We start from the raw sequence: 54,841 nt of genomic DNA, 5'->3' as shown, positions 1-54,841 counted from the left end.
TTCGCGTAGTAGATCCGGCCGAGCTGGCCTTCGTCGATCTGGTGCTTGAGCGCCGCGACGTCACCGCGCTCGCGGTGGTTGAACACGACCTTCAGCACCCGCCCGGCCTGCTTCGAGGCCTCGACCATCGCGGTGCCCTCGGCGACCGTCCGGGCCAGCGGCTTCTCGGACAGTACGTGCAGGCCCTTGCCGAGTGCGGCCAGCGCGATCGGGGCGTGCAGCTGCGTCGGCGTACCGATGCTGACCGCGTCCAGCCCCGGGGTCTCGAGCAGGTCCTCCCACTTCTCGTACAGATGCGGTACGCCGTGCTTCTCGCCCAGGCTGGTCAGCGTGTCCTTCTCCAGACCGGCCAGCGCGATCACCTCGACGTCCGGCAGCTCGGAGAACGCCTCCAGCGCGGTGCGCCCGGCGAAACCCAGTCCAACGACCCCGACCCGCAGTTTTTGATCGTTCACACTCACGATCCTCTCCCGATGACAACGAAGGACACAACCGCTTCCCACACTACGGAACAGGTTTCAACACCGGTCAACCCGCTTGTTCTAACAGACAGGTAACGGGGTCAGTCGCCTTCGGGGTCGAAGTCGGGGTCGATCTGCTCGGGGGAGAGCGCCAGTACGTCGGCCAGCTCCAGTACGAGGGCGGAGCGGACCAGCCAGGACAGGCTGCTGCCGGACCGTTCGGCGCGGAGCTCGATCGGGCGGCGGAACACCACGATCCGGTACGGCTCGTGGGACGTACCGCCGGTGGCGTGGGTGAGCGGGATCTCGGTCGCGTCGAGGTCCAGGTTCGGGACGTCCTCGATCGCGAACTCGACCCGGGCGACCACCTGCGGCAGCCGCTTCTCCAGCCGGGTCACCTCGATCGCGACCACCTCGTCGAACGAGGCCGCGAGCGACCGCTGCAGCGGCAGACCCCGCGGCGCGAACTTGCTCGGCCGGCTGATCGGGCCGAGCATGCCGCGGCCGTGGCGGTCGATGTGCCTGCGATGACGGCGAGCCTCGGTCACACGCTCAGCCTAGTGGGGGTAACGTCTGTCCGTGAGCATCGCCAGGATCTGTTCGCGCGCCGGATGTCAGAAGCCTGCCGTATCGACGCTCACCTACGTGTACGCCGACTCGACCTGCGTCCTCGGTCCGCTGGCCACGTACGCCGAACCGCACTGCTACGACCTCTGCGCCGACCACGCCGACCGCCTCACCGCGCCGAACGGGTGGGAGGTCATCCGGCTCGCTCCCGACCCGGCCGCGGCCGGCCCGTCGTCGGACGACCTCGAGGCGCTGGCCAACGCGGTCCGCGAGGCAGCCCGCCCGCTCCCCCCGCGCGGCGAACCCCGCGCCGGCACCCCGGGTGCCCCGGTCGAGGTAGCCCGCCGAGGCCACCTGCGCATGCTGCAGGACCCCGGCGCGAACACCAGCGAGGGTTAACGCAGGGCCGCGCTGACGTCAGGTTGGGCGCCCAGCTGGGCGCGGAAGACCAGCGACGTCGAGAGCGGCCAGGCGGCCACCTGGGGTACGTCGTCCTTCGAGGGCTTGGCCGCCGGCATCAGCGTGACGCCCGCAACGACCGTTCCGCGTGTCTGCTGGACCATCAGGTACGTCGCCCGGGGCTGCGCCGGGAACGAGATCGGCGTGGTCGCACCGTTGACGATGTCCAGCGCGCGGGTGACCAGCGCCCGGCCGACCGCGTCGCGCAGCTCGAACTTCACGCTCGCGGTCTTCCCCGGTGCCGTCACCTGCAGCACCACCGGCTGCCGATGGGCAGGCAGTACGAGGTATGCCGGGCCGGCCAGCGCGTCGGCGGACCCGATCGACGAGAACTCGGTCTGGCTCGCGTCGGTGGCCCGCATCGCCGCGGTCACCGGCTGGTCGGACGTCAGCGTGATCGCGCTCGGGTCGCCGTTCAGCACCTTGTCGAGCGCGACCGACTTCACCGCCCCGGCGTCGACCGTCACGGTCTCCAGGCCGGCCGGCTTGAACGGCCCGTTCGGTCCGTTGATCGTCAGGCCGACGGTCGCCTGCAGGTCGGTCGGGTTCGCGATCGAGAGAATCCGGCCGCCCTTGCCCGGCGCGACGGCCGGGACGAACGACATCGTGGCCGGTGCCGACGACTGGTTCAGCCAGTCGACGCCGAGCGGCTTGCCCGCGCTCGACGCGTTCGACCGGACCGCGGCGGCGACCCGGCCGCCGGTCGACTCGACGTGCAGCGCGATGTCGCGCAGGTTCGGCGCGATCTGCCGCAGGAACAGCTCCGACGTGCCGCGCGCCGGGACCACGATGCCGCGCGCGGCAGGCAGGTCGGCGGCGCCGGCCCGCGAGTACACGCTGACGTTCACCTCGGCGTTGAGGCTGTCCAGGTTCGTCAGCACCAGCACGTCGCGCCGATCGCTCGCCCCGGACGCTCCGACGAACCAGAAGTCCGATCCCGGCAGCTGGCACGGAACGCTCGCCATGCCGCGGTTGACCTCGCCGTCCGGTGCGGTCGCCGTACTCGTACCGACGGTCCCGGCGGCCAGCGGTCCGGTGCCCTGGATCGACAACGGCACCGGGTTGGTCGCGACGGGACTCGAACCGATCGTGCCGCGCTTCAGCAACGATCCGACCGGGTTGGCGGTGGCCGGCAACGGCGCGATCGACAGCGGTTGGGCCGCGCCCGCGGCGGTCGGCGTACCGTCCGGCAGGGTCGGGGCGACCGCGTTCACGACACTGGTCATCTTGCCGCTCGCGGACAGCACCGGGCAGGCGAGCGCCGTACGGTTCACGATCGCCCGCGTCGGCTCCGTGGTGGCCGCCTCGACGCGGGTGTCGGCCTTCCCCGGGTGCGTGATCACGCCGAGGCCGGCCAGTACGGCCATGGCCGCGACGACGGCGCCGATCCGGAGACGCGGGTCGGACAGCAACCGGCTCACCGCGGGTCCCTCCTCGCGTGGGTTCCTTGCGGTACGGCGACGGTACGGCGGACCGTCGGCAGGCAGAAGATCAGCGCGATGATCCAGCCGATCAGGCCGAGGATGCGCCACAGCGAATGCGTCTGGTCGACGACCGGCGTCCTGCCCTCGATCTTCGACCGGTCCACCAGCCAGGACGCGTCACCATCGTTCGCACTCGCGCGGGTCAGACCGGGCAGCGAGTCGAGCGTCGACTGCAGCGTCGGGTCCACCGGGCCGGGCAGGTACACGTAGTCGATCGCGAGACCGGCCAGCTGCCGCCCTTCCTCACCGCTGCCACCGCCGCCGAGCGTCGCCAGGACGTCGGTGATCGGCTTGGTCTGGGCCGGTGTCGGCGCCGCCTCGAGCGAACCCATCCGCGGCCCGCCGTCCTTCACCAGCGAGAACCGCATCTGCCCGCCCGGCGCCTTGCGGACGACCAGGATCGACTGGTTGTCCGGCGGATCCTGCGAAGAGACCAGGTACGCCGGGAGGTCCTGGGCCGGGCCGCGCCACAACGGGCCGTCGGTCCCGCGGACCAGCCAGAAGCCCGCGGTCACGATCGTCGTGACCAGCGCGATCCCGAGCACACCCTGGACGAGGAGCTCGCGGGACTTCCCGACCGAGTCCCAGGCGACCGTGACCGAGATGATCCAGCCGGCCGTCATCAGGAACATCAACGGACCGGCGCCGCCACCGAGCCGGGTCGCGACCAGCGTCCCGGCCAGACCGGCCAGCGCGGCGAACCAGCCGAGCAGTTCGTACCGCTGGCGCGACTCGCGCAGCAGTCCGACCAGTGCCACCAGGATCAGCGGTACGGCGAACCACCACGGCGTCGGCGCGCCGATCGGCGTACCGGTCAGCAGGTGCGGAAGGCTGTCACCCGGGCCGACCGCGGCGGTCGGCGGACCGCCCGCCTCCTGGCCGAGCTTCGACGGGTGCTGGATCAGGTCGATCGTCCACGGCAGCACCAGCAGCAGACCGAGCACCACCGAGAACACCAACTGGCGCCCCTGCCGCCGCCAGCCGAGGCCGAGCACCGCGCCGAGAACGAGAATGACCGCGATCAGCAGGCCGAGCGCCGGCGTGAACGCGAACAGCACCGCCAGGCAGATCCCGGCGAACCACGCGGCCCGCCAACTGCCCTGGACGACCACGCGCCGCCGCCGGGCGACGGTGTGGACGGCGGCACCGAGCAACGGCAGCACGATCGCCGCCACACACGTGCCCAGCCGGCCCTGCGAGATCGCGCCGTTCGTGAAGACGGCCAGCCCGTACGCCGAAGCGCCCCAGGCACGCGCCACCCGGTCGACCACGAACGCACGCAGCAACGCCCACGCGGCAAGACCCGCGAGCGGCACCGCGCCGAGCAGCAGGATGTTCGTCGCGCCGCCCGGACCGAACATGACCGTCGAGAACGCCCACATCTGCCCCAGCCACGCAGGCGGGGTGACACCGGGCGGAGCGGACGCCGCGGCATGCCACAGGGCCGCGAGGTTCTCCTGCGCCGGCAGCAGCAGGTGCGACCGCAGTGCGCCGCCGCCGATCAGGTCTCGCGCGGCCACGAACGCACCGAGCGCGAGCACCACCCAGGCGACCAGGAACGGCCGCCGGATCAGCTGCCGGCGCCACCTGGGCTGGTCGACCGCGACGCGCGCCGTGGACTTGGCCCGGCGAGCCGTGGTGACGACCTGCTCCTCGGGCTCGTCTGCCCACGCCTCCCGGATCCGCTCCGAGATCGTGCTGGTCGTCTCCTCCAGGTTGTGCCGCAGTGCGTGCACGGACCGGGAGAACAGGCCCTTGATGTCGTCGTACGGAACCTGGTTGAGATTGCGGCGGTTCTTCCGCGCGGTGGTCCAGCCGCCGGCCAGGAGCGTGCCGAGCAGCGCGGTCCATTCGTCGACCGCGCCGGACGGCGTCTTGCCGACGACGAACCAGATCGACCGCAGCACGGTGCCGAACAGGAACCGCAGGATCAGCAGCGGCAGCAGCTTGCCGGGTGCGTTGGCGAGCACGGTGTAGTACGCATGCGCACGGTCGAGCTGGTACGCGTGCCGCCGGGTGCCGGCCAGCGCCCGCTCACCGGTGGCCGCGGCCTGCGCGTGGTAGACGACCGCGTCCGGCGCGACGCCGACCTGGAAGCCGGCCCGGCTGGCCCGCCAGCCGAAGTCGATGTCGTCGCGGAACATCGGCAGCCGCGGGTCGAACCCGTGCAGCGACTCCCAGACATCGCGGCGGACCAGCATGCCGGCCGAGCTGACCGCGAGCACGTTCCGCGGCTGGTCGTGCTGGCCCTGGTCGAGCTCACCGTTCTCGATACCGGTGTCGCGGCGGCCGCCGAGCGACGTGGTGACACCGACCTCGAGCAGCTCGCGGTCCCGCGGCCAGAGCCGCAGCTTCGGACCCCAGACCCCGGTCGCCGGCGAGATAGTGGCCTGGAGCAACAATTTCTCCAGCGCCTTCGGGGCCGGCGCGCAGTCGTCGTGCAGCAGCCACAACCACTCCACGACCGGCATGTCGCCATCGTCCCCGTACGGGCCGACGGCGCTCGGGATCGATGCGAAACCGTGGGTTTCCAGACCACGGGCGACCGCCGTCCCGAACCCGGTGCGGGCGGACACGCTGACGACGGGCTCGACGCCCGGCATCGCGGCCAGCAGTTCGGCGGTCTCGTCGGTGGATCCGGTGTCGACCGCGATCAGCCGGTCCGGACGTGGGTTCAGCGCCCACAGCGACTCGGACAGGCGCGGCAGCCAGGCCGCGCCCTCATGCCCGACCACCACCGCGGTGACGACATGCCGAACCCGCGGACGGCGCATGTGGCCACCAGTGTGATCGGTCGGGAAGTCGACGGAGTCGAAGAATTCCCAGCCGGCCGGAGCTTCTTGTTCCATGCGGAGCTGTGACACCTCGATGCTTGCGGACGGTCACCGTGACCGCAGGTCCCGGCGAGGACTCACCATACAGCCGCCATCGGAGTGTCCGGAAAGCCGTGGGCTCCAGCTGTGGAAAAGCCGCGGACCCCGGACGAGTGATCGTCCAGGGCCTCGCGGAAGTCTCTGCTGTTGCTGTTGTCCTCAGCCGCCGCTCAGACGGCCTTCTTCTTCAGTTTGCGGCGCTCCCGCTCCGACAGACCGCCCCAGATACCGAAGCGTTCGTCGTTCTGCAGCGCGTACTCGAGGCATTCGCCCCGGACGTCGCAGCCGAGGCACACCTTCTTGGCCTCGCGGGTGGAACCGCCCTTCTCCGGGAAGAAAGCCTCTGGATCGGTCTGGGCGCACAGCGCCCGTTCCTGCCAGTTCGGCTCCTCCTCGATCGCCTCACCGTCGACAATCGCCATCAGCTCTGTCACGGTACGACCTCCTCGACCCTGTTCGTTCCCCTGTACATGTGGGTTTGCGGTCCACATGCCTGACCTCGTCCGTCCTGCGCTCTGCAACGGTCCCCGATACCGAGTGTCCTAACGAACGACACGGTTGAAATTACATTCCTGCAATGCACGAAAGTCAAGCCGCGCTCTGCTATTGGGATCATCCGCAACACGGCCGCAAAAGAACGAGAGGCCTGTGGATACAGGCCTCTCGTGCCGGGTACCCGGCCTCAAACCTTGCGCTGAAGGGAAATTTCCCCACTGGTCGGCAAAGGCTTGCCGTCCTCGATCACTGTGTGATCAGGAAGGCTGGGACCACCAGCCCTGCTGACCCTGGCCCTGCTGGTTCGGGTCGTTCTTGTCGGCGTCGACGCGCGGGTCGACGCGGGTCTCGTCGGCAGACTCGGCCTGCGGTGCAGGCTGCGAAGGATCGGCGGCAGCCGGCTGCTCGGCTGCGGGCTTGTCCTCGGCCGGCCAGGACTGCTCCTGCGGCCAGGCCTGCTGCTGCGGCTGCTGGGCGTCTGCCTGCTCGTGGGTGCCCTCGGCAGCGCCCTGCTCCTGCTGGCCCCACTCCTGGCCTGCCTGGGGCTGCTGGCCGTACTCCTGGCCGCCCCACTGCTGCTGACCTGCGTCCGGGACACCCCACTGCTGCTGCGGCTCCTGCGGCCACTGCTGTGCCTGCTCCTGACCGCCCCACTGCTGCTGGTTGTCGCCACCCCAGGCCTGGGTCGGCTCGGCAGCGGCCTGACCCTCAGCAGGCCACGCCTGCTCCTGCTGACCGGCGTGCTGTGCGGAGTGCTGACCGGCAGCGTGCTGCTGAGCCTCGGCCTCGCCGGCCGACCAGGCCTGCTGCTGCTCGCCCTGGCCCCAGCTCTGCTCCTGCGGCCACTGCTGCTGGTCGCCCTGACCCGCCGCGTAACCGCCGGCGGCACCGGCCGCCGCATAGCCGCCGTACTGCTGACCCTGGTCGTACTGGCCGCCGTACTGCGCCTGCTGCTCCGGCTGGCCGTAGCCCTGCTGACCGTAGCCCTGCTGGCCGTAGCCCTGCTGGCCGCCGTACTGCCCCTGGGCGCCGTGCTGGCCCTGCTGCTGGAACTGACCCGGCTTCGGGACCTTCACCGGCGCGGGCAGCGCCTGGAACGTCTTCAGTGCGTACAGACCGACACCGCCGTACAGCGCGAGGCCACCGAGCGAGGCGATGAACCCGACGATCTTCTCGCCGGCCGTGCCGCCGCCGTTGAACTGCGCGAACGTGGCGATCAGGCCGATCAGCAGGAAGAGACCGGTGACGACGAGCGCAGCCAGCGTGACGATCCGGGCGTTCGGCGTCCGGTCACCCTCGTTCACCAGCCAGACCGCGCCCACCAGCGCCGGGAGCAGCGCGATCGTGGTGACGGACGGCGGGACGATGATGCTGTGCACGCCCGCGGACGCGGCCACGAAGCCGATCCCGCCGACGAACAACTGGAACAGCGCTGCCACTGCGAGCAGACCGGTGAATGCGAGCAGGATGTACGCGACCGGCTCTCTGAGCTTCTTGGTTGCGTCGGTGACCACGAGGGGCTCCTCGGATGTTGGGGGGCCGTACAACTGAGCTGTGCGGATCTGATGACGCAGTGCAGCATAGTCGTGCGGTGGGCCGACGCATTGACGACTCGGGCAGACTCTTCCCATGCGATTGCCTGAACGACGCCCCGAGCGTGTCACCGTCCTGGCCGGCGGGATCGGCGGCTCCGCCTTCCTGCGCGGCCTGATCAAGGCCCGTCCGGACGCCGAGATCACCGTCGTCGGGAACACCGCGGACGACATCACCCTGTTCGGCCTGCGGGTCTGCCCCGACCTCGACACCGTCATGTACACCCTCGGTGGCGGCATCTCGGAGGAGCGCAAGTGGGGCCGCGAGGACGAGACCTGGGTGATCAAGGAGGAGCTCGCGGCGTACGGCGTGGAGCCCACCTGGTTCGGGCTGGGCGACAAGGACGTGGCGACCCACCTCGTTCGGACCCAGATGCTGGACGCCGGCTACAGCCTCACCGCGGTGACCGAGGCGCTCTGCGCGCGCTGGAAGCTCCCGGTGCGGCTGCTGCCGATGAGCGACGACCGGATCGAGACCCACGTCGTGGTCGACGACCCGGAGCAGCCCGGCCGCCGCAAGGCCATTCATTTCCAGGAGTACTGGGTCCGCCACCAGGCCGCGATCCCGGCGCACCAGATCGTTGCCGTCGGCCAGGACAAGGCCAAGCCCGCACCCGGTGTCCTCGACGCGATCGCGGACTGCGACGTACTGATCATCCCGCCGTCCAACCCGGTGGTCTCGGTCGGCACGATCCTCGGCGTACCGGGGATCCGGGAGGCGGTCCGGGAGACCTCCGCGCCGGTGATCGGGTTGTCGCCGATCATCGGTACCGGGCCGGTCCGCGGGATGGCCGACAAGGTGCTCGCCGCGGTCGGCGTCGCGTCGACGGCGTCGGCGGTCGCGCGGTACTACGGGTCCCGGACGTCGGGCGGCGTCCTCGACGGCTGGTTGATCGACAGCTCGGACGCGATCCAGGCCGATTCGATCGCCGGCGCCGGAATTCACGTCCAGGCGGTGCCGTTGTGGATGACGGACGAGACCACGACCGCCGCGATGGCTGACGCGGCACTGACCCTCGCGGAGGCCGTACGGCGATGAGGAAGCACCTGGAGATCTTCCCGGTGACCGGACTGCCCGAGGTGGCGGCCGGTGCGGACCTGGCCGCGCTGATCGCGGACGGCACCGACCTGCGCGACGGCGACGTCGTGTCGGTGACGTCCAAGATCGTCAGCAAGGCGGAGGGCCGGCTCACGTACGGCACCCGCCGCGAGGCGGTCGACGCCGAGCTCGTCCGGGTGGTCGCCCAGCGCGGCGACACCCGGATCGTGCAGACCCGGCACGGTCTGGTGATGGCCGCGGCGGGCACGGACACGTCGAACACCGCGCCGGGCACGGTCCTGCTGCTGCCGGTCGACCCGGACGCGTCCGCGCGTTCGCTGCGGGCAGCCTTGAAGGAGCGGTACGACGTGAACGTCGGCATCGTCGTCACGGACACGCTCGGCCGTCCGTGGCGGAACGGGCAGACCGACCTCGCGATCGGCGCCGCCGGTGTCCGCGTGGTCGAGGACCTGCGCGGTACGACCGACAGCCACGGGAACGTACTCGCCGTCACCGAGCCCGCGCTCGCGGACGAGATCGCGAGTGCGAGTGAGCTGGTGAAGGGCAAGGCCGACGGCGTACCGGTCGCGGTGCTGCGTGGCCTCGAGGATGTGGTGCTGCCCGTGGGCGAGGACGGTCCGGGGGCGCGGGCGCTGGTCCGGGACGCGGAGTTCGACATGTTCAGCCTCGGGACGCGCGAGGCGGCGCTGGCGGCCGTACTGTCCCGGAAGGCTCCCGACGGACCGCGGCCCGTGGACCCGGAGGTTTTCGCGGAGCTGAAGCTCGACGGGGTCTCGCTCGAGGTGGGTGACGGGGCCGTCACCGTGTCGGGTGCGGAGCCGGTGGCCGTCGGCATGGTCGCCGAGCGGATCGCCGTACTGCTGCACGCCGAGGGTTACGGCGTGGCGGTGCGGCCGGGGCCGGGAAGTGCGGCGACGGTCACGTTCGGGTCCCGTTCGAGATAGTTTTCTGGGCAACTTCTTAGGGTCACCTCGTACACTGCCATCGCACGGCGGCGCGGTGGCCGCCCCTTCCGGGAAGACCAAACACTGTGGGTAAAGCGTCGTCGCAGAAACAGTCGCGCCGCGAAATGATCGAGAAGATGCAGCGCGAGCAGGCCGCCGGGGACCGCCGCCGCACCATCATGATCGTGGTCGGTGCGATCGTGGTCGGCCTGGCGATCATCGCCTACCCGGCGATCCGCCTGGTCCAGGACTCCCGGACCAAGAACGCGGCCCTCACCGACTTCGGCGTCGCCGCCTCCGCGGCGTCCTGCGACACGCCGACCAACGACGACGGCGGCGGTACCCAGGACCACCGCCCCGACGGCGAGAAGATCGCGTACGCCGTGTCGCCGCCGTCCTCCGGCCCGCACTACGCGGTCTGGGCGCCGTTCAGCAAGAAGTTCTACTCGATGGGCGACCGTCCGCCGGTGGAGAACCTCGTGCACAACCTCGAGCACGGGTACACGATCCTGTGGTACCGCGACACCCTGCCCAAGAAGGAGATCGACAAGATCGAGAAGATCGCCAAGTCGAAACTCCCGGAGAGCTCGCTGAACAAGTTCATCGCGGCTCCGTACAAGCAGTCCGAGGGCAAGGGCTGGCCGGACGGCAAGAACATCGCGTTCGCGCACTGGAGCGGTGCCGACCCGACCACCCAGAAGTCCTTCGGCCACCGCCAGTTCTGCAACTCCGTGAGCGGCGAAGCCCTGAAGAACTTCATGGAGAAGTACCCCGCCACCGACGCCCAGGAGCCGAACGGCGGCTGAGCCCCAGCACCTGAGAACGCGCCCCCGAGAGCAGCAGCTCTCGGGGGCGTTCTGCGTCAGCTCGTGGCACCCGCGATGACGATCGACAGGCATTCGGTGAAGAGGTCGTCCACGGTGCGGCCGGGGCGGAAGTACTCGGTGATGGCACGGACGACCGTCGGATGCTGCTCGGTGAAGGCGGGCATGTCGAAGTCTTCGAGGTCGTCGGGGGTCGGCCGGGCAGCCTGTTCTTCCAGTACGTGACCGACGGTGAAGCGTTCGACGGTCAGGACGATGACCCGGGCGCGGTGCAGCGGGATGCCGCGTGCTGCCAGCGTGCTCATCGCGAGCTCGGAGATGTCGGCCATCTTCACCGAGAGCTGAGAGGCCGACAGCACCCGGGCTCCGTCCGGGTGCGCCAGCAGAGCGCGGCGAAGGCGTTCGGCCAGTCCGGCCAGCCAGTCCTGCCAGGGCTCGTCGGCCGCCGGCGGTTTCAGCTCGCTGAACTCCTGCTCGAGGATCGCCTCGGCCAACGCGGTGACCAGCGCGGCCTTGTTGGGCAGGTGCCAGTAGAGCGTGGGCTGCCGTACGTCCAATCGTGCGGCGAGCTTTCGCAGGGTCACGCCGTCCAGGCCTTCGGCGTCGAGCAGAGCTAGCGCCTCGCTGACGATGCGCTGTCGGTCCAAGGTCACTGCATACCTCCCGCTCTGACTCTATCACTGATAGAGTTGTCCCTATCAGTGATAGAGAGCTTCGCTTCGGGAGGATGAAATGACACGCACACACTTGCTGCGGGAACTGCTGCACTACGTGACGCACCGGGTTCCGGGAGTCGCCGCTCACGCCGAGAAGACACCCGGTCACCAGGGCACTGCGCGCCACGGGCGGGCGCGGCCGAACCCGGGCGTACAGCACCGGCCGGTCAACGACGAGCCGCCGCGGGTTCTGGTCGGTCTGCAGCGGCGGATCGCCGCGCTGTTCGGTCAGGAGTCGCGGTGAAGGCCGCCGTACTGCACGAGGTCGGGGGCGTTCCGCGGTACGAGGACTTCCCGGATCCGGTGGCCGGCGACGGTGAGGTGATCATCGACGTGACGGCCGTCGCGGTCGAGAACGTCGACAAGGCGGTCGTCGCGGGGACCCATTACACGAGTGGGCAGTTTCTGGCCGAGCTGCCGATGATCCCCGCGTTCGACGGCATCGGGACGTTGCCCGACGGTACGGTCGTCGGGTTCGGCAATCCTCGGCGGCCGTACGGCGCGCTCGCTGAGAAGACCGTGGTGCGTGCGGGCGCGTACGCCCCGATTCCGGAGGGGATCGATCCGGCGGACGCGACCGTACTGGCGACTGCGGTGACCGCCATGTCGATGAGAACGGCCGGCGGTCTCGCGCCCGGCGAAACCGTCCTGATCCAAGGCGCTACCGGGGTCGCGGGGCGGCTCGCGGTCAAGGTGGCGCGGCTGCTCGGAGCCGGGCGGATCGTCGCGACCGGGCGCGACGACGAACAACTCCGCGAGGTACGCGACCTCGGCGCCGACGCCGTCATCAACACCGCGGTCGAGGACGACGCGCTCGCGCAGGCGTTCACCGACGCGGCACCGTACGACGTGGTGCTCGACTTCCTGTGGGGACGCCCGACGGAGATCCTGCTGCGTACGCTCGTACCGGCGACGTTCGCGTTCCCGAAACCGACCCGCCTCGTCCAGGTAGGCGAGGCGGCCGCTCGAGAGCTCACCCTCACCGCCGAGAGCCTCCGCACATCAGGCGTCGAGATCTACGGCGCCGCGAAAGGTCTCAACGCGGAAACGATGGGGTCCGTGTACGGCCAGGTGGTCGACTGGACCCGCTCCGGCGAACTCGTCTTCGACGTACTCACCGTCCCCCTGACCGACATCGAAGCCGCCTGGCAACGAACAGACCTCCACGGCAAACGCTTGGTCGTACTGCCTTAGATGTAGTTGGAGTGGTCCGACTGGACTTGGGCTACCAGGTCTTTGACTCGTTCGCCGTCGGAGAGTGGGCAGACCATGGTGACGTCCTGGGTGTGGACGATGATGTGGCTGCGGAGGCCGACGGCGGCGACCAGGTGGTCGGGGTCGTCGGTGACGATGATGTTGTCGTGGGAGTCGAGTAGGCAGCTCAGGGTGGTGCTGTCGGTGCGGTTGCCGTTGCCGTCGGCGGTGTACGTGTCGGCCAGCGCCGCCCACGAGCCGACGTCGAGCCAGTGGACGGGCATGGGTACGACGACCACGTCCGCGTCGACCTTGCCCTGGGAAGCCGGTTCCATCACGGCGTAGTCGATGCTGATCTTGCGGAGGTTCGGGTAGACCTCGGCGAGGGTCTGCTCGCGGTCGGCGGTGTCCCAGACGGCGGCGACGTCACGCAGCCGGGCGGCCGACTCCGGCAGGAGCGTGTCGAGGACGTTGAGTACGGTCGAAGCGCGCCACACGAACATCCCGGAGTTCCACCAGAAGCGCCCGGTGGCCAGGTACTCCTCGGCGGTCTCGCGGTCGGGCTTCTCACGGAAGCGGTCCACGACGTACGCCGACGTACCCTCGATCGCCGCACCACGTTCGATGTAGCCCAGGCCGGTGTGCGGGTGGGTCGGCTCGATGCCGAACGTGACCAGGGACCGCGGCCGCGCCTCGACGACCTCGAAGCCCTGCGTGATCGCGTCCCGGAACTCCTGCTCGGGGCTGATCAGGTGGTCGGAGCCGACGAACGCGACGACCGCGTCCGGGTCGTTCCGCGCGACCACCGCGGAGGCGAGACCGATCGCGTTCGCGGTGTCCCGCCGGGCGGGTTCGCCGATGATGTTGTGCGGACCGAGCTCGGGGAGTTCCTTGCGGACGACGTCCGTGATCGCGCCGACCGTACAGACGTAGATGTTGTCCGGATCGACCAGTCCGAGCAGCCGGTTGTACGCCACCCGCAGCAGCGACTGGCCCGCGGCCAGCGGAAGTACCTGCTTCGGCCTGTCGTCTCGCGACATCGGCCACAGCCGCGTCCCCGAACCACCCGCCAGGATCACCACGTTTCGCATGGACAGACCCTACCGGTCGTCGCGAGACGGCAGCCGCAAGTGCTGAAGGTCCGGTGGGACGGGCGTATCCGAGGGCTGCCAGAACAGTTCGGCCTCGCCGTCCAGTGCGGTCGCCGGTGCGTCGGTGAGCCGGAAGCGGTCGCGCAACCGCCCGTAGAAGTCGGTCGGCCGAAGGCGTACCAGCCGCAGCCGCTGCGGCGACCCGTACACCCCGATCCAGTCGCCCGGATCGAGTACGCCACGCAGCTGACCGTCGATGCTGACCGCCGCCTGCCCCGAATGCGGCAGCACCCGCAGCGCGATCGGCTCGTCCGGTGCGGCGACGACCGTCCGGTTGAACGTCATGTGCGGCGCGACCGGGGTGAACACGATCGCCTCGGTGGTCGGCGACAGGATCGGCCCGCCCGCCGCGAAGCTGTACGCCGTCGACCCTGTCGGAGTCGCGACGATCACGGCGTCGGCCGAGTACGACGCGAGCAACCGGCCGGACAGGTACACGCCCAACGCGACCTGGTGATCCCGCGCGAGCTTCTCGACCACGACGTCGTTCAACGCGGTCACGTCGAGCGCCATCCCCCACCCGTCACCCTCGGCCACCTCGTGCCGCACCGGCGGTGGCGGTAGCGCGGGCCCGTGCCCGTATCGCAGCAGCGACTCGATCCCGGCCGGGATCTCCAACGGCCGCGACGCCCGCATCGTCAGCGTCATCCGTTCCTCGTACGTCGCTCCGCCGTGATGGACGGCCTCGAGCGCGGCCTCGACGTCCTTGCAGGCGACCTCGGTCAGGAACCCGACCTTGCCGAGGTCGACGCCCAGTACGGCGGCGTTGTTCTTCGCCGCGATCCGGGCGCCGCGCAGGAACGTACCGTCGCCGCCGAGCGTGACGACCAGGTCCGGGTCACCCGCATGATGCAGCTCGTCGGTACCGGTCCGGCGTTCCTGGTGGTCCTTCCAGACGTCGATGTCCGTACAGCCGATGCCGTGCGCGGTCGCCCAGCGCCGTACCGTCCCGGCGGTCTCGACCGCCGTCGGACGACCCTGGTGAACCACCAACCCAAGCCGTGAAATCGCCACACGCACACCATAGCCAGGCGCTAGTCGGCGGCCCTGACGATCGGGTCGGTCTCGTCGTCGAACTCGCCGATCACCTCTTCGAGCAGGTCCTCGAGCGCGACCACGCCGATCGCCTGCTCGCCGCCGCAGACGACCGCGAGCTGGGAGCGTTCCTCCCGCATGGTCCGGATCGCCTTCGCCACCGGGGTGTTCTCGCCGAGTTCGAGCGCGGTCATCATCAGGTCGGCCGCGCGGCTCGTGGTGTCACCCGCGGTCGTCGCGCGGGCCGCGTCGCGGACGTGCACGATGCCGCAGATCGACGTATCGGAGACAACGGCCAAGCGGGAGTGGCCCTCGCGCCGGCTGGTCAGCTCGACCTCGCGGGCCGAGGCGGTCGACGCGACCGTGGACAGCTCGGCGATCGGCGTCATCACCTGCCCGACGGTGGTGTTCTGCAACGCCAGCATCGCGGTCAGCAGTTCGTGTTCGGGCTCCTCGAGTGTCCCGTGCTCACGCGAGGACTCGATCAGCAGCCGCAGCTCGTCCGGCCCGTGTGCGTTGGCGATCTCGTTCTGCGGGGTCACGCCGATCAGCCGGACGCAGAGGTTCGCGATCCAGTTCAGGACGCTCAGCAGCGGACGGAACACGTACGTGAACCCGCGGAACGGCAGCGCGAGGATCAGCGCGGACCGCTCCGGGTTGCTGATCGCCCACGACTTCGGCGCCATCTCGCCGAGCAGGACGTGCAGCAGGCCGATACCGCCGACCGCGAGGATCAGCGCGATCACATGCCCGACGCCCTCCGGGATGTGGGCCAGCTCGAACAGCGGATGCAGCAGGTGCGCCACCGCCGGCTCACTCAGCGAACCGAGCCCCAGCGTGCACAGCGTGATCCCGAGCTGGGCGCCGGCGAGCATCAGCGACAGCTCGCTGACCCCGGCGATCGCGGCCCGCGCGGACCGGCTGCCGGACGCGGCCGCCTCCTCGAGCCGGTGCCGCTTCGACGCCACCAGCGCGAACTCGGCCGCGACGAAGAACCCGTTCAGCGCCAGCAGTACGGCGGAGATGATCAACGCCCACGTCGTACTCATCGCATCCGCTCCATCACCACGATGCCCGGCACCCGGCGCTCGAGCGTCTGCACCGTCAGCCGTACGTGCTCGGCCGGAATCGGCTTGCCCTCGTGGTCGATCCGCTGCGGCAGCTCGACGACCAGCGTGTCACCGACGTCGGGGATCCGCCCGAGCCGGGCCATCACCAGCCCGGACACGGTCTCGTAGTCGTCGCTGGTCGGCAGCGGTACGCCGGTGGCCCCCTCGACCTCGTCGAGCCGCCATCTGGCCGGCACCACCCACGACCCGTCGCCGCCCTGTACCAGCCGGGTCTCCGGCAGGTCGTCCTCGTCCCGGATCTCGCCGACCAGTTCCTCGGCGATGTCCTCCAGCGACACGATGCCGGCGAAGCCGCCGTACTCGTCGACGACGATCGCGAGCTGGCGGCGCGCGACTCGCAGCCGTTCGAGGACGCCGGGCAGCGGCAGTGTCGTCGGTACGGCGACCGGCGGCGAGGCCAGCGATCCGACCGCGATCGTCGCGCGGTCGGCCGGGTCCAGTTCGACCACGTCGCCGATCGCGACCACGCCGACCACCTCGTCGACCGACTCGCCGACGACCGGGAACCTGCTGTGCCCGGTGTCCTGCAGCTCGACCACGCGGGTCAGCGGCTCGTCGCGGTGCACGGTGACGACGTCGACCCGCGGCACCATCGCCTCGCCGGCCGTACGGCCGCGGAAGTCCAGGCCGCGGTCCAGCAGCCGCATGGTGTCCTCGTCCAGCAGGCCCTGTTCGTACGAGGTTTCGATGATCCGGTCGAGCTCCTGCGGGGTCGCGCCCTGCGGCAGCTCCTCGACCGGCTCGATGCCGACCCGGCGGAGGATCCGGTTCGACGCCGAGTCGAACAGGTGGATCACCGGTCCGGCCAGGGTCAGGTACATCAGCGTGGACCGGGACAGCCGCAGCGCGATCGCCTCGGCGCGGGCGATCGCTAGGTTCTTCGGGGCCAGTTCGCCGAGCACCATCTGGATGATCGTTGCCAACAGCAACGCCAGGATCACCGAGATCGACAGGCCGACACTCTGCGGTACGCCGGCCGCGCCGAGCAGGTGCTCGAGGCCTTCGCCCAGGTACGGCTCGGCGAAGTACCCGGCGAGCAGCGCGGTGATCGTGATGCCGACCTGCGCGCCGGACAGCATGAACGACAGCCGCTCGGTGACCTTCAGCGCCCGCGCGGCCGCCGCGTCACCGTCCTCGGCGAGCGTCCTCAGACGGCTCCGGTCGACGGCGACGTACGCGAACTCCTGGGACACGAAGTAGCCGGTGGCAACGGTCAGCACCAGGATCAGGCCCAGGCCGGCCAGGATCAGCATGTCAGAACCCTATGAGAACTCGGGCGCCTGCACGACCGCGGGGTCGGCAGTCCAGTACGGGGCGGTGTGCAGGTCGTCGCGATGTACGCCGAGGTCGTCGACGAGGTACGACCGGATCGACCGCACCACGCCCGCCTCGGCCGCACACCACGCCTGCAGGCGCCCGGGCGGCCGTACGAACGTCCGTACGGTCTGCTCCAGCGCGGTGAGCGGCTGCGCGTGGATCCACTGGACGTCGCCCTTCACCAGGGAGCGTTCGGCCGGCGACTCGGCCTGCAGGTAAACGGTCGACGGTACGTCGAGACTCTCGACGATGCTCGCGATCGCCGGGAGGGACGTGGAATCGCCGATCAGCAGGTGATGGTCGACGTCGCCGGCGTGGAACTCGCGGCGCATGCCGAGCAGTACGAGGGTGTCGCCGGGGCGGGTGTTGCCGAGCCAGGTGATCGCGGGGCTGTCGCCGTGCAGTACGACATCGAACGCGAGCCGGCGGGTGCCGGGGTCGAACGTACGGACGGTGAATTCGCGGGTCAGCGGGGTCGGGCGATCCTCCGGCCAGACCGGGGCGCCGGATGGGCCGACCTTCGGCATCCGGACACTGCCGAAGCCGTCCGGCGGGATCATCAGCTTGAACGCGTCCGCCGGACGGATCGTGCGGTACGCCGCCAGCCCGTCTCCTTGCACCGTGACCCGCGTGAACCCCGGGGTCAGCGATTCGATCCCCTCGACGCGTACCGGGCAGGTCAACCGCGAGTCCCCGGACCGAGTCAGCCGCCCGATCTCTGCACGTATCGTCGAGCCCCTCACGAAAATTAGGCTAACCTAACCGCCTCGGCCGGACGGGGGCGTTCCCGAGGGGTGGACTACCGTGCGGCCGTCGGCTTCCACGCGACGATCCGGCCGTCGCGGATCAGTTCGCCGTACAGCTCCGGGGCGACGTGATCGGCGAGGGTCAGGTCGGCGATCGGCCGGACCGCCTCGGCCGGGGACTTCGCCTGGCTGAAGTCGTCGAACCACGGCCGCGAGGCGCGGGTGTCCACCAGCCCGGGGCAGACCGAGGCGACCAGCGTGCCGTTCGCGAGGTCCGTCGTACGGCGCTCGGCCGCGACCGCGCGGACCGCCGCCACCTGCGCGACCTTCGACGGCAGGTTGATCCACTCCGGCCAGCCGGCAGCGGCCGCCGTACCGTCGTGCACCGCCGTACGCCATTCCTCCACGACCTTCTCGACGTCGTCCAGCGAGGCCCCGTCGAAGCGCCCCCACAAGCCCTCGGGCAACTGCGCCAACGTCCCCAGCGAACTGGCCACCACAATCAACCGCCCACCCGGCCGCAGAACCGGCCCGAACGCCCGCAACATGTACTGCGCGCCAAGATTCGCCACATCCACAAACCCATCCACCTGCTCCCCCGCCGCCTTCCCCGGCTCCAACGGCCCCACAGCGTTGGACACCACAATGTCCACACCCCCCAGCTCACCCGCCAACCGCCACACAGCTTCCGCGTCGGTGACATCCAGCACCCGCCCCTCAACCCGAGCCCTTCCACCGACCTGAGCTACTGCGGCGGCGACTCGTTCGGGGTTTCGTCCGGTGAGGAGTACGAGGTCTTCGGGGTTCATGCGGTTGGCGAGTTCTTCTACTAAGGCGTAGCCGATGCCTTGGTTGGCTCCGGTGATCAGTGCGGTTCTCATGGGGCCCAACGTAGGTCCGGTGGAGGTATGACTCCAACGAAAGTTGAGCACACGTGGTATGCGTAGATGTCATGGACTTCACCGACGTCTCGCTGGTTGCGTTGCGGGTGTTCCGGGAGGTGGCGGAGCGCGGTACGTTCACCGCCGCGGCGTCCGCTCTCGGGTACACGCAGTCCGCGGTCTCCCGGCAGATCGCGACGCTCGAACGTGCGGCCGGCGGCCGGCTGCTGGAGCGGCGGCGGGAAGGGGTGGAGCTGACCGCATCCGGTCAGGTCGTCCTGCGGAACGCCGCCGGCATCCTCGATCAGCTCGACGCGACGGCGCGCGAACTCGCCGGGCTGCCGGCCGCGGGCGGGACCGTACGGCTCGGCTGGTTCCCGAGTGCCGGCGCGGTTTTGTTGCCGCGGGCAAGCAGCGCGGTACGGCGTACGCATCCGGCCGTCACCGTGACCACCCGCGAAGGTTCCACGCCCGCGCTGGTGCGGGCGCTCCGGGCCGGGACGATCGATCTGGCGCTGATCGCGTCGGCGCCACCGTTCCGGCCGCCGGACGCGGAGACGCCGGCGCTCAAACTGGAGACGCTGGCCGAGCGGAGCCTGCGGCTGGCGGTGCCGGCCGGTCATCCGCTGGCGGCGTACGACTCGGTGCGGGTCGCCGACCTGCACGGTCAGCGCTGGATCGCGGGACCTGCCTCGAGCAACGAGCTGTGGATGGGCGTGTGGCCAGGGCTGGACGAACGGCCGGTGGTCGCGCATACGGTCCGCGACTGGTTCGCCAAACTCCAACTGGTCGCAGCCGGCGCGGGCATCACCACAATCTCCGCGTCGATGTCCCCCGCCGTCCCACCCGGCGTCAAAGTCCTCACCGTCGACGGAGGCCCCCAAGAACTCCGCCGCACAATCCTCGCCCGCCTACCCGGTCGACTGCCGGAACCAACAGCAGTAGTAGCCGCGGCGTTACGCGCCGCAGCCACCGAGCTCAACTAGCGCGTACTACTGTCCGGTGTTTTGTGTCGGGTTCTTGTCATCCACAGGTGCCTGCTGAGCCGGCGGCTGCGCCTGGGGCTGTGGCTGTGGGGGCTGGGCCTGGGTTACCTGGGCCGGGGTTTCGTCGTCGTCGCTGTGACGGGCTTTTTCGAATTCCTTCATCGCCTTGGCGGCGTTGCGGGTCAGTTCGGGGAGCTTCTTGGCTCCGAACAGGAGTACGACGATGACGAGGATGACGATCCATTCGCCGCCTTCGGGCAGCGCTAGCTCCGGCACCATGGGTAGCCCTTCTTTCCACTTGTTCCCCCTCCAACGTACGCCCGTCCGCGAACCGTAGGGTGGGCCATATGTCACGAGTCCTGCCCGACCTGTTCGCGGCCGCGGTCCGCCGGGACGGGGCCAAGCCGTTCCTCACCTACTACGACGACGCGACCGGCGAGCGGATCGAGCTGAGCGCGGTCACCACCGCGAACTGGGTGGCCAAGACCGCCAACCTGCTCCAGGACGAGTACGACGCCGAGTCCGGCGACACCGTCGCGATCGGCCTCCCGCCGCACTGGCTCGGCGTGGTCTGGGCACTGTCCACCTGGTCGGCCGGCGCCGCGCTGACCAGCGGTACCGGGACGATTGCGATCACCGGCCCGGACTTCGCGATCCGCGGCGAACGCGAGACCGTCGCGTCCGCACTCCTCCCGCTCGGCGGCCGGTTCCGCGAGCCGCTGCCGGACGGCGTGCACGACTACGGTGCCGAGGTCTACAACCACCCCGACGTCTTCTCCCCCTACGACGCGCCGACGCCCACCTCCCCGGCGTACGACGAACTCACCCACGAGCAGCTCATCGCTACGGCGGAGCTCGTCACCGACCGCGTCCTCGTCACCCGGACGCTCACCGATCGAGACGGTCTGGGCCTGCTGGTCGGCGTGATCTCGGGAGGTGGTTCGATCGTGCTCTGCCGCAACCTGGACGCCGCGAAGCTGGAGCGCCGGGTCGCGGACGAGAAGGTCGACCGAATACTCGACTGAACAAACGGAGGGGTAGTGCGACGGTTCGAGGGCAAGGTAGCGCTGGTCACGGCGGCGGCGCAGGGTATCGGTTCGGCGGTCGCGCGGCGGCTGGCGGACGAGGGCGCCGCGGTGGTGGTGACCGACCTGCAGGAGGACAAGCTCGCCGAGGTCGCGAAGGAGATCGGCGAGCAGGCGTTGCCGGTACGCGTCGACGTGACGAACCGCGACGACGTGGACGCGGCGGTCGCGGCTGCTGTGGAGCGTTTCGGCCGCCTCGACGTCGTGGTGAACAACGCGGGCGGCTGCATCGTCCGTACGGTCCCGGAGGACGCGACCGCCGAGGAGTTCCACGCGCAGCTGGACCTGACGCTGGTCGGCGCTTCGCGCTGCATCCAGGCCGCGCTCCCACAGCTGGTGAAGAACCGGGGCAATGTGGTCACGATCAGCTCGGTGAACGGTCTCGCCGCGTTCGGCAACATCGAGTACGCCGCCGCCAAGGCCGGGCAGATCGCGCTGACGGTGAACTACGCCGCGCGGTACGGGGAGCTCGGCGTCCGGTTCAATGTCGTTGCCCCCGGCACCATTCGGACACCGAACTGGGACAGTCAGCCGGACACGCTGGAGCGCTTCAGCAAGATGTACCCGCTGGGTCGCGTCGGCGAGCCGGAGGACATCGCGGCCGCTGTCGCCTTCCTGGCCTCCGACGACGCGTCCTGGATCACCGGCCACACTCTCCCGGTGGAAGGTGGGGTCCTGACCGGCCCCGGCAGTATGAACCTGGGCCCGTCCGGCTTCTTCAAGAAGGAGTACCCCGGGTCCTGAACAGCTGCTCGGCCCGCACCAGCGCCTCCGGATCACCGGTCGTGCGATGCAGGCCGCGCAGGGCGTGGGCCTGTTCCAGTTTGTTGCCGAAGGCACCCCAGTCCGCCGCCGCCCGGGCGAACCCGGCGGCCGCGGTCTCGAGGTCGCCCCGGTGCTCGGCGAGGAGCGCCCGCGCCGTGCCGACCGAGTACTCACGCAGTGGCAGCACCGGCTCCACCAGGTCCGCGAGGGCGGCGGCAGGCTCGGCGTGTCCGGCGAGCAGCGCCGCCCGGACCAGCGCCGGCAGCCTGGCCTCGAACTCGAGGCTGCCCCGCAGGTCGGTCAGCGCGCCCAGTCGCTGAAGGATCTCCAGTACGCCGCTCCGATCGCCGCGACGGGCTCGCGCGGTCGCCGCGGGCGAGCCGGCAACGACGATCAGATCCGGCCACCCGACATCAACCGCCAACCGATAAGCCTCCTCGGCCCACTCACCGGCCCCCGGCACGTCCGCCTCCGCGGCGTACTCCGGACTCATGGACTCGAGTTCGGCGACGGCCAGGGCGGCGAGGACCTCGATTCGGCGGAGGGTGGTGAAGGCGGGGCCGGGGTCGTCCAGCTGGGCTCGGCATGCCGCGGCGGCGTCGGCCGGTCGGCCGATCTCGATCGTCAGTTGCAGCACGGTGCAGCTGATCTGCTGCTCCAGCTCGACCAAACGGCGCCGGACGGCGAACTCGCGAGCGGTGGCCAGCTCACCTTCCGCGACCACCGGCCCCTCGATCTGCCACAGCACCCAGCCGTAGTTCAGCCAGATCACCGCCGTGTCCCGCCCGCGGCCGAGGTCGAGCAGGGCGGACAACGCCTCCTTCACATCGACCAGCCCGCCGGTGTCACCCTGACTGATCCGGGCCAGCCCGCGGGCCTCCAGCGCCCGGTGCGGTGCGGCGTACCCGTGCTCGGCGGCCATCCGCAGCGCCCGGTCCGCGGCGACGATCGAGTCGGCCCGCCGGCTCGCCATCAGCAGCAGGCTCGCCTGCCCGGACAGCAGTTGCACCAGGTCCTCGCTCGGCCCGAGCTCTTCCAGCATCGCGACCGCCCGGTCGACGGTCGCCAGGCTCTCCGCCATGTTGCTCATCGCGTACGTCGACGCACGCAACGCGAGGGCCAACCCGTGCCGGTCGCCGGACGCCTCGAAGCCCGCAACGGCCTCGCGGTACGCGGCGCGCGCGTCGTCGAGCCGGCCGGCCACGAACGCCGCCCAGCCCCAGCGGGTCAGCACCACGGGACGCTCCGGATCCCCTTCCGGCGTCAGGGCCAACGTACGGTCGAGCAGCGCCATCGCCTGGCTGGTGTCGAGGTTCATGGCCTGCTCGGCGGCCATCAGCAGGTACTTGCGTGCCCGAGGCGTGATCGACGCCACCGCCGCCGTGTCACCGAGCGCCGCGGCCAGGTCGAGCGCGGTGGTCAGGTGGTGGGCGATCAGGTTCGGCGTCTCGGCCTGACAGGCCGCGCAGCGCAGATCCAGCCAGTCGGCGGCGGCCAGGTGCGCCGCCGACCGAGCCGCGCGCGGTAGCTGGCTGTAGGCCACGTCGCGAGTCAGCGCATGCCAGAAGGTGTACTCGTGCTGGCCGAGCATCGACGACTGCCGGACCGGCCGCACGAGCTCCTTGCGAGCCAGCTCCCGCAGCGCCGTGACGACCTCGGAGGGTGCCCCGCCGGTCAGGGCGGCGACCGCTTCGGCCCAGAAGATGCGGCCGATGACCGCGGCGGCGGCGATCAGCGCCTTCTGCTCGGGATCCAGGGTGTCCAACCGAGCCGCGATGATCGCTGCGATCCCGGCGGGCAGCTCACCGGAGGCGGCCTGGTCCGGTCCGCAGTCGATCACGATCCGCGCGAGCTCCTCGGCGTACAGCGGATTGCCGTCCGCACGCCGTACCAGTCGTTGCCGGATCTCGTCCGGTACGTCCAGGCCGCCGAGCCGGCCGGTCAGGACCTCGCCGGTCTCGTCGTCGGCCAACGGGGACAGGCCGATCGTCAGGGAGTTCTGCACGCCGCGGGTCCAGCGGGGGCCGCGTTCGAGCAGCTCGGGCCGGCTGGTGACGAGGACCAGCAGCGGCAGGTCGGTCGTCCAGTCCGCCAGGTGGTCCACGAACGCGAGCAGGGCGTCCGATGCCCAGTGCAGGTCCTCGAACACCAACACGAGCGGTGACTGGTCGGCGATCGACTCGAGCAACTGCCGCCAAGCGCCGAAGGACTCCTCCTGCGTCACCGCACCCGGCTGGGCGGAGCTCTCGGCCCCGACCAGCGGCGCGACCCGCGCCCGCAACCAGGCGCGATCGGTACCGTCCGGCAGGATCGCGTCCAGTTTCGCCGCGGCCTGTGCCGGCGGCTCGGTGTCGAGGATCCCGGCCTGCTCCTTGAAGATCTCCGCCACCGGCGCGAACGGTGCATCGCCGTACGGAAGGCAACGGCCCTCACGCCAGGTGACGGGTTCCGCGTGCCGGTCGAGCCAGGCGCCGAACTCCGCGACCAGCCGGGACTTGCCGATCCCGGGTTCGCCGAGCAGCGTGACGAACTGCGGTACGCGTTCCGCGACCGCCTTCTCGAACGTGGCGCACAGCAGGGTGAGATCGCGCTGCCGGCCGACCAGCGGCGTGCTCAGGTCGCGGATCACATCCGCGCCGAACCGCGCGCGCGGCGGACCGGCCCGCCAGCGCTCCACCGGACGGCTGACGCCCTTCGCGGCCACGGGTTCCAGGGCGTCGTAGCCGAACACACGGCTCGTCGCGTCGTGGGTGCCCGCCCCCACGACGACAGCGCCGATCGGCGCGGACGACTGGAGCCGGGCGGCGAGGTTGACGACCATGCCGGTGACGAACGGTTCACCCAACTCGGGCCGCGCGGTCACCTGGACCAGCGCTTCCCCGGTCTCGATGCCGATCCGGACCTCGAGCGGGCCGTCCGGCATCGCGGCCACCGCGTCGAGGATCGCGAGCCCCGCGCGGACCGCACGTTCGGCGTCGTCCTCCCTGGACCGCGGCGCCCCGAACACGGCCAGGATGGCGTCGCCGGCGAACTTCTCGACCGTTCCGCCGTACCGCTCGACCGTCTGCCGCAGGGTCGAGTGGTACGGCGTCAGCCAACGGCGGACGTCCTCGGGGTCGGCCGACTCCGAGGCCGCGGTGAAACCGACCAGGTCGCAGAACAGCACAGTGACGACCTTGCGCTCCTCGGTCATGGAGCCCCGGCGGGCGGTCAGCTTCCGGACTCGAGCGAGCGGATCCGGGCCGTCAGCGCCTTGAGCAGCGCCTGCGCGACGTCCGGGTTCCCCTTGACGACCGGCGCGAACGCCAGCGCGGACAGCGCGAACGTGGTCAGCCCGTCCGGTCCGGCCACCACGGTCGCGGACCGCGGCAGCCCGTCGATCAACGAGATCTCGCCGAAGTAGTCCCCGACGCCCAGCGCCTCGCGTTCGACGCCGTTGACCTCGACCTCGGCCGAACCCTCCAGTACGACCTGCAGGCCGGCGTCGTTCGCGCCCTGCTCGACCACGTGCTGCCCGGCCGGGACCTTCAAGGTGGTCCCCCGCTCGACCAGATCGGACAGCGTGTCCGCGGACAGTCCGTGGAAGAGGTCGATCTTCGCCAGGAACGTCGGCAGGCTCTCGTGACTCATGGACCGCACCCCTCGATCGGTGCCCGTGGTACGGGCAGCACAATGAACTGCGGCACAGGGTACAGCCGGTGCGCCGATTTAGCTCTTCGGCCAGGCCTCCCACGCCGTGGCGAACATCTCGTCGACGGTGTAGGTGTTCTGCCAGCCGAGGTCGCGGGCGGCCAGGTCGCCGTTCGCGACCACCCGGGACGGGTCGCCGGGCCGGCGGGGGCCTTCGTCCGGGGTGAAGTCGATGCCGGTGACCCGGCGGGCGGCGTCCATGATCTGGCGGACCGACGTACCGGTGCCGCTGCCCAGGTTGTAGACGCGTTCGAGGGTCTTGCCGGACTCGAGCGCGCGGGCGGCCGCGACGTGGGCCCGGGCCAGGTCGGCGACGTGTACGTAGTCCTTCACCGACGTGCCGTCCGGGGTCGGGTGGTCGGTGCCGTAGATCTGCGGGACCTTGCCCTGGGTGAGCAGGTCGCAGACGATCGGGAACAGGTTGTACGGGCTGGCGTCGTACACCGCCGGGTCGCCGGAGCCGACCACGTTGAAGTACCGCAGCGAGGTGTGGTGCAGGTCCGTCGCGGCGGCCTGGTCGCGGAGCAGCCACTCGCCGATCAGCTTCGACTCACCGTACGGCGACTGCGGGTCCGGGGCGGTGTCCTCGGTCACCTCCTCGTCCCGCGGGGTTCCGTACACCCCGGCGCTGGAGGAGAAGACGATGTTGGTCACCGACTTCTCTGCCATTGCCTCGAGCAACGACATCATCGCGGTCACGTTCTGGGTGTACGTGTGCAGCGGCCGTTCCACCGACACCCCGGCGTACTTGAAGCCGGCCAGGTGGACGACGCCCTCGACGCCGTCCAGCGCCTGGCGGACCGCCGCACCGTCCAGCAGATTCGCCCGGACGAACGGCACGCCGTCCGGGACGAACTCCGCCTTCCCGCTCGACAGGTCGTCGATCACGACCACGTCGATCCCGTCGTCGCGGAACGCCCGCACCACATGCGCTCCGATGTACCCAGCACCACCAGTCACGAGCCACGTCATGTCTCAGATCCTGCCATCAGGACCCCGCCGGAACCCCGTGAACGGGCCGAACCTGTACCAACTGCCAGTCAGCTGCCAGTGGATCTCAAGGCGTTGATCTTCGGGCTCAGCAGGAACGCGCCGAGGTACAGCAGCGCGGCGATGATCAGCAGTCCGTGGAACCCGATGATCAGCGCGGCGTACTCGAGACAGCCGCCGAGCATCGCGCCGAGCAGGTTCGCGCCGAACGACGCCGTACCGTCCGCGGTGTCGGTGAACCGCTTCGCGAAGATCACGTTCGCCGCGAAGATCGGCAGGAACGCGATCAGGACAGCGACCAGCGCGCGCAGCCCGACCGGCATCCCGAGCAGCCAGCTGTCCGGGAACACCCATGACAGCGCGAGCCCGCCGAACAGCACCGCGAACATCACCTTCACCGGTGGTGTCTTGAACCGCCTGGTCACTTCGACCGCCGCGAGCACCGCCACCAGCACGCCGGCGAACACGATCGCGTTCACGACCCACGTCGTACCGAACAGCAACGCGAACCCGGTGATGCTCTTGGTCTCCAGCAGCATGAAGCCCGCACCGAGCAGGAACAGGTCCGCGTACGGACGCATCCGCTTGTACGACGCTCCGCCGCCGGCGATGCCGACGCCGACCAGGCCCGCGACCAGGATCAGCCCGAGCGTGACCAGGTACAACGACGGGATCCGGTCGGTGAACAGGTACAGGAACGGGCGGTTGTCGGTCGCGGGCGGCGGGGTGATCTCGCTCGGCCCGGCCCACTCCGACGCACAGGTCTGGTCCTGTTCGGTCAGGCCGACCGTGACGACCGCCTGCTGCAGACCGTCGCCGATCTTGTCGACACACGGCTTGTGCCCGAACGCCTCCTGCGCCGTCGACGCCAACCGGTCGATCAGCCAGGTCTCGCGGTAGTAGTTGTACATCGCGAACGCGCCGCCGGGGTTCAGGTGAGCGCGCGCGGACTCGAAGGCCTGCTTGGTGAACAGGTAGCTCTCCAGCCGCAGCGAGCTCGCACCGTTGACCAGCGTCAGCGAGTCGGGCAGCGCGAGCAGGATCATGTCGTACTTCTTGTCGGTCCGGGACAGGAACGCCCGCCCGTCGTCGATGTGCGACGAGACCCGCGGGTCCTGGTACGGCCGGTCCGGGTTCAGCGCCTTGCCGAGGTCGCGGATCCGCGGATCGATCTCGACCGCGTCGACATGCGTCGCGCCCTTCTTCAGCGCGATCGCGACGTCCGACCCGGAGCCGGCGCCGATGATCAGTACGTTCTTCGGCTGCTTGCCGGCGGTGGCCCGCTCGTACGGGAGGCCGTACTGCGGTTCCCACTGCAGCCGCGCGTCCGCGGGGATCGCCTGCTGGTGCGGTACGCCGTTCACCGTGATGGTGAGCAGCGGGACGCCTTCCCAGCTGTACTGCTTGGTCTTCACCTTGTAGTACGGCGACCAACTGAGGTCCGGCCGGGTCGACTCGTGGAACAGGATCCCGATCATCACGAGCAGCGGCGTCAGTACCAGGGCCGCGCTCACAGCGGTCGCGACGAGCCGCTTGCCCGGCGCGGTGACGGTCCGCGGGATCATCAGCGCCGCGAACACGATCGTGACGATCAGGCCCCACCAGATCGGCGGCGCGCCGAGGAACGACAGCGCGGTGAACGAGACGATCCCGACCAGACTGCCGACCAGGTCGAAGCGGTACGCCGTCAGCCGCGGCAGCTCCGCGAAACACCGGCCGACGAGTTCGGCCGGGCCGGCCAGTACGACCGCGGCCGCGATGAAGATGATCGGCAGGATCACCCAGGTCGGCGGCCCGGTGGTGTTCAGGCTGGTGAAGTAGATGACGCTCGACGAACCGCCCCGGTTGACGGTGACCGGCTTCCAGGCGATCACGAGAACCAGCAGCCCGAGCATGATCGGCGAGTAGTACGGCAGCCGTTTCGCCCGGCCGGACCGGAGGACGCCGATCCCGATGCCGAGGAACGACCCGAGCAGGACGAAGTTCGAGAAGTAGCTGAGGTGGACGACGTTCGAGCCGGTCCAGCGGATCAGCGCGAGCTCGGTGAAGAGCATCAGCGCGCTGGACGCGACCAGCCGCGTCCGTACTCCGAACGGGCTCGGCCAACTGGTCGTGGGCACGCGGTCAGTAGCTGAGTCGACTGCCATGCGGGGCGACGTTACAGGATTTGGGAGTGGTGTGCGTCACCCCGCACAGATGTTCACCGAGCGTCAACGACGCCGGGTCGGCTTGGGCAGTTCACAACCGGACTTGTTCAGGTCGATGGTGCGACTGGCGGTCAGGCAGGTGTAGAGCCACCAAGTCTGTTCGCCGTACGCGGCGCCCTGGTCGACCGTGACGTTGCCGTTCGCGTCGACCTCGCACGGGTTGTTCACCGTGCATTGCTCGCCGTCTTCGTTGCCGGTGTTGTTGATGCCGATCATCTCGCCGGTGGACGTGCTGACGACGGGCGATCCTGACGTACCGCCGATCGTCTCGCAGCCGGGCTGCTGGTACTTGATCGAGTCCTGCCAGGTCCAGTCGCCCTCGCGGAGCTGCGGGATGGTGGCCTGCACCGAGCAGGTGTAGATCCGCTTCCAGTACCCGGAGACGACGGCCATGCCGGCGCCGTCGGCGGGGCCCTGCTTGGCGAGCGTCAGCGGGTTGACGTGCAGGCGGCTCTTGATCGACGCGTAGGTCTCGTTCACCTCGTACACGATCAGGTCGGTCTTGGTCATCGTGCCGAACAGGATCTTGTCGGCGCGGACCGTACCGGCGCGGCTCGAGTCCGGGTTCAGCAGCGTGATCGAACGGGTCGAGGACTTGTTCACCAGGACCTGGCCGGGCTGCAGGAACCCGCCTTCGTAGCAGTGGCCGTTGGTGAGTACGAGGGCCTTGTCCGTGTCGACGGATTCGGCGTACCGGACAAGGGAGGCGGAGCAGTTGCTCAGCGCGGCGATCCCGGTGAAGTCGGCGCCAGGGGCCGCTTGGGCCGCGCTGGTGCCGAGCAGGGTGGTGGTCGCGACCGCGGTCACGGCCAGGACTGTGCGGAACATTTTCATGGGGGCGGTTTCCTCACTGTTTGTACTTGAAACACTTCGTAACGCATCCATCGCTCGTGGACCATCACAGCTGCATGAAGCAGGGTGGGAGCACGGGTTTTCCTGCGCTGTGTGAGGAGGCTGCTACTCTTCGTCTCCGGATCCGCCCGGGTGCGAACCATCGCTGCCACCGGCACGTCGTACAAGGTGATGACAAGCAACCAGGTACGGTCGGGAACAGACCGCCCGAGTGGAGAACGGAAGGACGTCATGCCGCAGGAGAAGCCAGACCTGCGCAACCTCCGCGAACCGGTCCGGTTCAAGCGGGCGCTGACACTGCTGTTGATGACGCTGATCCTGCCCGGATCGGCGCAGATCGTCGCGGGCAGCCGGAAAGCCGGCCGCTGGGCCTGGCGGGTGGTCGCCGGACTGATCGCGATCATCGTGTTCCTGATCGTCCTGGGCCTGATCTGGCGCTCGGGCACGATCAACTTCCTGGCCCAGCCGAGGACGCTGCGGCTGGTACAGATCCTGCTGATCCTGCTCGCGGTCGGCTGGGCGGCACTGTTCGTGGACGCGTACCGGATCAGCCAGCCGCTGATGCTCGAGCGCAACCACCGGCTGATCACCAGCGTCCTCGACGGCGTGCTGATCTTCGTCGTGGTCGGTGCCCTCGTCTACGCGAGTGTGATCGTGAACACCCAGCGCGACTTCGTCGCCAGCGTGTTCGGCCACGGCACCAAGTCCGAGGCCGACAAGGGCCGCTACAACGTGCTGCTGATGGGCGGCGACTCCGGCGCGGACCGGGTCGGCACCCGCCCGGACAGCATGACGGTGGCCAGCGTCGACGCGAACACCGGCCGTACCGTCCTGATCGGCCTCCCGCGGAACCTCGCGAAGGTGCCGTTCCCCGCCGGTACGGCGATGGCGAAGCAGTTCCCGGACGGGTTCAAGTGGAAGGACTGCGGCGCGCAGTGCCTGCTGAACGCCGTCTACACGTACGCCGTCGGCCACAAGAGCCTGTTCCCCGGCGACCCGAACCCCGGTGAGACCGCGACCACGCAGGCGATCGAGGCGGTCACCGGGCTGAAGATCAACTACTACGTACTGATCGACCTGGCCGGCTTCCGCGACCTGCTGAACGCGGTCGGCGGGATCACCCTGGACATCGGCAAACGGGTCCCGATCGGCGGCGAGTCGACCCCGATCAAGGGCTACATCGAGCCGGGCAAGAACGTCCACCTGGACGGCTACCACGCGCTCTGGTTCGCCCGCTCCCGGGCCGAGTCGTCGGACTACGACCGGATGGCGCGGCAGAAGTGCGTGATGGCCGCGATGCTGAACCAGCTCTCGCCCTCGGTCGTGTTGACCAAGTTCCAGAAGATCGCCTCGGCCAGTAAAGAGGTGGTCAAGACCAGCATCCCGGCGGGCGAACTCGGCACCTTCACCGACCTCGCGCTGGACGCGAAGAAGCTCCCGGTGTCAAGCTTCTCCGCGGTCCCGCCGTTGATCAAGACCAGCGATCCCGACTTCGCGCTGATCAAGACCAAGGTCGCGGAGGCGATCGCGAAGTCCGAATCGCTGGACAAGGACGGCTCAGGAGGAGACGGTAAGACCTCGAACACTCCGCGTAGTACCGCTACCACTACTCCGAGCCACACGAGTACCAAGAAGCCGAGCAAACAGAATCCATCTTCCGGGGCGACAAGCTCACCGACTACACCCGCCGCCGGCGTCGACGACGTCGCATCGATCTGTAAGGCCTGACCTGATATGCCGCTGTCCCACTGGCCACCCGTCTCCGTCGTGATGCCCGTGCTGAACGAGGAACGACACCTCGAGGAAGCGGTCGGCCGCGTCCTCGACCAGGACTACCCGGGCGAGCTGGAAGTCGTCCTGGCGATCGGCCCGAGCAAGGACCGGACCGAGGAGATCGCGGACAAGCTGGCCGAGAAGGACCACCGGATCACCATCGTGCCGAACCCGACCGGCAAGACCCCGGCCGCGCTGAACGTCGGGATCGCGCACGCCAAGCACGACATCCTGGTCCGGGTCGACGGGCACGGCGCGCTCACCGACGGCTACATCACCCGCGCGGTCGAGGTCCTGGACGAGAGCGGCGCGGACAACGTCGGCGGCGTGATGGCCGCCGAGGGCCGGACCCCGACCGAGATGGCGGTCGCCTGCGCGTACCGCTCCCGGCTCGGCCTGGGCGCGTCCACCTTCCACCAGGGCGGCAAGGCCGGCCCGGCCGACACCGTGTACCTGGGCGTGTTCCGGCGGGCCGCGCTGGAACGGGTCGGCGGCTTCGACGAGACCATGTACCGCGCCCAGGACTGGGAGCTGAACTACCGGATCCGCAAGACCGGTGGGCTGATCTGGTTCAGCCCGGACCTGTCGGTGACGTACCGGCCGCGGTCCTCGCTGTCCGCGGTCGCGAAGCAGTTCTTCCTCACCGGCCAGTGGCGCCGCGAGGTGATCCGCCGGCACCCGGAGACCGCCAGCAAGCGCTACCTGGCGCCGCCGGTCGCGGTGATCGGCCTGGCCGTCGGCACCATCCTCGGCATCATCGGCCTGGCCACCGGCGTCAGCTGGCTCGACGTCGGGTTCCTGGCCCCGCTGGGGTACGCGCTGCTGCTGATCTTCGGCTCCGCGATGGAAGGCCGCTACCTGCCCTGGAAGGCGCTGTTCTGGATGCCGCTGGTCTGCGCCACCATGCACATCTCCTGGGGCCTGGGCTTCCTGATCGGCCTCCGCGAACGCCCGAAGGCCGCCTAGCTACCCGCCTCTGGTGGACCTGATGTAGGCCTCGACGACCTCGTCCACGGGGCCGTCGAGTTTGAGCACGCCGGCGTCCAGCCACAGCGCGCGGTTGCAGGTCTCCTGGACCACCTCGAGGCTGTGGCTGACCAGGAACACCGTGCCGGCCTGGTCGCGGAGCTCCTTGATCTTGCGCTCCGACCGGACCCGGAACTCGGCGTCGCCGGTGGCCAGCGCCTCGTCGACGAGCAGGATGTCGTGCGTCTTCGCGGACGCGATCGCGAACTTCAGCCGCGCCTGCATACCGGTCGAGTACGTCGACATCGGCAGGTCGATGAAGTCGCCGATGCCCGAGAACTCGACGATCTCGGCGTACCGGCGCTGGGTCTCCGCCGGCGACATGCCCATCGCGAGGCAGCCGAGGACCACGTTCCGCTCGCCGGTCAGGTCGTTCATCATCGCCGCGTTGACACCGAGCAGCGACGGCCGGCCGCCGGTGTAGACGACGCCGGAAGCGGGCGGCAGCAGGCCGGCGATCGCGCGCAGCATCGTCGACTTGCCGGAACCGTTGCGGCCGATCACGCCGATCGCGTCGCCCTTGTACGCGATGAAGCTGACGTTCTTGACCGCGTGCACCTCGCGGATCGTCGGCCGGTCCTGGTGCTTGATGATCCGGCGCAGCGCGGTCGCCGCCGTACCCTTGCCGCCCTGACCGGCGATCACCTTGTAGATGATGTCCAACTGGTCGGCGATAACCGTCGGTTCAGCCCCTGAATCAACCACGGCCATAGCGATCCTCCGCCCGCCAGAAGTACCAGAGTCCGCCGGCCAGCATCACGAACGACCAGACGGTCGCGATCGACCACGCGTGCGGCAGCTCGTTCTTCAGGTGCTCGTGCAGCAACGCCCGCCGGACGACGTCGATGTACGCCGAGATCGGGTTGAACGCCAGCACCTGGACGACCCAGCCCGGCGCGTGCAGCTGGGACAGCTTGTACGGCAGCGAGAAGAAGATCCCGGACGCGTACAGCCAGGTCCGCGTGATGAACGGCAGCAACTGGCTGATGTCGGTCACGAACGTACCGATCCGCGCGAAGACCAGCGTGATGCCGACGTTGAACATCACCTGCAGCAGCATCGCCGGGACGATCATCAGCCATCGCCAGGTGGGACCTTCGGTGAAACCCACGACCAGGAACAACAACGCCATCGAGATGAGCATCTGGTTCAGCTCGTTCAGCACGTAGGCGAGCGGCAGCGTGGCGCGCGGGAAGTGCAGGGTGCGGATCAGGGACAGGTTCAGCGCCAGCGAGCGGGATCCTTCGGTCATGCAGCGCTGGGTGAACGTGAACACGAACACCCCGCTGAGCAGGAACGCGACGTAGTTGTCGATCCCGTTCTTCGTTCCCAGCAGCACACCGAAGGCGAGGTAGTACACCCCGGCGTTCAGCAGCGGCGTGAGGATCTGCCAGATCGAGCCCAGGCGGGCTCCGGCGTACATGGCGTAGGTGCGTGCGGTGGCGTAACTGACGACGAACTTACGACGGCTCCACAGCTCGCGAAGGTACGAGCCGAGCGGCGGGCGGATCGAGCTCCTGGAGAGTCCGTAGCGTTCGGCCAGTGCCGCCGGATCGGACACTCCGGTCGGCGTTGCGGCGGTCGGCATTGCAGCAATGTACTGCGGTCCGTGACGGGGTCGTGACGCAGGTCAGCCCACTAAGCGGGCTTTCAGGTTGCTGAGGTCGCTATCAGTGATACCACCGGCCCGCAGGTATGCCTCCGGCCCGCCGTACTTGGTGTCCAGATGGCGCAGGATCGCGACGATCGACTCGGCCCGGGTGTCGCGGAACTCGATCATTTCGGGGTGTTTCGTGGTGTCCGGTTCGGCCGCGAGCTGTTCCTCCAGCCACGGCGCCAGCCGGGACCGGGTCAGGTAGTAGTCGGCGACGATCTCGTCCTCGGGTACGCCGGCCACGCTGAGCGCCAGGGCGACGACCATGCCGGTGCGGTCCTTGCCGCCATGACAGTGCACGACGACCGCGCCGTCCTGTTCGTCGGCGATCGCTTTCACGGCGGCGGCGAACAGCTCAGGGCGTTGGTCGAGCATCCAGGTGCAGGCCTCGACGATCGTCGGCTGTCCGTGGTCCGGGTCGGCCGGATCCACCAATGACTGGTGTACGGCGAGCGGGGTCCCGGTGAACGGGGTCGGGAACGCGGCCACCTCGCCGTCGCCGCGGAGGTCGAGGATCCTGCCCACGCCCGCCTGCCGGACCGCCTCGACGCCCGCATCGGTCAGGTACTGCAGGCTCTCGGAGCGGATCAGCACACCGGACCTGAGCACGCGCCTGTCGGCCGTGGGCAGGCCGCCGACGTCGCGGACGTTGCGGCAGCCGGGCCAGTCGAGGTCCATCGGTCAGCGGTCCTGTGGGCGGTCGGGGTTCGGGCCTGGGTGGTACGGCGGGGGCGGCGGGAAGTTCTGGTTCTGCTGATAGGGCTGCTGCGGATAGTTGCCTGGGGCACCTGGTTGGGTGGGGAAGGTGCCGGTGGGCCGGCGGCCGCGGTTGCGGCGGATCAGGCCGATGGTGAGGAACACGACACCGAGACCGATGAAGACCAGCAGCGAGAACACCGTGCCGAGGATCGACACCACGAACGCGAGCACCGACGACTTCGGGCCGGCGGCGTAGGTCGCGCTGGTCTCGTCGTCGGTGCAGGAGATGCTGTAGTCCCCGGCCGGTACCGTCTTCGCCGACCGCGAGACGACGTACCAGCTCCGGCCGTTGATCGTGATCGTCTCCGACCCGCGGATCTTCTTCAGCGGTACGTCGTTCCCGTTCGCGTCCTGCGCCGAGCACGGCGGCCCGAGCACCGGGATCGACGAGTAGATCGTCAGGCCCTCCTGCTTCAGGTGCACCCGCCCGTTCTCGATCGGCTGCGGCGTCCGCGGCGCCGTGACGACGATCCGCCACGCGAAGAACCCAGCCAGCAGCACACCGATCACGAAACAGGCGATCCCGATCACCGGCAGGACCGACTTCTTGGGCGCCGCGGGATCCATCGTCATGGCTGCACGGTACTACCGCGGCCGCTGGCGGGTTATGTGACGGCTGACGCCCTGCAACACGTCACCGGTCAAACAACCTGCCAGCGGCTACGGAACGCCGAGTAGGCGCAGGCCAGCTGCGGTTGCGGCGGCGCCTAGCACCACCAGTACGAAGGGCGCCTTGCGCCAGGCTAGGACGCCGCCTACCAGTACCCCGGCGGGGCGGGCGATGCCGGCGGGGCCATGGCCGTCCGTCAGCGCGGACGTGGCGACCAACGCCGTGAGCAGGACGATCGCGGCGACCGCCAGGAGTTGCTGGATGCGTTCCGGGACCTCGAAGCGGCTCCGCAGTGCGGGACCGGCGAAGCGCAGCGAAAAGGTGCCTACGGCAAGTACTCCGATGCCGGCCAGCATCAACGGAGTGTTGGTCATCGGGTTACCTCCTCGAGAGCAGGCTTTTCGGCTCGGTAGAACAGGAGGCCGGCCAGTGCGAGCAGCACCGGGAGACCCGCGGGCAGGAAAGGCGTTGCGGCCAAGGCGACGACGACGCCGACGAGAGCTGCCGTCCGCGTGCGGCGATCACGCAGTGAGGGAAGGACAAGCGCGAGCAGTACGGCGGGAAACGCGGCGTCCAGGCCGAACACGTCCGTGTCGGTGATGATCGAACCGGCCAGGCCGCCGATCACCACGCCGACGTTCCAGCACACGAAGATGCCGATGCCACCGGCCCAGTACGCCGCCCGCCGTTGGTCGAGCTCGTCCTGCCTCATCGCGAACGCGACGTTCTCGTCCGTCATCACGTGGCTGCCGGGCCACCGCCGCCAGCCGCTGCCGATCACGTCGCTGACCGCCAGCCCGAACGCGACATGCCGGCTGTTCACCAGCAGGCCCGCGATCATCGCCGCGATCGGACTGCCACCGGCCGCGACGATCCCGACGAAGAGGAACTGCGACGCCCCCGCGAAGACCACGATCGACAGCAGGATCGGAACCCACAACGGCAGCCCGCCACCGACACTGATCGCGCCGTACGAGACCCCTACGACGCCGTCGGCCAGGCACACCAGTGCGATGTCGCGGGCCAGCCCACGGTCGAGTGTTCGCCAGATCGAACGCATGGGCATTATGATGAACACCAGCCCGCCCGTTCGTCAAGCCGAACAAATGGACCGATGGAGCGAACAGTATCGATGGACAGCAGCCGAGCACCGCTAGACGTCATCGCCGCCTCCTTGCGCCGGCACCGCGCTCGCGCCGGCCTGTCCCTCACGGAGGTCGCGAAACGCGCCGGGGTCGCCAAGTCCACGCTGTCCCAGCTGGAGTCCGGCACCGGCAACCCGAGCGTGGAAACCCTGTGGGCGCTCGCGGTCGCGCTCGACACCCCGTTCGCCGCGCTGCTCGACCCACCCCGCCCGAAGGTCCAGATCATCCGCGCGGGCGAAGGCCCGGTGATCTACTCCGACCAGGCGCAGTACAGCGCCACCCTGGTCGCGTCCAGCCCGCCGAACGCCCGCCGCGACCTGTACCGGATCGTCGCCTCCCCCGGCCCCGGCCGGAAGTCCGACCCGCACATGCCCGGCGTCGTCGAACACGTCATCCTCGGCTCCGGCCGCGCTCTGGTCGGCCCGCTCGACGATCCCGTCGAGCTGAACCCCGGGGACTACATCGCCTATCCCGGCGACCTCCCCCACATCTTCCAGGCCCTCGAGGAGAACACCTCCGCAACGCTCGTCTCGGAGCATGTCTAACGACGCCTGAGCTGCCACCCGACAGCAGCGAGCGCGGTCACTCCGGCTACGCCGCACACGATGGCGATGGCGGTCGGCAGCGAGTACGCATCGCTCAGCAGACCCGTCGAGATGGCCGTCGTGGCCACGCCCAGGTACACGCAGGTCAGGAACGCCGCCGTCACTTCGCCACGGCGGCCGCCCGGCGCGAGCTGGTTGACCTCCGTCTGCGATCCGAAGTACGTCAGCCCCAAACCGGCACCGGCGAACAATGCCGCGGCGACGATCAGTACGAGCGACTTCGCCGGGAAGGCGCCGACGAGGGCCGCGAGGCCGATGATCAGAGAGACGAGGCCTGCAGGCTGGGCCGTGCGCGGCGGCAACTGCAGGCGAACCGAGACGGCCTGGACCGCACACGCCGCGGCCAGCATCATCGCCGCGACGGCGCCGAGCAAGGCCAGGTTGTGGTTGTGCAGGAGCTGCGCCGTATACGACGGGACGACGGACAGGAAGAGTCCACCGACCGCCCAGACGGTTGCACCGCTCAGGCTCGCCCGAACGAAGTCGCCCCGGATCTCAGCTGGTACGGAGGGACGTTGCGGCCGCCATCGCCCGCTCACCGGTTCGCGCGGCAGTCGTGACACTGCGAACGCCGTGAGGACCGTGAGGACGAGTCCGACGCCGTACGGAAGTTGCCGCGGGTACGGCGCCCACTCCGCGAGCGCACCGGCCACCAGCGGCCCTGCAGCACTGCCGCCGCTCTGTGCCAGCACCGTGGCGAGGGCGGCCTTGCCCCGGTCGTCGTCCGGCTCGAACTCCACGAGCGCGGCGGCCGCAGTACCCGCGGTGGCACCCAGCGCGATGCCGGCGGCGATCCGGCCGGCGAAGAGCCACGCGGTGTTCTGAGCCACCGCGAGCAGGATCAGCCCGACCGCGCCGAGACTCAGGCCGCCGATCAACACCCGTGGCCGGCCGACCTGGTCCGACAGTTGCCCGAACACCATCAGCGAAGGCACCAGCACTGCCATGTAGACGGCGAAGATCAGCGTCAGTTCGGTCCCGGAGAAACCGAACCGCTCCCGATAGACGCCGTAGAGCGGTGTCGGCAGGTTCCCGTCGAACAGCAACACGAACAACGCGGCAGCCGTCACCAGGAACGGCCCACGGCGACCCGTCCCGATCCGTTCCACTGCACTGGTCATCTCACTCTCGGTGCCCGACCACCACCTTCACAAACGCCGCCCACTTTCGATCACCTGTAACGTTAACTGCTCACCTCTGGACATCCGCGAGCAGTTCTGCGCATCATCGTCGAGGAGAGCTCTCGCAGTCGAAGTACCGCCCCACTTCGCCCGGAGGAAGCCTGATGAGACTCAAGTCCTTACTGCTCTGCGCCCTGCTGGCCCTCGCCGCCGCACTGGTCCCTGGTAGCGCATCGGCCGTCGGTGTCACGCCTGGCACCTATGTCAACTACACGTTCGACACCGCTTCGCTAACCCAGGCCGAGTTCCGGATGACGATCGACAACTCGCCCGGCCGCGCGAACGTCTACTGGGCCAACCAGTTCGGCTTCACCGGCGGCGACGTCGGCGGGTATACCGGCATGCAGATGCACCGCGACGGCGGCGGCATGTTCCTGTACTCGCTCTGGAACTCCACCGCGTGGAAGGTCGGCGACGCCGGCACCTACTGCATCAAGTTCCAGGAGGACGGCACCGGTGGCAGTTGCCGTCTCGACAAGGCGCCCACCCCTGGTCACACGTACGCGTTCGACGTCGCGAGCGAGGGCAGCGGGTGGTACGGCGTGACAGTCCGCGACGTGACCGCCGGTACGTCGTTCAAGCTCGGCAGCCTGCAGACCGGATCCGGCAACACGATCAGTACGTCGGGCATGGTCAGCTGGACCGAGTACTTCGACTGGAACAACGACAAGGCCACTTGCGACGACGAGCCGTACTCGAAGCTGACGATGAGCGCCCCGACCAGCGGCAGCCTGACCGCGCACTTCACCGGGACGTCGGAGAGCACCGGCTGCGCCGCCGACAGCCAGGTCACGCTGAACGGGTCGACCGCGGTCCAGGAGAACGGCATCGGAAACTCCGCGTCCGGCGACATCCGCGGCAGCGGCGGCTGTCTCGACGTTTCCGGCTCCGACGGTACGACGATCCTGCTCTACAGCTGTACCGGCGGCGGCAACCAGAACTGGGTGCACGCCGAGAACACCACGTTCCACGCCGAGTTCGCCTGCCTGGACGCGAGCGCGACGCAGGCCGGCGCGGTGATCCTGTACGGCTGCCACGGCGGCACGAACCAGCAGTGGACCCAGCCCGGCGACGGCACGATCCGTACGGGTGGTCGCTGCCTGACCGCACCAGTTGCCCTGGGCAACCCGGTGACCGTTGCCACCTGCAACAACTCGGCCGGGCAACGCTGGACGTTCTGACAACAGAAACGGGGCGCCCTGGACCAGGGCGCCCCGTGCTACGAGCTCACAGCTTGCGGCCGACCCCGCCGACGATGCACTCCTCGACCTGGTTCAGCGGCTTGAGCCGCGGGCCGTCCGGCCACCAGTCGTCGCAGAGCACCAGCCCCGGTGCGACCAGCTCCTGGTCCGGGAAGAACGTCATCAGCTCCGCGCGGGTGCGGAACCGGCCGCTGCCCATCGGGCTGTGGATGAACTTCTCCTCCATCTTCTGGGCGACCGCCGAGTGCTCGGGAGTCTCCGGGTCGTAGAAGTGCGAGATCACCGTGTACGACCCGGGCACGACCGCGTCGACGTACGTCTGCATGATCTGCGCGCCCTCGTCGCCGATGTAGTGGTGCAGCGTGCCGGCCTGCATCACGGCGATCGGCTGGTCGAAGTCGAGGAACTTGCGGACCTCGGGGTGGCTGAGCACCTCGTCCGGGTCGAAGATGTCCGCGCTGACGAACAGGGTGTTCTCGTTCTCCTCGAGCAGCGCGCGGCCGTGCGCGAGCACCACCGGGTCGTTGTCGATGTAGAGCACCTTGGCCTCGGGCTGGATCCGCTGCACGACCTGGTGGGTGTTCTCGGCGGTCGGCAGACCGGATCCGCAGTCCAGGTACTGCGTGATGCCCGCCTGGCCGGCCAGGAACCGGCACGAGCGGATCAGGAAGTTCCGGTTCGACCAGGCCAGGTCCTGCGCCTGCGGCGCGGCGGCCTGAACCCCACGCAACACCTCGCGGTCGACCTCGAAGTTGTCCTTGCCGCCCAGGAAGGCGTCGTACACCCGGGCGATACTGGCCCGGCTGGTGTCGACACCGACCGGGATCGAGCTTGGCGCTTTGGTGGCATCGACCATCGGTGAACCTCGCAGAGAGTGAATGGGTGCGTAGTGCGACAGACTCTACCGAGAGTACGGCGCGCTGAACACACCGTGTCGGCGCGTGCGTCTGGACATAGTTACGACCCGTTATGAAATGATCAACTGCTGCACACCCAACCACTGCCGCCTGGGAGGCCAGAGGTGACCGAGTCGGAGGCGTACGGCGGCCCGACCGCCCTGCGCATCATGCTCGGGGTGCACCTGCGCCGGCTGCGCGAAGCCGCGGGCGTGAGCCGGACCGACGCGGGCTGGGCGATCCGCGGCTCGGAGTCCAAGATCAGCCGGCTGGAGCTCGGCCGGGTCGGCTTCAAGGTCCGCGACGTCGACGACCTGCTGACGCTGTACAAACTCGAGGACGAGGTCGAGCGCGACCGGCTGCTCTCGCTCGCCCGGGACGCGAACAACCCCGGCTGGTGGCAGCGGTACGACGACCTCACGCCGCAGTGGTTCCACTCCTACCTCGGCCTGGAGATGGCGGCCGACCTCATTCGTACGTTCGAGTTGCAGTACGTCCCCGGCCTGCTGCAGACACCGGAGTACGCCAGGTCCGTCATCCAGCTCGGCCGGCAGGACGTCCCGCTGCCGAAGTCCGAGGTGGATCGCCTTGTGTCGTTGCGAATGAGCCGCCAGGAAGTGTTGACGCGGCAACGACCCGCGCGCCTGTGGGCAGTGCTGGACGAGTCCGTGCTGCGCCGTCCGATCGGCAGCCCGCAGGTCCTGCGCCACCAGCTCGAGTACCTGATCGAGGCGGCCCGGCGGCACAACGTCACGCTGCAGATCATCCCGTTCGACAAGGGCGGGTACACCGCGACCGGCGGCGCGTTCACGCTGCTCCGGTTCAACGACGGGGACCTGCCCGACATCGTCTACATCGAGCACCTGACCAGTGCCGTCTACCTCGACAAGCGCGAGGAACTCGACACGTACGTCGTCACGATGGACGCCGTGTCGATCACCGCGGCGCAGCCACGCGACACCGAGTCCCTGATCCGTCAGGCCATCGAACGCCTCGACGAGGGATCGAACTAACGCCGCTGAGCTCCCGGGCCCGCGCGGAAGGCGACCTCGCGGGGCGCCGGTTCGTGGCCGGCTTCGCACTTCATCACGACGGTGACGCGTTCGCCGCAGTCGCCGCGGTGGCGGGGCTCGATCGGCGGGCCGGCGTCGAGCGGGAGGTACTCGTCGGCCCACTGCACCATCGCGACCAGCACCGGGTAGAGGTCCATCCCGGCCTGGGTCAACCGGTACTCCGAGCGTTCACGCTGTCCTGGCAGCCGGTACGGGTGGCGGCGGATCAGGCCGCGTTCGATCAGCGCCGCGAGCCGCTCGGTCAGCACCTGGCGCGGAACGCCCGCCCGGGCCCGGATGTCCTCGAAGCGGCGCACACCGACGAAAAGCTCACGCAGGACGTGAAAAGTCCACTTGTCGCCGAGGATGTCCATCGTCCGGGAGATCGTGCAGTTCTCCGTGGACCAGTTCATCGCTTCCGGCACCTGTTCGTTCAGCGCAACGCCCATGTAACCGATGATAAGTCCGCTTGACAGACTCAGCCAAGCCAGCAAGGCTGAATCCGTGAACCAGACTCAGACGGGACCGCCACTCGTCCGCCGCGCCGGCGAACCCGACGCGGACGAGCTGGCCAGGATGCTCACCGGGCTGACCGACCTCAGCCGCTACTTCCGGTTCCAGACCGCGATCGGTACGCCGCCGCGGGCCGCGTTGCTGCTCCGGATGCTGTGCCCGACCGGTGCCGCGTTCGTCGCGACGCGGTGCGGCACGATCGTCGGACATGCCATGTGGGCCTGGGCTCCGGGCTCTGCCACCGCCGAACTCGCCGCCGTGATCGCGGAGGACGAGCAGCGTCGCGGTCTCGGGGTGCGGATGCTGGCGGTCGCTGCCGCGGACGCGATCGCGGCCGGGGCGCGGTACTTCCTGTTCGTGGTCAGCGCGGCCAACGAACGTTCGATCCGGATGGTCCGGCGACGCTGGCCGGACGCGACGGTCGAACGGGACGGGACGTTGCTGCTGTTCGTCGCGCCGGCCCGCCTACCTGATCAGCCTGAAGAACGCGCGGACGTCGTCGACGAGCAGGTCGGGAGCCTCGAGCGCGGCGAAGTGCCCGCCGCGGGTGAACTCCGACCAGTGGACGATGTTGTGCCTGCGGTCTAGTACGCGGCGGATCGCCGGATCGGTCGGAAACACTGCGACTCCGGTCGGAACGCCGGGGCGCAGGTCGTCGGTCGCGCGCCGGTTCTCGTAGTACAGGTTGGCGGACGTCGCGCTGGTGTTGGTGAACCAGTAGATCGACACGTCGGTCAACAGGTGGTCGAGATCGACCGCGTCCTCGGGAAGCGCACGAGCCGGATCGGTCCACTCCCAGAACTTCTCCAGGATCCACGCCAGCTGGCCGACGGGTGAATCGCTCAACCCGAAAGAAACCGTTTGCGGCCGCGTTCCTTGCAGGTCGGCGTACCCGGTCCCGACTGCCCGCAATCGCTCCGCTGCCGCCAAGCGTTCACGTTCGGCGTCGGTCACCAGGTCGCCCGATTGCACGTCCGCCGGAAACGCCAGTCCTCCGTTGATGTGCACACCGACAACGTTCGCGGGAGCCAGTTGCCCAACGAGAGGCGAGACGACCGACCCCGTGTCACCACCTTGCGCGCCGTACTGCTCGTAGCCCAGCCGGTGCATCAACTCCACCCAAGCGCGGGCGATCCGACCGTGGTTCCACCCGTCCGTCAGCGGCACCGAGAAACCGTGTCCCGGGACGGACGGTGCGACCACGTGGAACGCATCGTGCGGGTCCGCGCCGTACGCGGCCGGATCGGTCAGCGGCCCGAGTACCTCGAGGAATTCCGCGACCGATCCCGGCCACCCGTGGGTCAGCAGGAGCGGCAACGCATCCGGTTCGGGCGAACGGACGTGCAGGAAGTGCACGGTCTGTCCGTCGATCTCCGTCAGGTACTGGGGAAACGTGTTCAGCCGCGTTTCCCACGTTCGCCAGTCGTACGTCAGCCACCGCTCGACCACGTGCCGCAGGTAGTCGACCGGCACGCCGCGTTCCCAACCACCAGGTAGTTGGCGCGGCCAACGAACCCGCCGCAGCCGCTCGCGCAGATCGAGAACGTCCGCATCAGGGATCGCGATCCGGAACTCAGAGATCATGCGCCCGCTCGTGCAGCGGCTCGTACAGCCCGACCTCGCCGCCACCCGGCAACCGGAACGCGGTCAGCACTCCCCACCGCTGCCGCTCGACCGGGCGCACGAACTCCACTCCGCGGGCCGTCAGGTCGCGCATCGTCTGCTCGAGGTCGTCACACATCAACAACAACTCGTGCGATGCCGCCTCGGACGGATGGACTGCCACTTCGGCCGGCGGCAACTTGAAGATCAGCCAGCCGTGGCCGGCGTCCACCGACGGATACTCCAGCACGTCCCGGAAGAACGCCCGATCCGCCTCGGCATCAGTGCTGTAGACGATCACATGCGCACCGTTGATCATCTACACCACACTAGCCGGGAATACTCGTGCCGACAGCGCAGGTTGCGGCTCACGTGATCCTCTTGACTGGCGCCACCGGCAACGTCGGCCGTGAACTCGCCGCCCTGCTACCGGACGCCCGCACCCTCGACCGTGGCGCCGGCGCCGACCTCGGCGAGCCCGCGACGCTCGACTTCGCCGGCGTCGAATCGGTGTTCCTGGTCTGGCCGTTCCTCACGTCCGGGGGCTCGACGGCGGTACTCGAGAAGATCGCGGCGGAAGCCGGCCGGGTGGTGTACCTGTCGTCGTCGGCCGTGCGGTTCGGGGCGGACACCGATCCGATCACCCGGCTGCACGCCGACCTCGAGGCCGCCGTGCAGGCGTCCGGGCTGGAGTGGACGATCCTGCGGGCGGACACGTTCGCGTCCAACGCGCTCGGCTGGGCGGGGCAGCTCCGCGCCGGGGACGTCGTCCGTGGTCCGGACAGCGCGGCCACGGCGGTGATCGATCCCACGGACATCGCCGCCGTCGCGGCCGCCGTACTACGGGACCCGCAACCCGGCAGCACCCTCACCCTGACCGGGCCCGACGTACTCAGCCGGGCCGATCAGGTACGGATCCTCGGCGACGTGTTGCATCGGCAGCTGGTGTTCGAGCCGACGCCGTACGACGATGCGCGTGCCCAGTTGCTCGCGGACGGGCGGCCGGCGGCGCTCGTCGAAGCGCTGATCGGTAGTGCCGAACGCCGTCCGCGGTCGGAGCTCGTCACCACGACGGTCGAGGACGTGACCGGCCGGCCCGCGCGCAGCTTCCGCGGATGGGCGGACCGGAACGCTTCTGCTTTCAGCTGATCAGTCCTCGACGACGATCGCCAGCGCGGGGCAGACCGCGGCGGCCTGGTGGATGTCGGCGGCGAGTTCCTCGGGCGGGTTGTCGTTCAGGAGTACGACGATGCCGTCCTCGTCGCGCTGGTCGAACACGTCCGCGGCGGCTGTCACACACTGGCCGGAGGCGACGCACTTGTCCTGGTCGATGATGACCTTCATCGGTTGTCCTTTCACCACGTCACGGGAAGCGAGTAGACGCCGTACACGGCGCCGTCGTGCTTGAACGGGATCTCCTCCAGCGGTACGGCGCGCCGCAGCGTCGGGATCCGCCGGTAGAGCGTGCTGTACACGACCTGCAGTTCCACCCGCGCCAACGGTTGCCCGAGGCACTGATGGACGCCGAACCCGAACGCGACGTGCCGGCGCGCGTCCCGGGTCAGGTCCAGCGCGTCCGGATCCGCGAACACCGACGGGTCCCGGTTGCCGATGTCGTTCGGCAGGATCACGCCGTCGCCGGCCTTCAGTACCTGACCGTGCAGTTCGATGTCCTCGAGGACGGCGCGACGCCGTCCGTTGTGGGTGATGTTGAGGTAGCGCAGCAGTTCCTCGACCGCGCCCGCGACCAGCTTCGGGTCGTCGGTGTCCCGCAGTACCGCCAGCTGCTCCGGGTGTTCGAGCAGCGCGAGGGTGCCGAGGGCAATCATGTTCGCGGTGGTCTCGTGCCCGGCGATCAGCAGCAGTACACCGATGCCGGCCGCGTCCTGGCGGGTCAGCTCGCCGGACTTCACCCGGTCCGTCAGCCCGGAGAGCAGGTCGTCGCCCGGGTTCTCCAGCTTCTCGCCGACCAGGTTGTCGAGGTACGTCGCGAGGTTGCCGTGCGCAGCGGCGCGTTCCTCGGGGGTCGCGGACATCCGGATCAGGTTCTTGCTGTTCTGCTGGAAGAAGTCGTGGTCCGCGTACGGGACGCCGAGCAGCCGGCAGATCACCAGCGACGGCACCGGCAGCGCGAACGCCTCCACCAGGTCGACCGGCTTCGGTCCGACGAGCAGGTCGTCGATCAGTTCGTCGACGAGCTGCTGGATACCGGGACGCATCGCCTCGATCCGCTTGATCATGAACGGCGCGGTCACCATCCGGCGCAGCCGCGCGTGTTCCGGGTCGTCCATCAGGATGAACCCGATCCCGACGCCGTCCTTGCGCGGCGGTGCGCCGGTCGGGCTCGGGTAGCCGGGTTTGGTGACGTCGGAGCTCAGTCGCGGATCCGCCAGCAGTTTGCGCTGGTCGTCGTACCGCGTGATCAGCCAGGCGCTCTTCCCGAAGCTGTCGACCTTGACGATCGGCGCCTCGTCCTGCAGTTCACGCAGCTGTGGCGGCGGGTCGAACGGGCAGCCTGTTGCCCGCGTCATCGGATAAACCGGAGTGCTCATACGGTTCCTTCCCCAGAAAGGTTGCGTAGGTGTGCTCTCGTTTGTTTCGGTGCGTTCCAGCCGAGGACGCCGACGACGCGGCCGGCTTCGCGGTAGTGCGCGACGAACCGTTCGTTGATGTTGCCCTCAGCAATGGTCAGGTCGGCGGCCGGGCGGCCGTGGACCTGGATCCTGGTGCTGAACTGGTCCGTCCAGAAGTACGGCACCGGTCGGTACGGTTGCCGTTCGCCGAGGATGTTCGCGGCGACGCACATCCCCTGCTCGGTCGCGTTGGTCCGGTTCTCCAACCGCACAAGCTTTCCCTCGTACGACCACCGCGCCACATCTCCCGCCGCGTAGACCCCGTCCGCGGCGGCGCAGTACTCATCACAAACCACCCCGTCCTCCACCCGCAGCCCACTCCCCTCCAACCACCCAGTAGCAGGCGCAGCCCCCAACGCAACCACCACCACATCAGCCGGCAACACAACCCCACCCGCCAACTGCACCCCCGTCACCCGCCCGTCCACCCCAACCAGCGCATCCACCGCAGAACCCATCCGAAGCTCAACGCCTTCAGAACTGTGCAGTTCTCCCAGCAATCCCCCGACAACAGCTCCGAGCTGAGCCTCCATAGGCGTGGCTTGCGGCCCCACCAACGTCACCCCAAGCCCAAGCCTGCGCACAGTCGCGGCAACCTCCGCCCCCAGCACCCCGTCCCCCACAACCACCACCCGACGACATTCGGCGAGAGACTTGCGGAGGGCGGTGGCGTCGTCGAGGGTGCGGAGTATGTGGACGCCTTGCAGGGGTGGGCCGGGAAGAGTGCGTGGGGTTAGGCCGGTGGCGATCACCAGGTGGTCGGCTGTTAGGGAGCGGCCGGTGGTGGTGTGGATGGTGTGGTTGTTGAGGGTGATTGCGGGGTCGCCGAGGATGAAGGTGGCGTCGAGGGCCTGCAGAATCGAGCTTGGGCGGAGGTGGGTGCGGGTTTCGTCCCAGGTGCCGTGGAGGAATTGTTTGGACAGAGGTGGGCGGTCGTACGGTGGGTGGAACTCGGCGCCGAGAATGGTCAGCCGACCGCGGAAGCCCTTGCGTCGTAGGGTTTCCGCGGTGGTCAGCCCGGCGGCGGAGGCACCGACGATCAGGACGCTCATGTGGTGACCGGAGCGGTCAGCATGCCGACGATCCCGTCGATCAACCCGCCCGCCATCTCTTCCCAGGTCGCGCGAACGGTCGGCCGCCCCTCGGCGCGGGCGAGTTCGAACTCGGCCGTCATCTGGATGATCAGATGACGCGCCATGTCACCCCGCTCGAGCCGTACCTCAGGCGGCAGGTCCGCGAGCCGCGAAGCCAGTCCGTCGACGACCCGAGTCAGCGACGGCGAGTTGCGCGACTCCTCCAGCTGGATCTCGCGCAACGCCGGATCGTTCATCAGCTGCGCACTGAACCGCGCCAACCAGCTCTGCGTACCCAAGCTGCCCATGTGATCGGTCGCCGACCGCACCAGCACCGTCACCCAATCCCGGACGTCAGGATCAGCGCCCAGCTCCGCCAGCAACTCCCGCCGGCGCGCCTCGACCGGCTCGGCGTGCTTGCGGACGATCGCCCGCACCAGATCGGTCTTGGTCCCGAAGTGGTACCCGACCGCGGTGTTGTTCCCCTGCCCGGCAGCCTCGCTGATCTGCCGGTTCGACACGTCGTGCACGCCGCGTTCGGCGAACATCCGTTCCGCGGTCGCCAGGATCAGCTCGCGGGTCGCGTTCACCCGCGCGGCCCGGACCTCTTTCGCCATCATCACCAGATCACCCTTACCTCCCGCAGTCCGCCGACGAGCAGCCCCTCGACCAGGGGCAGTTCCGCAGACGGCACTGCCAGCGCCAATGTCGGCAACCGACGCAACAACACTTCCAGTACGACCTGCAACTCGGTCCGCGCGAGCGACTGCCCGATACACGAGTGCGGCCCCGCGCCGAACGCCAGGTGCACGTTCGGGCTGCGGCTCAGATCCATCTCGGCGGCATCGGAGAACACGCGCTCGTCCCGGTTCGCCGACGCCATGCTGCACACCGTGGTCGTGCCGGCGGGCAGGGTGCCGTCGGACAGCTCGAGTTCCTCGGTGACGTAGCGGATCATCCCGAACCCGGCGTTGGCGTCGTACCGCAACGCCTCCTCGACCGCCGTACGCACCAGCGCCGGATCCGCGAGCAACTGCTCCCAGCGGGTGCGATCGGCGAGCAGCATCGCCATCATCTTGCCGATCATGTTCGTGGTGGCCTCGTGGCCCGCGATCAGCAGACCCATCCCGGTCGAGACCAGCGCGTCGTCGCTCAGCTTCTCGCCGGCCGAGTCCGTCCCGGTGATCAGGTCGCTGAGCAGGTCAGTCCCCGGCTCGGCACGCTTCGCTTCGACGTGCCCGGCCATGTACGCCGCGAACTCGGTATGCGCGGCCTCCATGTCGGCGGCCGAGTACCGGGTCAGGTTGAGGAACGTGTCGGACCAGTACGAGAACCGCTCCCGGTCGGAGGCCGGTACGCCGAGCAGCTCGCAGATCACCCACACCGGCAACGGAAACCCGAGTGCGGCCTTCAGATCCGCAGGCTGTCCACCGGCGATCATGCCGTCCACCAGCTCGTCGGCCATCGCCTCGATCGAGGGCCGCAGCGCTGCCATCCGCTTGGCCGTGAACCACTTGGTGATCATCCGCCGCCAGCGCTGATGCCCGTCCCCGGACTGCGGCACACCGGGACGCCGCCGGTCGAAGACACCCGCGCCCTCGGCGGACACCCGCGCGGCGCCTTCGGCCGTACGAGCGAACCGCGGGTCGGACAGCACCTGCCGTACGTCGTCGTACCGCGTGAGCAGCGCCGCCTCGTCACCGCTGGGCAGCTGGACGTGCGCCACCGGGCACTGCTGCCGGAGCCGTTCCCACTCGGGCGGGGGTTCGATCGCGTCGACGGGCGGAATCGGGTACCGGACAAGTTGATCACCATCGGTCACAGGCCATCACCTCCGTGTGGTTGTTTCTCCAGCTTGCCTCGCCGACTTGTTTAAGTCAACTGCCTGACTTAGTCTTTTGGTTGCAGAAACCAACTATCTATTTCAGCCGGAGGCTGTGATGTCCGCTGCTCCATCTGTGCGTACCGGGGCCGTCGTGCCGGTGCTCGCCTCGGCCGGTATCACGGTCGCGTTGATGCAGACCCTGGTGATCCCGCTCGTTCCCGAGCTGCCGCGACTGCTGCACGCGTCCGCCTCCGGGACCGCCTGGGCGATCACCGCCACCCTGCTCGCGGCCGCGGTCGCGACCCCGATCATGGGCCGGCTCGGCGACATGTACGGCAAGCGCCGGATGCTGCTGATCAGCGTCGGCATGCTGGTCCTCGGCTCGGTCGTCGCCGCGTTGAGCAGCTCGCTCACGCCGATGATCGTCGGCCGCGCACTGCAGGGCCTGGCCGCCGGCGTGATCCCGCTCGGCATCAGCATCATGCGCGACGAACTGCCGTCCGAGAAGGTCGGTACGGCGGTCGCGCAGATGAGCGCCTCGCTCGGTGTCGGCGGTGCGCTCGGCCTGCCCGCGGCCGCGTTGCTGGCCGAGAACTTCAACTGGCACACGCTGTTCTGGGTGTCGGCCGGACTCGGCGTGATCGTCTTCGGCCTGGTGCTGCGCTTCGTCCCGGAGTCGTCGGTCCGCTCCGGCGGCCGGTTCGACCTGCTCGGCGGGCTCGGGCTGTCGATCGGCCTGATTTCGTTGCTGCTGGCAATTTCCCAGGGCTCGAGCTGGGGCTGGACCGGCGGCCGTACGATCGGCCTGTTCGCGCTCGCCGTCGCCGCGCTGCTCGCCTGGGGCTGGTGGGAACGGCGTACCACCGAGCCGCTCGTCGACCTGCGCACCACCGCGCGTCCGCAGGTGCTGCTGACCAACCTGGCGTCGATGGTGTTCGGGTTCGCGATGTTCGCAATGTCGCTGGTCCTGCCGCAGCTGCTGCAGATGCCCAAGGCAACAGGCTTCGGACTGGGTCAGTCGATGCTCGCGTCCGGTCTGGTGATGGGACCGTCGGGCTTGGTCATGCTGGTCGCGGCGCCGTTCTCGGCGAAGATCTCGAAGACCCGCGGCCCGAAGGTCACGCTGATGCTCGGCGCGCTCGTGGTCGCGCTCGGGTACGGCGTGGGCAGCGTACTGATGGGATCGGTCTGGGAGCTCGTGCTGGTGTCGCTGTTGATCGGCGCCGGCATCGGGCTGGCGTACGGCGCGATGCCGGCGCTGATCATGTCCGCCGTACCGGTCTCGGAGACCGCGGCCGCGAACAGCTTCAACACGCTGATGCGGTCGATCGGTACGTCGGTGTCGAGTGCGGTGGCCGGCGTCGTCCTGGCCAACCTGACGATCAGCCTGGGCGGCTACACCCTGCCTTCGCAGACTGGCTTCCGGGTCGTCCTGCTGATCGGCGCCGGCGCCGCCCTCACCGCCTTGGCAGTGGCCTCCTTCATCCCCACCAAGCGCGCTGAGGTTCCGGTCGCGGTCGAGGCGGCAGCACAGGCCTAGGACAAGAAATCGAGCGTGCGCTGGAGGAGGAGCTTGGCTGCGGGCTCGTCGTAGCCGGGGAGGGAGGAGTCGGCGAAGAGGTGCTCCTTGCCGGGGTAGAGGAACAGCTCCACCGAGCTGTTGGCGGCGACCAGGGCGCGGGCTGCGTCGATGTCGCCGCCCTCCTCGGCGAAGAACGGGTCCTCCTCCATCGCGTGCACCTGCGCCGGTACGCCCTCCGGCCACGCCCCGAACTCCTCGGCCGGCAGGCACGAGTAGAAGAACAACCCGCCGACAGCACCCGGACGCGTCTGCGTGAGCTGCTGGGCAGGTACGACACCGAGCGAGAAGCCGGCGTACACGACATTCGCGGGCAGCTCCTGCGCCGCCTCGACGCCGCGCTCCGCGATCTTCCCGAACCCGGTCGCCCGCGCGTACTCCATGCCCTCGTCGAGGGTCGCGTACGTGTTGCCCTCGTACAGGTCGGGCGTATGCACGGTGTGCCCCGCCTGCCGGAGTTCCTCAGCGAACGCCTTCACCCCGTCGGTGAGTCCCTGTGAGTGGTGGTACAGCACGACCTCGGCCATCATCAGCTCCAATGATCCAAATATCTCGAACAATCGGCGATGCTAGTCTATTCGAACCATGCCGATCAACAGGCCGGTCCCCGATTACGAGCTCGCGGACACCGTCGAGCTGACCACCGCGGAGCAGGTGCGGGCGATCAGCGACCCACTGCGGACCACGATTCTCGGGCTGTTGCACGAGCGCGCGGCGACGGTGACCGAGCTGGCCACCGCGGTCGGGCGGCCGAAGAGTACGGTCGCGCACCACGTGAAGGTACTGACCGACGCCGGCATCCTGCGCGTCGTCCGGACCCGGCGGGTGCGCGCGATCGAGGAGCGGTTCTACGGGCGCGCGGCGCGGATGTTCTACGTCGGCCTCGGCCGGCAGGGCGCAGAGGGCCAACTGCCCCATGATTTCAACGACTTCGAGGTTGCCGCGCAGGAGTCGAAACCGGCGTACGACGCGGGGCAGCTGCGCTCGTTCATCCGGCATGCGCGGATCCCGGAGGAGCGGGCCGCGGAGTTCTGGCAGCAGGTGGATGCGTTGATCCATGCGTTCGACCAACTCCCGCGGGCGGGCGGTACGACGTACGGCTTCACCGTCGGCCTCTACCCGATCGGCGACTACCCGACGCTGCCGCCGGCCGAGGGCGAGACCTGATCCGCCGAGAGCTTGTCCAGCAGGACGATCAGCCGCTCGAGGACGTCCCGCACGATCGCGTACTCCTGCTCGCCGAACTCCTGCTCGAACAGTTCCTCGAGGTCGGCGAGATGCTCGAAGCCGTCCCAGGCGACCTCCATCCCGTGCTCGGAGTAGGTGACGACCTTCGCGCGGCCGTCGTTCGGGTCGGCCTTCATCTCCAGGAGATCCAGCGCGACCATGTCCCGGATCACCTCGCCCATCGACTGCCGGGTGATTCCGGCCCGCGCGGCCATGTCCGCGGCCCGCGCGCCCTCGCCGTGCAGGGTGCCGAAGACCGCGTTGTGGGCCATCTTCAGCTCGGTGTGCCCGTCGGCGTGCGCCTTGCGCACCATCTCCGTCTGGAAGGCGCGATTGGCCCGGTCGAGCAGGGCGATCAGCGGTTTGTGTTTCGGACGGCGCCTCTGAGGTCTTGACATACCGTAAGGATACCTTCCAATATTTCGACAGGAATCCTTACGGTATCAGGGAGGGTCCGATGGATCCCAGAGAACTTCGACCGGTGGTCGCGGGACTGTTCGCCCGGGGGCGGGAGCGGTCGACGCGGGTCGCGATCGAGCAGGAGTACGTCGTCGCCGCAGCGGACGGGTCGGTCGTACCGATCGACGTCGTCCGGCAGGCCGTCGCGGGATCCCCGTACGTCAGCTTCGAGCCGGGCGGGCAGCTCGAGCTGAGCCTGCCGCCGGCGCCCGACCCGGTCCGCGACCTGCGCCGGGCGACCGCCGGGCTGCGTCGCCGGCTCGACGGGATCACGCTGCGGCCGATCCCGGTCGATCCGCGCGCGGACGTGCCGCTGCAGTTGACGTCGCCGCGGTACGTCGCGATGCAGCGGCACTTCGACCGGATCGGGCCGTCCGGCCGGGTGATGATGCGGCGGACCGCGTCCACGCAGATCTGCCTCGACTGGTGGCCGGGTCGCGCCGGCCTCGAGCAGTGGCGGGTACTCAACCTCGCCGGGCCGTCCCTCGCCGCGCGGTTCAACCGGAGTACGCGGCTCGCTACCTGGCAGGCGGTCGATCCGGCGCGGACGGCGTTCGACGACCGGCTGCTGCACGGCGACGACCCGGTCACGGCGTACACCGCCTTCGCCGCGGGCGCCACGGTCTTCGTCGACGGTCCGGCCGGGCACCTCAGCACGCTGTTCCCACCGGTCCGCCCGCGCGGGACCTACCTCGAGGTGCGCTTCCTCGACGCGCTCGAGCCGGCACTGGCCGAGCAGGCGGTCGCCGTGCTCCGGCGGCTCATGTACGACGACGTACACCGGCGGCACGTCCTCCGGCGAACCCCTTGCACAGAAGGGATGTGGCGAGATGAGCGGCGCACTGTTCATCACCGATCCGTTGCCCGGGTTGCAGGCTGACGTCGACGCGAGCATCGGCCTGATGGTCGCGACCCAGAGCCTCGGCCTCGACGTGTGGACGTGTGAACCCGAGGAGCTGGCGTTCTCCGACGGCCGGGTCCGCGCCCGCGCCCGGCGGATCCGGCTGCGGCCGCGGGTCGCCGGTGACGATCACCGGTGGATCGTCGACCCGACCTGGTTCGAGGAGCTCGGTACGGCGGTCGTGGACGTCGCGTCGTTCGGCGTGGTGCACCTACGGATCGATCCGCCGGTCGACGCGCGGTACCTGCACACGACGTACCTGCTCGACCATGCCGGGACGCGGGTGATCAACCATCCGGAGGGGATCCGCGCACTGCACGAGAAGCTGATCGCGTTGCGGTTCCCCGAGCTGTGTCCGGCAACGTACGTCGGCACGCGTCCGCACGCACTGCGGTCGTTCGTCGCCGAGGTCGGCACGGCGGTCGTGAAACCGGTGGACGGATTCGCCGGAAACGGGGTCTGGCTGGTGCACGACGACCCGGGCGCGACCGCGCTGCTCGAGTCGGCGACGTACGGCGGCCGCCGGCAGGTGATCGCCCAGCAGTACCTGCCGGCGGTTGCGCAAGGCAACAAACGGTTGTTCCTGCTGGACGGCGAACTCGTCGGCGCGGTCGTCCGGCGGCCGGGCGCGGACGACTTCCGGATCGGCCCGCCGGTCGCGCCGGCCGAGATCGACGCGGACGACCGCGCGATCGTCGCCGCTCTCGGACCCGAACTCCGCAAGCACGGCCTGGCGATCGCCGGCGTCGACGTGATCGACGGCCGGCTGATCGAGGTCAACGTCACCTGCCCCGGCGGCATGCACAAGACCGACGCACTGCTCGGTACCCGACTCAGCCACACCATCGTGAGCCACCTGTTCGAAGGAGCACTGGTATGAAACTCGACACCGTCACCGTTGTCTGCATGGCCCTGCTGGGCATCCTGCTGTTCCTGCTCGGCGCCAACGTGACGCGCAACCGCGCGCTCCGCGGCGGCGGCAACCAGTTGCCGACCGATCCGGCCGACAAGTTGCTGATCGCGGTCCGCGCGCACGGCAACGCCGCCGAGTACATCCCGACGATGATCGTCCTGCTGCTCGTCTGCTCGGCGCTGTCCAGCAGCTGGGTGGTCGACGTACTCGCTGTCGCCTGCGTCGTGGTCCGGTTCACGCACGCGATCGGAATGTTGCGCTCGGCAACACTCGCCGCACACGGCCCGCTCCGCGACATCGGAGCCCTCGGCACCTATCTGGTCGGGGTCGCGCTGGGGATCACCGCGCTCGTGACGATCTGACCGCGGTCGGCGTACTGCCCGTCAACTGCCGGAAGACGCGGGCGAAGTGCTGACTCGAGCTGAACCCGAGGCTCAGCGCCAGGGCGGTGACCGTCACGTCGCTGGACTCCAGCAGTTGCCGGGCGCGGTCGATTCGACGCTCGTTGAGATAGCGATGCGGGGGCTGGCCGAGCTCGGCGGCGAACAACTCGGCGAGGTACGCCGGTGCGAGCCCGACGCGATCGGCCAACTCGGGCAACGTCCAGCGTTCGTGAAACTCCTGGTCCAGCAGGCGTTTCACCGCCCGTACGGCTGGATGCATCGGCAACTGCGGTACGGCGGCCGGCGCCAGCGACCGGGAGAACGCG

At 69.2% G+C, this 54,841-nt stretch carries 58 protein-coding genes and 1 pseudogene (2 of these 59 cut by a window edge); 21 read left to right on the top strand and 38 right to left on the bottom strand.

The window, feature by feature from the left end:
- Positions 1-461 carry the start of a Gfo/Idh/MocA family protein gene (locus tag ACFYRU_RS27610; RefSeq protein ID WP_387663604.1) on the bottom strand. It extends 634 nt beyond the left edge of the window, so only the first 461 of its 1,095 coding nucleotides appear in the window; the start codon lies at positions 459-461; its stop codon lies off the left edge, out of view.
- Between the two features lie 101 nt (positions 462-562).
- Entirely contained in the window at positions 563-1,009 is a 447-nt protein-coding gene (locus ACFYRU_RS27605) for a metallopeptidase family protein (protein ID WP_387663602.1), read from the bottom strand.
- A gap of 31 nt (positions 1,010-1,040) precedes the next feature.
- On the opposite strand from ACFYRU_RS27605, the gene ACFYRU_RS27600 reads away from it, so the two are divergent.
- Positions 1,041-1,427, top strand: coding sequence for a DUF3499 domain-containing protein (locus ACFYRU_RS27600; protein WP_387663600.1), 387 nt, complete (start codon positions 1,041-1,043; stop codon positions 1,425-1,427).
- Here ACFYRU_RS27600 and ACFYRU_RS27595 read toward each other — a convergent pair.
- The 4 genes from ACFYRU_RS27595 to ACFYRU_RS27580 all read right to left on the bottom strand — a co-directional run bounded on the left by ACFYRU_RS27595 (position 1,424) and on the right by ACFYRU_RS27580 (position 7,853).
- The gene (locus tag ACFYRU_RS27595) at positions 1,424-2,908 is read right to left on the bottom strand and encodes a DUF5719 family protein (RefSeq protein WP_387663598.1); all 1,485 of its coding nucleotides are present in this window, start codon (positions 2,906-2,908) and stop codon (positions 1,424-1,426) included. The two genes, ACFYRU_RS27600 and ACFYRU_RS27595, sit on opposite strands and share 4 nt — an antisense overlap.
- The gene (locus ACFYRU_RS27590) at positions 2,905-5,820 is read right to left on the bottom strand and encodes a glycosyltransferase (protein ID WP_387663596.1); all 2,916 of its coding nucleotides are present in this window, start codon (positions 5,818-5,820) and stop codon (positions 2,905-2,907) included. The genes ACFYRU_RS27595 and ACFYRU_RS27590 overlap by 4 nt, the downstream gene beginning before the upstream one ends.
- 194 nt (positions 5,821-6,014) lie before the next feature.
- Positions 6,015-6,266: a WhiB family transcriptional regulator gene (locus tag ACFYRU_RS27585; RefSeq protein ID WP_020389877.1), complete on the bottom strand. Its 252-nt coding sequence runs from the start codon at positions 6,264-6,266 to the stop codon at positions 6,015-6,017.
- A gap of 330 nt (positions 6,267-6,596) precedes the next feature.
- On the bottom strand, positions 6,597-7,853 hold the full coding sequence (locus ACFYRU_RS27580; RefSeq protein WP_387663594.1) for a hypothetical protein: 1,257 nt from the start codon (positions 7,851-7,853) through the stop codon (positions 6,597-6,599).
- Between the two features lie 115 nt (positions 7,854-7,968).
- Between ACFYRU_RS27580 and cofD the strand changes: the two genes are divergently transcribed.
- From cofD to ACFYRU_RS27565, 3 genes are all read left to right on the top strand, one after another.
- The gene (cofD, locus tag ACFYRU_RS27575) at positions 7,969-8,970 is read left to right on the top strand and encodes a 2-phospho-L-lactate transferase (protein WP_387663592.1); all 1,002 of its coding nucleotides are present in this window, start codon (positions 7,969-7,971) and stop codon (positions 8,968-8,970) included.
- Complete coding sequence (locus ACFYRU_RS27570; RefSeq protein ID WP_387663590.1) at positions 8,967-9,935, top strand: coenzyme F420-0:L-glutamate ligase; 969 nt, start codon at positions 8,967-8,969, stop codon at positions 9,933-9,935. Before cofD ends, ACFYRU_RS27570 begins: the two co-directional genes overlap by 4 nt.
- A gap of 125 nt (positions 9,936-10,060) precedes the next feature.
- Positions 10,061-10,741, top strand: a complete 681-nt coding sequence (locus ACFYRU_RS27565; protein WP_387663588.1) for a DUF3105 domain-containing protein — start codon at positions 10,061-10,063, stop codon at positions 10,739-10,741.
- A 56-nt stretch (positions 10,742-10,797) separates the two neighbouring features.
- Here ACFYRU_RS27565 and ACFYRU_RS27560 read toward each other — a convergent pair whose 3' ends face one another.
- Positions 10,798-11,412 carry a TetR/AcrR family transcriptional regulator C-terminal domain-containing protein gene (locus ACFYRU_RS27560; protein WP_387663586.1) on the bottom strand — a complete coding sequence of 205 codons (615 nt, stop codon included), beginning with the start codon at positions 11,410-11,412 and terminating at the stop codon, positions 10,798-10,800.
- A 79-nt stretch (positions 11,413-11,491) separates the two neighbouring features.
- Between ACFYRU_RS27560 and ACFYRU_RS27555 the strand changes: the two genes are divergently transcribed.
- Positions 11,492-11,719 carry a hypothetical protein gene (locus ACFYRU_RS27555; protein WP_387663584.1) on the top strand — a complete coding sequence of 76 codons (228 nt, stop codon included), beginning with the start codon at positions 11,492-11,494 and terminating at the stop codon, positions 11,717-11,719.
- Entirely contained in the window at positions 11,716-12,669 is a 954-nt protein-coding gene (locus tag ACFYRU_RS27550) for a zinc-binding alcohol dehydrogenase family protein (RefSeq protein ID WP_387663582.1), read from the top strand. Before ACFYRU_RS27555 ends, ACFYRU_RS27550 begins: the two co-directional genes overlap by 4 nt.
- Here ACFYRU_RS27550 and ACFYRU_RS27545 read toward each other — a convergent pair.
- From ACFYRU_RS27545 to ACFYRU_RS27520, 6 genes are read right to left on the bottom strand one after another with little or no spacing between them, the layout of a single operon-like run.
- Positions 12,666-13,760, bottom strand: a complete 1,095-nt coding sequence (locus ACFYRU_RS27545) for a mannose-1-phosphate guanylyltransferase (RefSeq protein WP_387663580.1) — start codon at positions 13,758-13,760, stop codon at positions 12,666-12,668. The two genes, ACFYRU_RS27550 and ACFYRU_RS27545, sit on opposite strands and share 4 nt — an antisense overlap.
- A 9-nt stretch (positions 13,761-13,769) precedes the next feature.
- Positions 13,770-14,834, bottom strand: coding sequence for an NAD(+)/NADH kinase (locus ACFYRU_RS27540; RefSeq protein WP_387663578.1), 1,065 nt, complete (start codon positions 14,832-14,834; stop codon positions 13,770-13,772).
- Positions 14,835-14,854: 20 nt separating this feature from the next.
- Positions 14,855-15,904, bottom strand: a complete 1,050-nt coding sequence (locus ACFYRU_RS27535) for a hemolysin family protein (RefSeq protein ID WP_387663576.1) — start codon at positions 15,902-15,904, stop codon at positions 14,855-14,857.
- Positions 15,901-17,238 carry a hemolysin family protein gene (locus ACFYRU_RS27530; protein WP_387663574.1) on the bottom strand — a complete coding sequence of 446 codons (1,338 nt, stop codon included), beginning with the start codon at positions 17,236-17,238 and terminating at the stop codon, positions 15,901-15,903. Before ACFYRU_RS27530 ends, ACFYRU_RS27535 begins: the two co-directional genes overlap by 4 nt.
- A gap of 9 nt (positions 17,239-17,247) precedes the next feature.
- Positions 17,248-18,045 (bottom strand): siderophore-interacting protein, encoded by a 798-nt coding sequence (locus ACFYRU_RS27525; protein ID WP_387663572.1) that lies wholly within the window; start codon positions 18,043-18,045, stop codon positions 17,248-17,250.
- Positions 18,046-18,101: 56 nt separating this feature from the next.
- Positions 18,102-18,929, bottom strand: a complete 828-nt coding sequence (locus ACFYRU_RS27520; protein WP_387663570.1) for an SDR family NAD(P)-dependent oxidoreductase — start codon at positions 18,927-18,929, stop codon at positions 18,102-18,104.
- A 71-nt stretch (positions 18,930-19,000) separates the two neighbouring features.
- Here ACFYRU_RS27520 and ACFYRU_RS27515 point away from each other — a divergent pair, with 71 nt between their 5' ends.
- The gene (locus ACFYRU_RS27515; RefSeq protein ID WP_387663568.1) at positions 19,001-19,915 is read left to right on the top strand and encodes a LysR family transcriptional regulator; all 915 of its coding nucleotides are present in this window, start codon (positions 19,001-19,003) and stop codon (positions 19,913-19,915) included.
- A gap of 6 nt (positions 19,916-19,921) precedes the next feature.
- Here the strand turns inward: ACFYRU_RS27515 and ACFYRU_RS27510 are convergent, their stop codons facing one another.
- Entirely contained in the window at positions 19,922-20,194 is a 273-nt protein-coding gene (locus tag ACFYRU_RS27510; protein ID WP_387663566.1) for a twin-arginine translocase TatA/TatE family subunit, read from the bottom strand.
- A 68-nt stretch (positions 20,195-20,262) separates the two neighbouring features.
- Here ACFYRU_RS27510 and ACFYRU_RS27505 point away from each other — a divergent pair, with 68 nt between their 5' ends.
- Both ACFYRU_RS27505 and ACFYRU_RS27500 read left to right on the top strand, forming a co-directional pair.
- Positions 20,263-20,940 (top strand): TIGR03089 family protein, encoded by a 678-nt coding sequence (locus ACFYRU_RS27505; protein ID WP_387663564.1) that lies wholly within the window; start codon positions 20,263-20,265, stop codon positions 20,938-20,940.
- Between the two features lie 15 nt (positions 20,941-20,955).
- A complete protein-coding gene (locus tag ACFYRU_RS27500) occupies positions 20,956-21,744 on the top strand; it encodes an SDR family NAD(P)-dependent oxidoreductase (protein ID WP_387663562.1) in 789 nt (262 codons plus the stop codon).
- Here ACFYRU_RS27500 and ACFYRU_RS27495 read toward each other — a convergent pair.
- The 5 genes from ACFYRU_RS27495 to ACFYRU_RS27475 form a co-directional block, all read right to left on the bottom strand.
- A complete protein-coding gene (locus ACFYRU_RS27495) occupies positions 21,719-24,958 on the bottom strand; it encodes an AAA family ATPase (RefSeq protein WP_387663560.1) in 3,240 nt (1,079 codons plus the stop codon). The two genes, ACFYRU_RS27500 and ACFYRU_RS27495, sit on opposite strands and share 26 nt — an antisense overlap.
- Before the next feature lie 17 nt (positions 24,959-24,975).
- Positions 24,976-25,395 carry a Crp/Fnr family transcriptional regulator gene (locus tag ACFYRU_RS27490; protein WP_387663558.1) on the bottom strand — a complete coding sequence of 140 codons (420 nt, stop codon included), beginning with the start codon at positions 25,393-25,395 and terminating at the stop codon, positions 24,976-24,978.
- Between the two features lie 78 nt (positions 25,396-25,473).
- Complete coding sequence (gene galE / locus ACFYRU_RS27485; protein ID WP_387663556.1) at positions 25,474-26,427, bottom strand: UDP-glucose 4-epimerase GalE; 954 nt, start codon at positions 26,425-26,427, stop codon at positions 25,474-25,476.
- A gap of 68 nt (positions 26,428-26,495) precedes the next feature.
- Positions 26,496-28,565, bottom strand: coding sequence for a spermidine synthase (locus tag ACFYRU_RS27480; protein WP_387663554.1), 2,070 nt, complete (start codon positions 28,563-28,565; stop codon positions 26,496-26,498).
- 90 nt (positions 28,566-28,655) lie between these two features.
- A complete protein-coding gene (locus ACFYRU_RS27475; RefSeq protein WP_387663553.1) occupies positions 28,656-29,486 on the bottom strand; it encodes a serine protease in 831 nt (276 codons plus the stop codon).
- 111 nt (positions 29,487-29,597) lie between these two features.
- On the opposite strand from ACFYRU_RS27475, the gene ACFYRU_RS27470 reads away from it, so the two are divergent.
- The gene (locus ACFYRU_RS27470) at positions 29,598-31,232 is read left to right on the top strand and encodes an LCP family protein (protein ID WP_387663551.1); all 1,635 of its coding nucleotides are present in this window, start codon (positions 29,598-29,600) and stop codon (positions 31,230-31,232) included.
- 6 nt (positions 31,233-31,238) lie between these two features.
- On the top strand, positions 31,239-32,243 hold the full coding sequence (locus ACFYRU_RS27465) for a glycosyltransferase family 2 protein (RefSeq protein WP_387663549.1): 1,005 nt from the start codon (positions 31,239-31,241) through the stop codon (positions 32,241-32,243).
- Here the strand turns inward: ACFYRU_RS27465 and ACFYRU_RS27460 are convergent, their stop codons facing one another.
- From ACFYRU_RS27460 to ACFYRU_RS27435, 6 genes are all read right to left on the bottom strand, one after another.
- Positions 32,244-33,014 (bottom strand): ABC transporter ATP-binding protein, encoded by a 771-nt coding sequence (locus ACFYRU_RS27460; RefSeq protein WP_387663547.1) that lies wholly within the window; start codon positions 33,012-33,014, stop codon positions 32,244-32,246. It lies immediately after the preceding gene.
- Positions 33,001-33,891 (bottom strand): ABC transporter permease, encoded by an 891-nt coding sequence (locus ACFYRU_RS27455; RefSeq protein WP_387663545.1) that lies wholly within the window; start codon positions 33,889-33,891, stop codon positions 33,001-33,003. Before ACFYRU_RS27455 ends, ACFYRU_RS27460 begins: the two co-directional genes overlap by 14 nt.
- A 42-nt stretch (positions 33,892-33,933) precedes the next feature.
- A complete protein-coding gene (locus ACFYRU_RS27450; protein WP_387663543.1) occupies positions 33,934-34,635 on the bottom strand; it encodes a tyrosine-protein phosphatase in 702 nt (233 codons plus the stop codon).
- A 3-nt stretch (positions 34,636-34,638) separates the two neighbouring features.
- Positions 34,639-35,289, bottom strand: a complete 651-nt coding sequence (locus ACFYRU_RS27445; RefSeq protein WP_387663541.1) for a hypothetical protein — start codon at positions 35,287-35,289, stop codon at positions 34,639-34,641.
- An 87-nt stretch (positions 35,290-35,376) separates the two neighbouring features.
- A complete protein-coding gene (locus ACFYRU_RS27440) occupies positions 35,377-35,700 on the bottom strand; it encodes an AzlD domain-containing protein (protein WP_387663539.1) in 324 nt (107 codons plus the stop codon).
- The gene (locus ACFYRU_RS27435) at positions 35,697-36,386 is read right to left on the bottom strand and encodes an AzlC family ABC transporter permease (RefSeq protein ID WP_387663537.1); all 690 of its coding nucleotides are present in this window, start codon (positions 36,384-36,386) and stop codon (positions 35,697-35,699) included. The genes ACFYRU_RS27440 and ACFYRU_RS27435 overlap by 4 nt, the downstream gene beginning before the upstream one ends.
- A gap of 54 nt (positions 36,387-36,440) precedes the next feature.
- Here ACFYRU_RS27435 and ACFYRU_RS27430 point away from each other — a divergent pair, with 54 nt between their 5' ends.
- Positions 36,441-37,016: a helix-turn-helix domain-containing protein gene (locus ACFYRU_RS27430; RefSeq protein WP_387663535.1), complete on the top strand. Its 576-nt coding sequence runs from the start codon at positions 36,441-36,443 to the stop codon at positions 37,014-37,016.
- Here ACFYRU_RS27430 and ACFYRU_RS27425 read toward each other — a convergent pair.
- Positions 37,013-38,197, bottom strand: a complete 1,185-nt coding sequence (locus tag ACFYRU_RS27425; protein ID WP_387663533.1) for an MFS transporter — start codon at positions 38,195-38,197, stop codon at positions 37,013-37,015. The two genes, ACFYRU_RS27430 and ACFYRU_RS27425, sit on opposite strands and share 4 nt — an antisense overlap.
- 164 nt (positions 38,198-38,361) lie before the next feature.
- Between ACFYRU_RS27425 and ACFYRU_RS27420 the strand changes: the two genes are divergently transcribed.
- Positions 38,362-39,438 carry a ricin-type beta-trefoil lectin domain protein gene (locus ACFYRU_RS27420; RefSeq protein ID WP_387663531.1) on the top strand — a complete coding sequence of 359 codons (1,077 nt, stop codon included), beginning with the start codon at positions 38,362-38,364 and terminating at the stop codon, positions 39,436-39,438.
- Between the two features lie 46 nt (positions 39,439-39,484).
- Here ACFYRU_RS27420 and ACFYRU_RS27415 read toward each other — a convergent pair whose 3' ends face one another.
- The gene (locus tag ACFYRU_RS27415) at positions 39,485-40,315 is read right to left on the bottom strand and encodes an SAM-dependent methyltransferase (RefSeq protein ID WP_387663529.1); all 831 of its coding nucleotides are present in this window, start codon (positions 40,313-40,315) and stop codon (positions 39,485-39,487) included.
- 165 nt (positions 40,316-40,480) lie between these two features.
- Here ACFYRU_RS27415 and ACFYRU_RS27410 point away from each other — a divergent pair, with 165 nt between their 5' ends.
- Entirely contained in the window at positions 40,481-41,368 is an 888-nt protein-coding gene (locus tag ACFYRU_RS27410; RefSeq protein WP_387663527.1) for a helix-turn-helix domain-containing protein, read from the top strand.
- Here ACFYRU_RS27410 and ACFYRU_RS27405 read toward each other — a convergent pair.
- Entirely contained in the window at positions 41,365-41,856 is a 492-nt protein-coding gene (locus tag ACFYRU_RS27405; protein WP_387663525.1) for a winged helix-turn-helix transcriptional regulator, read from the bottom strand. The genes ACFYRU_RS27410 and ACFYRU_RS27405 overlap by 4 nt on opposite strands.
- Positions 41,857-41,863: 7 nt before the next feature.
- On the opposite strand from ACFYRU_RS27405, the pseudogene ACFYRU_RS27400 reads away from it, so the two are divergent.
- Positions 41,864-42,307: pseudogene (locus tag ACFYRU_RS27400) on the top strand (GNAT family N-acetyltransferase); the annotation flags it as partial.
- Between the two features lie 78 nt (positions 42,308-42,385).
- On the opposite strand, the gene ACFYRU_RS27395 reads toward ACFYRU_RS27400, so the two are convergent.
- Both ACFYRU_RS27395 and ACFYRU_RS27390 read right to left on the bottom strand, forming a co-directional pair.
- Positions 42,386-43,504, bottom strand: a complete 1,119-nt coding sequence (locus ACFYRU_RS27395; protein ID WP_387663523.1) for an epoxide hydrolase family protein — start codon at positions 43,502-43,504, stop codon at positions 42,386-42,388.
- Positions 43,494-43,841, bottom strand: a complete 348-nt coding sequence (locus tag ACFYRU_RS27390) for a VOC family protein (RefSeq protein ID WP_387663521.1) — start codon at positions 43,839-43,841, stop codon at positions 43,494-43,496. Before ACFYRU_RS27390 ends, ACFYRU_RS27395 begins: the two co-directional genes overlap by 11 nt.
- Before the next feature lie 53 nt (positions 43,842-43,894).
- Between ACFYRU_RS27390 and ACFYRU_RS27385 the strand changes: the two genes are divergently transcribed.
- Positions 43,895-44,671: a nucleoside-diphosphate sugar epimerase gene (locus tag ACFYRU_RS27385; RefSeq protein ID WP_387663519.1), complete on the top strand. Its 777-nt coding sequence runs from the start codon at positions 43,895-43,897 to the stop codon at positions 44,669-44,671.
- Here the strand turns inward: ACFYRU_RS27385 and ACFYRU_RS27380 are convergent, their stop codons facing one another.
- The 5 genes from ACFYRU_RS27380 to ACFYRU_RS27360 are packed head-to-tail and all read right to left on the bottom strand — an operon-like array spanning position 44,672 to position 49,050.
- Complete coding sequence (locus tag ACFYRU_RS27380; RefSeq protein ID WP_387663517.1) at positions 44,672-44,866, bottom strand: ferredoxin; 195 nt, start codon at positions 44,864-44,866, stop codon at positions 44,672-44,674.
- 11 nt (positions 44,867-44,877) lie between these two features.
- Positions 44,878-46,074 carry a cytochrome P450 gene (locus ACFYRU_RS27375; protein WP_387663515.1) on the bottom strand — a complete coding sequence of 399 codons (1,197 nt, stop codon included), beginning with the start codon at positions 46,072-46,074 and terminating at the stop codon, positions 44,878-44,880.
- Positions 46,071-47,207, bottom strand: coding sequence for an NAD(P)/FAD-dependent oxidoreductase (locus tag ACFYRU_RS27370; protein WP_387663513.1), 1,137 nt, complete (start codon positions 47,205-47,207; stop codon positions 46,071-46,073). The genes ACFYRU_RS27375 and ACFYRU_RS27370 overlap by 4 nt, the downstream gene beginning before the upstream one ends.
- Positions 47,204-47,848 carry a TetR/AcrR family transcriptional regulator gene (locus ACFYRU_RS27365; protein ID WP_387666023.1) on the bottom strand — a complete coding sequence of 215 codons (645 nt, stop codon included), beginning with the start codon at positions 47,846-47,848 and terminating at the stop codon, positions 47,204-47,206. The genes ACFYRU_RS27370 and ACFYRU_RS27365 overlap by 4 nt, the downstream gene beginning before the upstream one ends.
- Positions 47,848-49,050, bottom strand: coding sequence for a cytochrome P450 (locus ACFYRU_RS27360; RefSeq protein ID WP_387663511.1), 1,203 nt, complete (start codon positions 49,048-49,050; stop codon positions 47,848-47,850). Before ACFYRU_RS27360 ends, ACFYRU_RS27365 begins: the two co-directional genes overlap by 1 nt.
- A 118-nt stretch (positions 49,051-49,168) precedes the next feature.
- Here ACFYRU_RS27360 and ACFYRU_RS27355 point away from each other — a divergent pair, with 118 nt between their 5' ends.
- Complete coding sequence (locus ACFYRU_RS27355) at positions 49,169-50,593, top strand: MFS transporter (RefSeq protein ID WP_387663509.1); 1,425 nt, start codon at positions 49,169-49,171, stop codon at positions 50,591-50,593.
- Here the strand turns inward: ACFYRU_RS27355 and ACFYRU_RS27350 are convergent.
- Positions 50,590-51,192 (bottom strand): dienelactone hydrolase family protein, encoded by a 603-nt coding sequence (locus tag ACFYRU_RS27350; protein ID WP_387663507.1) that lies wholly within the window; start codon positions 51,190-51,192, stop codon positions 50,590-50,592. The genes ACFYRU_RS27355 and ACFYRU_RS27350 overlap by 4 nt on opposite strands.
- 25 nt (positions 51,193-51,217) lie before the next feature.
- On the opposite strand from ACFYRU_RS27350, the gene ACFYRU_RS27345 reads away from it, so the two are divergent.
- On the top strand, positions 51,218-51,799 hold the full coding sequence (locus tag ACFYRU_RS27345; RefSeq protein ID WP_387663505.1) for an ArsR/SmtB family transcription factor: 582 nt from the start codon (positions 51,218-51,220) through the stop codon (positions 51,797-51,799).
- On the opposite strand, the gene ACFYRU_RS27340 is transcribed toward ACFYRU_RS27345, so the two are convergent.
- Positions 51,763-52,257 carry a MarR family winged helix-turn-helix transcriptional regulator gene (locus ACFYRU_RS27340; RefSeq protein ID WP_387663503.1) on the bottom strand — a complete coding sequence of 165 codons (495 nt, stop codon included), beginning with the start codon at positions 52,255-52,257 and terminating at the stop codon, positions 51,763-51,765. The two genes, ACFYRU_RS27345 and ACFYRU_RS27340, sit on opposite strands and share 37 nt — an antisense overlap.
- A 59-nt stretch (positions 52,258-52,316) precedes the next feature.
- Between ACFYRU_RS27340 and ACFYRU_RS27335 the strand changes: the two genes are divergently transcribed.
- The 3 genes from ACFYRU_RS27335 to ACFYRU_RS27325 are packed head-to-tail and all read left to right on the top strand — an operon-like array spanning position 52,317 to position 54,494.
- Positions 52,317-53,198 carry a glutamate-cysteine ligase family protein gene (locus ACFYRU_RS27335; RefSeq protein WP_387663501.1) on the top strand — a complete coding sequence of 294 codons (882 nt, stop codon included), beginning with the start codon at positions 52,317-52,319 and terminating at the stop codon, positions 53,196-53,198.
- On the top strand, positions 53,149-54,099 hold the full coding sequence (locus tag ACFYRU_RS27330; RefSeq protein ID WP_387663499.1) for a hypothetical protein: 951 nt from the start codon (positions 53,149-53,151) through the stop codon (positions 54,097-54,099). The genes ACFYRU_RS27335 and ACFYRU_RS27330 overlap by 50 nt, the downstream gene beginning before the upstream one ends.
- Entirely contained in the window at positions 54,096-54,494 is a 399-nt protein-coding gene (locus ACFYRU_RS27325) for an MAPEG family protein (RefSeq protein WP_387663498.1), read from the top strand. Before ACFYRU_RS27330 ends, ACFYRU_RS27325 begins: the two co-directional genes overlap by 4 nt.
- Here the strand turns inward: ACFYRU_RS27325 and ACFYRU_RS27320 are convergent.
- Positions 54,472-54,841: the 3' end of a helix-turn-helix domain-containing protein gene (locus tag ACFYRU_RS27320; RefSeq protein WP_387663496.1), read on the bottom strand. 461 nt of this gene lie beyond the right edge of the window; the window shows 370 of its 831 coding nt (coding positions 462-831); its start codon lies off the right edge, out of view — the gene reads right to left on this strand; its stop codon occupies positions 54,472-54,474. The genes ACFYRU_RS27325 and ACFYRU_RS27320 overlap by 23 nt on opposite strands.

Origin of the sequence: Kribbella sp. NPDC004536 (genome assembly GCF_042873835.1) — a bacterium.
Lineage (GTDB): Bacteria > Actinomycetota > Actinomycetes > Propionibacteriales > Kribbellaceae > Kribbella.
Note: the sequence above shows the minus strand (reverse complement) of the source record. Positions and strands in the feature narration are given on the sequence as shown.

Coding starts and splice junctions, on each gene's coding strand:
- ACFYRU_RS27590 (WP_387663596.1), bottom strand. CDS start 5,820: ATGGAACAAGAAGCTCCGGCCGGCTGGGAATTCTTCGACTCCGTCGAC.
- ACFYRU_RS27585 (WP_020389877.1), bottom strand. CDS start 6,266: ATGGCGATTGTCGACGGTGAGGCGATCGAGGAGGAGCCGAACTGGCAG.
- cofD (WP_387663592.1), top strand. CDS start 7,969: ATGCGATTGCCTGAACGACGCCCCGAGCGTGTCACCGTCCTGGCCGGC.
- ACFYRU_RS27570 (WP_387663590.1), top strand. CDS start 8,967: ATGAGGAAGCACCTGGAGATCTTCCCGGTGACCGGACTGCCCGAGGTG.
- ACFYRU_RS27565 (WP_387663588.1), top strand. CDS start 10,061: ATGATCGAGAAGATGCAGCGCGAGCAGGCCGCCGGGGACCGCCGCCGC.
- ACFYRU_RS27555 (WP_387663584.1), top strand. CDS start 11,492: ATGACACGCACACACTTGCTGCGGGAACTGCTGCACTACGTGACGCAC.
- ACFYRU_RS27545 (WP_387663580.1), bottom strand. CDS start 13,760: ATGCGAAACGTGGTGATCCTGGCGGGTGGTTCGGGGACGCGGCTGTGG.
- ACFYRU_RS27535 (WP_387663576.1), bottom strand. CDS start 15,904: ATGAGTACGACGTGGGCGTTGATCATCTCCGCCGTACTGCTGGCGCTG.
- ACFYRU_RS27530 (WP_387663574.1), bottom strand. CDS start 17,238: ATGCTGATCCTGGCCGGCCTGGGCCTGATCCTGGTGCTGACCGTTGCC.
- ACFYRU_RS27520 (WP_387663570.1), bottom strand. CDS start 18,929: ATGAGAACCGCACTGATCACCGGAGCCAACCAAGGCATCGGCTACGCC.
- ACFYRU_RS27515 (WP_387663568.1), top strand. CDS start 19,001: ATGGACTTCACCGACGTCTCGCTGGTTGCGTTGCGGGTGTTCCGGGAG.
- ACFYRU_RS27510 (WP_387663566.1), bottom strand. CDS start 20,194: ATGGTGCCGGAGCTAGCGCTGCCCGAAGGCGGCGAATGGATCGTCATC.
- ACFYRU_RS27505 (WP_387663564.1), top strand. CDS start 20,263: ATGTCACGAGTCCTGCCCGACCTGTTCGCGGCCGCGGTCCGCCGGGAC.
- ACFYRU_RS27495 (WP_387663560.1), bottom strand. CDS start 24,958: ATGACCGAGGAGCGCAAGGTCGTCACTGTGCTGTTCTGCGACCTGGTC.
- ACFYRU_RS27490 (WP_387663558.1), bottom strand. CDS start 25,395: ATGAGTCACGAGAGCCTGCCGACGTTCCTGGCGAAGATCGACCTCTTC.
- galE (WP_387663556.1), bottom strand. CDS start 26,427: ATGACGTGGCTCGTGACTGGTGGTGCTGGGTACATCGGAGCGCATGTG.
- ACFYRU_RS27475 (WP_387663553.1), bottom strand. CDS start 29,486: ATGAAAATGTTCCGCACAGTCCTGGCCGTGACCGCGGTCGCGACCACC.
- ACFYRU_RS27465 (WP_387663549.1), top strand. CDS start 31,239: ATGCCGCTGTCCCACTGGCCACCCGTCTCCGTCGTGATGCCCGTGCTG.
- ACFYRU_RS27460 (WP_387663547.1), bottom strand. CDS start 33,014: ATGGCCGTGGTTGATTCAGGGGCTGAACCGACGGTTATCGCCGACCAG.
- ACFYRU_RS27455 (WP_387663545.1), bottom strand. CDS start 33,891: ATGCCGACCGCCGCAACGCCGACCGGAGTGTCCGATCCGGCGGCACTG.
- ACFYRU_RS27450 (WP_387663543.1), bottom strand. CDS start 34,635: ATGGACCTCGACTGGCCCGGCTGCCGCAACGTCCGCGACGTCGGCGGC.
- ACFYRU_RS27445 (WP_387663541.1), bottom strand. CDS start 35,289: ATGACGATGGATCCCGCGGCGCCCAAGAAGTCGGTCCTGCCGGTGATC.
- ACFYRU_RS27440 (WP_387663539.1), bottom strand. CDS start 35,700: ATGACCAACACTCCGTTGATGCTGGCCGGCATCGGAGTACTTGCCGTA.
- ACFYRU_RS27435 (WP_387663537.1), bottom strand. CDS start 36,386: ATGCGTTCGATCTGGCGAACACTCGACCGTGGGCTGGCCCGCGACATC.
- ACFYRU_RS27430 (WP_387663535.1), top strand. CDS start 36,441: ATGGAGCGAACAGTATCGATGGACAGCAGCCGAGCACCGCTAGACGTC.
- ACFYRU_RS27425 (WP_387663533.1), bottom strand. CDS start 38,197: ATGACCAGTGCAGTGGAACGGATCGGGACGGGTCGCCGTGGGCCGTTC.
- ACFYRU_RS27420 (WP_387663531.1), top strand. CDS start 38,362: ATGAGACTCAAGTCCTTACTGCTCTGCGCCCTGCTGGCCCTCGCCGCC.
- ACFYRU_RS27415 (WP_387663529.1), bottom strand. CDS start 40,315: ATGGTCGATGCCACCAAAGCGCCAAGCTCGATCCCGGTCGGTGTCGAC.
- ACFYRU_RS27405 (WP_387663525.1), bottom strand. CDS start 41,856: ATGGGCGTTGCGCTGAACGAACAGGTGCCGGAAGCGATGAACTGGTCC.
- ACFYRU_RS27395 (WP_387663523.1), bottom strand. CDS start 43,504: ATGATCTCTGAGTTCCGGATCGCGATCCCTGATGCGGACGTTCTCGAT.
- ACFYRU_RS27390 (WP_387663521.1), bottom strand. CDS start 43,841: ATGATCAACGGTGCGCATGTGATCGTCTACAGCACTGATGCCGAGGCG.
- ACFYRU_RS27380 (WP_387663517.1), bottom strand. CDS start 44,866: ATGAAGGTCATCATCGACCAGGACAAGTGCGTCGCCTCCGGCCAGTGT.
- ACFYRU_RS27375 (WP_387663515.1), bottom strand. CDS start 46,074: ATGAGCACTCCGGTTTATCCGATGACGCGGGCAACAGGCTGCCCGTTC.
- ACFYRU_RS27370 (WP_387663513.1), bottom strand. CDS start 47,207: ATGAGCGTCCTGATCGTCGGTGCCTCCGCCGCCGGGCTGACCACCGCG.
- ACFYRU_RS27365 (WP_387666023.1), bottom strand. CDS start 47,848: ATGATGGCGAAAGAGGTCCGGGCCGCGCGGGTGAACGCGACCCGCGAG.
- ACFYRU_RS27355 (WP_387663509.1), top strand. CDS start 49,169: ATGTCCGCTGCTCCATCTGTGCGTACCGGGGCCGTCGTGCCGGTGCTC.
- ACFYRU_RS27345 (WP_387663505.1), top strand. CDS start 51,218: ATGCCGATCAACAGGCCGGTCCCCGATTACGAGCTCGCGGACACCGTC.
- ACFYRU_RS27340 (WP_387663503.1), bottom strand. CDS start 52,257: ATGTCAAGACCTCAGAGGCGCCGTCCGAAACACAAACCGCTGATCGCC.
- ACFYRU_RS27335 (WP_387663501.1), top strand. CDS start 52,317: ATGGATCCCAGAGAACTTCGACCGGTGGTCGCGGGACTGTTCGCCCGG.
- ACFYRU_RS27330 (WP_387663499.1), top strand. CDS start 53,149: ATGAGCGGCGCACTGTTCATCACCGATCCGTTGCCCGGGTTGCAGGCT.
- ACFYRU_RS27325 (WP_387663498.1), top strand. CDS start 54,096: ATGAAACTCGACACCGTCACCGTTGTCTGCATGGCCCTGCTGGGCATC.